The organism is Kosakonia sp. N21, from assembly GCF_050587465.1.
Classification (GTDB): domain Bacteria; phylum Pseudomonadota; class Gammaproteobacteria; order Enterobacterales; family Enterobacteriaceae.
In genome coordinates this window covers 57,672-114,314 of sequence record NZ_JBOBHR010000008.1, presented here as the reverse complement: position 1 = coordinate 114,314, position 56,643 = coordinate 57,672, and the positions used below count along the sequence as shown (strand labels likewise).

Genomic DNA, 56,643 nt, shown 5'->3' with positions numbered 1-56,643 from the left:
TCGCTTATCCTCTCGGCGGGCGGCATGCTGCCCTGGCGCGATGTACAGGAAACAGCGAACTGGCTGGGCGTCTGGCCGGATGAAATCTATGGCAGCACCGAAACCGGGATCCTCGCCTGGCGTTATCGCCAGCAGGATAACATCTCGTGGCTGCCGTTCCCCGGCGTGACCATCAAACAGGAAGCGGAGAGCTTTCGCGCACATTCGCCGCTTATTCCCGAACCCGAAGGCTTGTTGCTCGACGATGAGCTGACTTTCGACGCCAGCGGCACATTCCAGATTGCCGGTCGCCGCGGTCGGGTGGTCAAAATCGAAGAGAAGCGCATTTCACTTAGCGAGATCGAACGCCGCGTACTGGAGCTGGGCGGTATTCGTGAAGCAGCGGCGTTGCCGGTCTCCCGTGGCGGTCGCCAGGGTGTGGGCGTTCTGCTGGTGCTGGACGATGAGATGCGCACGCAATGGCTACGCAGCGACAGTAAAGCCCTGGAGCTGTCGTGGCGGCGGGCGCTTATCCCGTGGCTTGAACCGGTGGCAGTGCCGCGCTACTGGCGCATTCTGGATGAGATCCCGGTCAACAGTATGAACAAGCGGGTTTATGCGCAACTACAGGAGTTATTTCATGAAACCCCATGAAATTGAACGCCGTCAGGCGCAACCACAACACGCGGAAATCGTGATCCAACTGGAGCCGGAACTGTTCTGGTTTCGTGGTCATTTTGCCATTCAGCCTCTGCTTCCCGGCGTGGCACAACTCGACTGGGCGATGCATTACGCCACCACCCTGCTGGCGCCGGAGCACCGTTTTCACAGCATTCAAAGCGTAAAGTTCCAGGCCCCCTTGTTGCCGGACAACGTCGTCACGCTGGTACTCGACTGGCACGAAGAAAAACAGCAACTGGCCTTCAGCTATCATCGCCATGAGGGTGAAGCACGCCACCTCTGTAGCAGCGGGAAGATTCGCCTATGTCGTTAACATTTACCCCTTGTGTGGTGATCCCTTGTTATAACCACGGCGCGATGATGCCGCGCGTTCTGGAACGTTTGCAGCCTGCGGGTTTGCACTGTTTTGTGGTGGATGACGGCAGTGACGACGCCACGCGGCAGACGCTGGCGTCGCTGGCGCAGACCTACCCCAACCTGACCCTGATACGCCTGGCGCAGAACGCCGGGAAAGGCGAAGCGGTGATCCGTGGTTTGCAGGAAGCCGCACAAGCGGGCTTCACGCACGCGGTACAGGTGGATGCTGACGGGCAGCATGCCATAGAAGATATCCCGGCGTTACTGGCGCTGGCGGAACAACACCCGCAGGCGCTGATTTCCGGTCAACCGCTGTATGACGATTCGATTCCCCGTTCGCGCCTGTATGGCCGCTGGATCACCCACATCTGGGTATGGATTGAAACCCTGTCGCTGCAACTGAAAGACAGTATGTGCGGTTTTCGCGTTTACCCGATTGCCCCCACGCTTCAGCTCGCCAGTAGGGTGACGCTCGGCAAACGTATGGATTTCGACACCGAAGTGATGGTGCGACTTTACTGGCAGGGCAATGACAGCTACTTCGTGCCGACGCGCGTGACCTACCCGCAGGATGGGCTGTCGCATTTCGACGCCCTGAAAGATAACGTGCGCATTTCACTGATGCATACCCGCCTGTTCTTCGGCATGCTGCCGCGCATTCCTTCTCTGCTGTTTCGCCGCAATGCCACGCACTGGGCGCAGCAAAAAGAGGTGCAAGGCCTGTGGGGGATGCGCTTTATGCTGCTGGTCTGGCGCGTATTAGGTCGCCGCGCTTTCTCACTGCTGCTCTATCCGGTGGTCGCCGTCTACTGGCTCCTCGCCCGTGATGCACGCCGGGCATCGAAAAACTGGCTGGCGCGGGTGCGCACCACGCTGGCAGCCCACCATCTTCCGCGCCCTGCCGGGTTAAACAGCTACCGCCACTTTTTGCGCTTCGGCGAAGCGATGCTGGATAAAGTCGCAGGCTGGCGTGGCGAGTTGCACTTTGGCCGCGATGTGGAGTTCGCCCCCGGCGCGGAAGAAGCACTCGGTCTGCACGATGGCAAAGGCAAGCTGCTGCTGGCGTCGCATCTGGGTGATGTGGAAGCCAGCCGGGCGCTGGCGCAGATCAACGAGAGCAAAATTATCCATGCGCTGGTGTTTCATGAAAACGCCCTGCGCTTTAAGCAGATCATGCAAGAGATGGCGCCGGACGCTGGCGTTAACCTCATCCCGGTGAAGCACATCGGCCCGGACACCGCCATGTTGCTGAAAGAGAAGCTTGATCGCGGGGAATGGGTAGCGATCGTCGGCGATCGGCTGGCAGTTAACCCGCAACGCGGCGGCGACTGGCGGGTGAACTGGAGCGAATTTATGGGCCACCCTGCCCCCTTCCCGCAGGGGCCGTTTATTCTCGCTGCGGCGTTACGCTGCCCGGTACTGCTGATGTTTGCATTGCGCCAGCAGGGCAAATTGCGCCTGCACTGCGAAGTGTTCGCCGATCCGTTGCCCATGCCGCGCGCCGCAAGGCAGGCCGCTCTGCGTGAGGCAACAGACCGCTATGCTGCGCGCCTTGAGCACTACGCCCTGCAATCGCCGCTCGACTGGTTTAACTTTTTTGATTTCTGGCGGCTGCCCGATCACGCACCGCAATCCACGGACAAGGAGTAACAGGTGTTAAACGATCCGCGTTTTACCGCCGAAGTAGAACTGACCGTTCCCTTCCACGACGTCGATATGATGGGCGTGGTGTGGCACGGTAACTACTTCCGCTACTTTGAGATTGCCCGCGAGGCGCTACTGAATCAGTTTGATTATGGCTACCGCCAGATGAAAGCCTCCGGCTATGTCTGGCCGGTGGTGGACACCCGGGTGAAATACCGCGATGTGCTGACCTTTGAACAGCATTTTCGCGTGCGCGCCCGACTGGAAGAGTTCGAAAACCGCCTGAAAATCGCTTACGACATCTTTGATGCCGCCAGCGGTAAACGCACCACCACCGGTTACACCATTCAGGTCGCGGTGGACGAAAAAAGCCGTGAGATGTGCTTTGTCAGCCCGGCAGTGTTGTTTGAACGTATGGGGGTAACACCATGAAATACTGGCCTTTGCTGGCGCTGTTGCTCAGCCCCTTCGTTGGCGCGATCACGCTGGACACGCTGCAACAACGTTTTACCGAACAACCGGTAGTGCGGGCGCATTTCGCCCAGACCCGCACCATTAAAGATCTGCCGCAGCCTCTGCGCTCGCAGGGCGAGATGTTGATCGCACGCGACCAGGGCTTGCTGTGGGATCAAAAGTCGCCGTTCCCGATGGCGCTGATGCTTGATGACTCGCGGATGGTGCAAATCATCAACGGTCAGCCGCCGCAGGTGATCACCGCCGAAAACAACCCGCAGATGTTCCAGTTTAACCACCTGCTGCGCGCACTGTTCCAGGCCGATCGCGCCGTTCTGGAGCAAAACTTCCGCATCGATTTTAACGATGTGGGCGCAGGACGCTGGACCCTGAAACTGACGCCGATCACCACGCCGCTGGATAAGATTTTCACCTCTATCGAGCTTGCCGGTCAGCAGTATCTGGACAGCATCCGCCTGAACGACAAACAGGGCGATCTCACCGATATCGCTTTTTCCCAACACCGACTGACGCCCACCACGCTGACCGATGACGAACGCCAACGCTTTGCCGCGCACTAACTCCCCGCGTCCGGCGCTACTCTGGGGACTGCTCTGCCTGCTGCTGCTCGGCATGCTGCTGATGCTGCTGCCGAAAGCGCGCATGAACAGCAGCGTGCTGGCGATGCTGCCCGCCCAGGCGATGGGTACGCTTCCCCCGGCGCTGAACGATGGCTTTATGCAGCGCCTCGACAAGCAGTTGGTCTGGCTGGTCAGCCCCGGCAAACAGGCCAATCCTGAGGCAGCGAAATACTGGCTTTCCTTACTCAACCAGTCGCAAGCGGTGAACAACCTGAAAGGGCCGATGGATGCGCAAAGCCAGCAAGCCTGGGGCACATTCTTCTGGCAACATCGTAACGCCCTGCTCGACAGCGCCACCCGTGCGCGCCTGCAAAACGGTGGCGACGCACAGGCCCAATGGGTGCTGACGCAGCTCTACTCGGCGTTTTCCGGCGTGAGCGGTAAAGAGCTGCAAAACGATCCGTTGATGCTGATGCGCGGCGCACAACTCGCGATGGCGCAGAACAGCCAGAAGCTGCGGCTGATGGATGGCTGGCTGGTGACGCAGGACGATCAAGGCAACAACTGGTATCTGCTGCATGGCGAACTGGCGGGTTCCTCATTCGATATGCAGCAAACGCATCAGTTTGTTAACACGCTGGCGTCACTGGAAGCGCAACTGAAAGCCCGGTTCCCGCAAGCACAGTTGCTGTCGCGTGGCACGGTGTTCTACAGCGATTACGCCAGCCAGCAAGCCAAACGCGATGTCTCGACGCTGGGCATCGCCACTATTCTTGGCGTGATTGCGCTGATTATCGCCGTGTTCCGCTCCCTGCGCCCCCTGTTGCTGTGCCTGATTTCAATTGCCATTGGCGCGCTGGCGGGCACCGTCGCTACGCTGCTCCTGTTCGGCGAACTGCATCTGATGACGCTGGTGATGAGCCTGAGCATCATCGGGATTTCAGCAGATTACACGCTTTACTACCTGACTGAACGGATGGTGCACGGCGCAGAGGCATCGCCATGGCAAAGTCTCGCCAAAGTGCGTAATGCGTTGTTGCTGGCGCTGGCCACCACCGTTGTCGCCTACCTGATCATGATGCTGGCCCCCTTCCCCGGCATCCGCCAGATGGCGATTTTCGCCGCGGTCGGCCTCAGCGCCTCCTGCCTGACGGTGATCTTCTGGCATCCGTGGCTGTGCCGCGGTTTACCGGTGCGCCCGGTGCCCGCCATGGTGCTGCTTCTGCGCTGGCTGGCAGCCTGGCGGCGCAATAAAAAACTCGCTGTTGGTCTGCCAGTGGCGCTGGCGCTGTTCTCCCTCGCCGGTCTCGCTACGCTGCGCATTAATGACGATATCAGCCAGTTACAGGCGCTGCCGCAGGGGATCCTGGCGCAGGAGAAAGCCATCACGGCGCTGACCGGGCAAAGCGTCGATCAGAAATGGTTTGTGATTTATGGCGATACGCCGCAGCAAACGCTGGAGCGGTTAGAAGCGTTTACGCCGCAACTGGAGCAAGCGCGCAAACAGGGGATGATTTCGGGTTTCCGCACCCTCCCGATTAACTCACTGGCGCGACAACAGCAGGATCTCGAGCTGCTGAAAAACGCGACGCCTGCCGTGTCGCGCACGCTACAAGCCGCGGGTATGGCAAATGTTGCGCCAGACCTCAGCCCGATGAGCGTTACCGTTGAACAGTGGCTTGTCAGTCCGGCCAGTGAAGGCTGGCGGTTACTGTGGTTAACGCTGCCCGGAGGGCAAAGCGGTGTGCTGGCTCCGGTCGACGGTGTTAAAGACAGCGCCGCACTTAGCGCGCTGGCAAAAACGCAACCGGGCATCGCCTGGGTAGATCGCAAAAGCGCGTTTGATGAACTGTTTGCGCTGTACCGGCTGGTGTTAACCGGGTTGCTGTTCGTGGCGCTGGCGGTGATTGCCGCAGGCGCAGTGCTGCGTCTGGGCTGGAAAAAAGGGCTGATAAGCCTTGTGCCATCAGTGCTGTCGCTCGGTTGCGGGCTGGCGGTGTTATCACTGAGCGGTCACGCGGTGAACCTGTTTTCCCTGCTGGCGCTGGTGCTGGTACTGGGGATCGGCATCAACTACACGCTGTTTTTCAGCAACCCGCGCGGCACGCCGCTTACCTCATTGCTGGCTATCACGCTGGCCATGATAACCACGTTACTCACCCTGGGGATGCTGGTGTTCAGCGCCACTCAGGCTATCAGCAGTTTCGGCATTGTGCTGGTCAGCGGTATTTTTACCGCCTTCCTGCTTTCGCCCCTCGCAATGCCAGCAAAAAAAGAGAGAAAACGATGATTCGCCCCCTCTGGACTGGCGTCGCGCTTGCCGCCGCCCTGCTGCTCACCGGATGCAGCCACTCAACCCATACCCCCGACGGCAGCCGCCCGCAAGCGTGGCTGGAACCGGGAACCCGCGTGACACTGCCTGCGCCGGGGATCGCGCCGGCGGTGAACTCCCAGCAGCTATTAACCGGCAGCTTTAACGGGCAAACCCAGTCATTGCTGGTGATGATGACCGCCGACGACAAAAAAATCACCCTTGCCGGGCTCTCGTCGGTGGGGATCCGTTTATTCCTCGTCACCTATGACGAGCGCGGGATCCATACCGAGCAGTCGATCGTCGTGCCGCAACTGCCTCCCGCCAGCCAGGTGCTGGCAGACGTGATGATCAGCCACTGGCCGATTGCCGCCTGGCAGCCGCAGTTGCCAAAAGGCTGGACGCTGACCGATCACGACGATAAACGCGAACTGCGTAACGCGAGCGGGAAGCTGGTAACGGAAATCACCTACCTGCAACGCAAAGGCAAACGCGAGCCGATCAGCATCGAGCAGCATGTCTTTAAATACCACATCACCATTCAATATTTGGGTGACTGAGATGATCTACATTTCCGCCATCGGCATGGTGAACGCGCTGGGACGCACCCTGGATGAGATAGCCGCCAACCTGACGCGCGGCCATGCGCCGGGGATGCACACCCGTACCGGCTGGTTGCAGGGGCAAACGGAGGTGGTGCTCGGCAGCGTGGACGGCGAACTGCCCACCATTCCGCCGCAGATGGATGCCCACCGCAGCCGCAATAATCAACTGCTGCTGGCGGCGCTGGAACAAATCCAGCCAACGGTGGATGAGGCGATTGCCCGCTATGGCCGCGACCGTGTGGCGGTGGTGCTGGGCACCAGTACTTCCGGTCTGGATGAAGGGGATTTGCACGTCCGGCTTTCGCTCAACGGGGAAGAGAGCCTTGCATGGCGCTACCCGCAGCAGGAACTGGGCGATCCGTCGCGCTTTTTAAGCCGCTGGCTGGCGCTGGAAGGCCCGTCGTTTACCGTTTCCACCGCGTGCTCTTCCAGCGCGCGCGCCATTATCAATGGTTACCGCCTGATTGAAGCCGGTCTGGCGGATGTAGCGATTGTCGGCGGCGCAGACACCCTGAGCCGGATGCCGGTCAACGGATTTAACAGTCTGGAGTCGTTTTCCCCTACACTGTGCCAGCCGTTTGGCCGTGACCGCTGCGGCATTACGATTGGCGAGGCATCGGCGTTGATGGTGCTGACCCGAGAGCCACAGCCGCTGGCGCTACTCGGCACCGGCGAATCCAGCGATGCATGGCATATTTCCGCACCGCATCCGCAGGGCGAAGGGGCAATCCGCGCTATCAATATGGCGCTGGCGCAAGCCAGGCTCACGCCGACCGATGTGGGGTATATCAATCTGCATGGCACCGCCACACCGCTCAACGATCAGATTGAATCGGCGGTCGTACACGCGCTGTTTGGCGACGGTGTGCCGTGCAGCTCCACCAAACACTTAACCGGGCACACGCTGGGCGCGGCGGGCATTACGGAAGCGGCGCTGAGCGCGCTGATCCTGCAACGCGACCTGCCGCTGCCGCCTCAGGATTTTAGCCGCGGGCCTGTCGATCCGACGCTCCCGGCCTGCGGCCTGTTGTTGCGCGCACAGCCACTGGCGAACCCGGTCATTTTATCCAACTCCTTCGCCTTTGGCGGAAACAACGCCAGTATTTTGCTGGGGAGAGTGACATGATTCAGTACCTTACGGCGGGGGAATATCTGCCCCATGACGCGCCGATGATCCTGCTGGAAGACGTTATTTCGGTAACGGATGACGATGCCCACTGCCGGGTGAGAGTGAATAAGGGCGGCCTGCTGTCGCCCTTTATGGATGCGCAAGGCAACCTGCCCGGCTGGTATGCACTGGAGCTGATGGCGCAGTGCATTGGCGTCTGGTCCGGCTGGCACCGCCTGCAACGCGGCGAAGAGAGCATTGCGCTGGGAATGGTGCTCGGCGCGCGGGAGCTGACCTGCGCCGCAGGCTCATTGCCCGCAGGCGCAGTGCTGGATGTGCACGCCAAACTGCTGATGCAGGATGCGCGTTTCGGCAGCTTCGACTGCACTATCCAGATTGGCGCAGACACCGTTTCTGTCGGGCGCATCAACACCTTCCAGCCGACGAAAGACGAGCTTAGCTCGCTGTTTCATCAACCACACACATCGAAAGGGGCAGAGGCATGAATCGTTCCGTACTTGTTACCGGAGCCAGTAAAGGCATCGGCCGCGCCATTGCCCAACACCTTGCCGCCGATGGTTTTACCGTTGGCGTGCACTATCATCGTGACGAAAACGGTGCGCAGGAAACGCTGCATGCTATTGAACAGGCGGGCGGCACGGGTCGTCTGCTGAGTTTTGATGTCGGCAACCGCGAACAGTGTCGCCGTGTTCTGGAACAGGATATTGAGCAGCACGGTGCCTGGTATGGCGTGGTCAGCAATGCAGGTATCACCCGTGACGCGGCGTTCCCGGCGCTGAGCGATGATGACTGGGATGCGGTGATCCACACCAATCTCGACAGCTTCTACAACGTGATTCAACCCTGCATCATGCCAATGATTGGCCTGCGCAAAGGCGGACGCATCATTACCCTCTCCTCGGTTTCCGGGGTGATGGGCAATCGCGGCCAGGTTAACTACAGTGCGGCAAAAGCCGGTATTATCGGCGCCACAAAAGCGCTGGCGATTGAACTGGCGAAACGCAAAATCACCGTGAACTGCATCGCGCCGGGGCTGATTGATACCGGCATGATTGAAATGGAAGAGGCCGCGTTGAAAGAAGCGATGGCGATCATCCCGATGAAACGTATGGGCCAGGCGCAAGAAGTGGCCGGGCTTGCCAGCTATTTAATGTCAGATATCGCGGGTTACGTGACCCGCCAGGTTATTTCCATCAACGGGGGAATGTTATGACACGTCGCGTCGTCATTACCGGCATGGGCGGCGTCACCGCCTTTGGCCAGAGCTGGCAGGAGGTGTCAAAACGTCTGCTGGCCTACGAAAACGCCGTCCGCAAAATGCCGGAGTGGCAAATTTACGACGGTCTGCATACCCTGCTTGGCGCACCGATTGATGACTTCACGTTGCCGGATCACTACACCCGCAAGCGCATCCGTGCGATGGGCCGCGTGTCGCTGCTCTCCACCCGCGCCAGCGAACTGGCGCTGGAACAGGCCGGGTTGATTGACGATCCGGTATTAACCCGCGGCAATACCGGCATCGCTTACGGCTCATCAACCGGCAGTACCGGCCCGGTGAGCGAGTTCGCCACCATGCTGACCGAAAAGCACACTAACAACATCACCGGCACAACCTACGTGCAGATGATGCCGCACACCACGGCGGTGAATACCGGGCTGTTTTTCGGCCTGCGCGGACGTGTTATTCCCACTTCCAGCGCCTGTACGTCCGGTAGCCAGGCCATTGGTTATGCCTGGGAAGCGATTCGTCACGGTTATCAGGACGTGATGGTCGCAGGCGGCGCAGAAGAGCTGTGCCCATCGGAAGCGGCGGTGTTTGATACGTTGTTTGCCACCAGCCAGCGCAACGATGAACCGAAAACCACGCCATCCCCGTTCGATGCCAGCCGCGATGGTCTGGTGATCGGCGAAGGCGCAGGCACGCTGATTCTGGAAGAGTTGGAACACGCGAAGGCACGCGGGGCGACCATTTTCGGCGAAATCGTCGGCTTTGCTACCAACTGCGACGCTGCGCATATCACTCAGCCACAGCGGGAAACCATGCAGATTTGTATGGAGCAGGCGCTGAACATTGCCGGGCTCAGCCCGCTGGATATTGGCTATATTTCCGCTCACGGCACAGCGACCGATCGCGGCGATATTGCAGAAAGCCAGGCAACGGCGGCCATCTTTGGCGATAATGTTCCCATCTCGTCGCTGAAAAGCTACTTCGGTCATACCCTTGGGGCATGCGGCGCGCTGGAAGCCTGGATGAGCCTGCAAATGATGCGTGAAGGCTGGTTTGCGCCGACGCTCAACCTGACCACCCCGGATGAGCAGTGCGGCGCACTGGATTACATCAAGGGTGAAGCGCGCCGGATCGATTGCGAATACCTGCAAAGCAATAACTTCGCTTTTGGCGGCATCAACACCTCCATCATTATTAAACGCTGGGCATAACGTATGTATCGGGTAGTACTGGGTCATATCTCCGCACTGAGCACAGGCGACATTCCGCCCGCGCTCAGACAACAAGCGCCGCAGGGTAAACGCCGGGAGAGCTGGCTTGCCGGGCGGGCGTTGCTGGCGCGCGAGTGTTCTCCGCTACCTGATATAGTCTACGGCGAGCAAGGCAAACCGGCGTTCGTCAATGGGACGCCGCTGTGGTTCAACCTGAGTCACAGTGGCGATCGCATTGCGCTACTGTTGAGCGATGAGGGTGAAGTGGGCTGCGATATTGAAGTGATCCGCCCGCGCGCCAACTGGCGCACGCTGGCTAATGCGGTATTTAGCCAGGCGGAACATGATGAACTGGAGCAATGGCAGCCAGAGCAGCAGTTGGCGGCGTTCTGGAAAATCTGGACGCGCAAAGAAGCCATTATCAAGCAGCGCGGCGGCAGTGCCTGGCAAATTGTCAGCGTTGACAGCCGCAACACGCCTCATCTCAATGTCAGCCACTGTCAGGTTGGCGAGGTGAGCCTGTCAGTCTGCACGCCGACGCCGTTTACGCTTTCGGCTGATCTGCTCGCGACGACCCCGGCAGAAAGATAACCAGCACACCCGCCACAATCACCAGCACGCCCAGCGCACCACGCCACGAAAACGGTTCATGCCAGCCGGGAAGCCAGATGGCGGCGGCCCACACCAGAATATAACTCAGGCTGAGCAGGGCATAGGCTTTGCTCAGCGGCAGGCGATGCAGGGCAAAAAACCAGCATCCCATCGATGCCACATACCCCAGCAAGCCAAGCAGCAGCATGAACGTCCCTTTCTGCGGTTGCAGCACGGCGCTGATAAATGACCAGGAGGGCGCAACCGGCGGCAGCACCTGCATTGCCGAGCGCAGCAGTAACTGTGCAACACTGACCAGTAACACACTCATCAGCGCCCAGACCACGCCCTTCATAGCGAACTCCCCAACAGCACAATGCCGATAATGATCAGTAGCACGCCAACCGCATGGCGGGCGGTCACCCGCTCACGCCAGACGAAGCGCGCTGCCAGCGTGACCCAGACAAAATTGAGGCTCAGCATCGGGTACGCGACCCCGACGGGAAGACGCTGCAATACCAGCAACCACAGCGCCATGCCCGCGCCCAACGCGGCCAGCGCCAGCCCCAGCCACAGGCCAACGTGCCTGCCGCGATGCCCGGGCGTTGCCGGGCGCGTCGCCTGTTTCTGGCACAGTTGCCCGGCGCAGCTTAACAGGCTTGCCAGTGAGAGCAGCAGCCAGCTCATCATTGCGGATAATACTGAATAAAGACCATACGCCCCTGTACATAGACGTTATCCGGCTTCGGGATCGGCAGCCGGGTAAAGTCATCCGGTTTAGATTGATGCAGTACCAGCGACACAACCCCCTGCTGACGGCGTTGCGCCAGCCAGTCGCTGAAGTTGTCTTCCTCCACAAACCGATCTTTCGCATCCGGGTAGGCCAGGCCATAGGTCAGTTCACCGCGCGAGCCGAACATAATGATATCGGAACGCTTCAGTTCCCAAGCCAGTCCCGCTGCCACGCCCACATTGTCAGTCAGCACGTAACGGCTTGGCTTCAGCGCATCGTTAACAAAGTTGATGAGAAATTGCGGCTGTTTGGAGTCCATGACCTTATCCGGGATCACCGTCCCCACCACCAACGCCAGCCCCAGCGGGCAGAGCGCGGCCAGCGCCCAGCGCTGTTCACTGGTTTTCAGCGCCAGCCAGCCAAACAGCGCCCATACGCCAAAGGCAAAGGCCGCCAGCCAGGCTTTATACAGCTCAATGGGCATCCACACCGGGTGTTTCAGGAATCCCCACGGCGAGACGACAATCGCGGCGATAAGACCGACCACACCAAAGACGATATTGATCCACGCATTAATACGCAATGCCCGTCCACCTGTCTGTGCGAGGGCCAGCGCATAGCGCGCCATCAGGATCGCCAGCGGCGCAAAACAGGGCAGGATATAGGTTGGCAGCTTACCCTTCGCGATGCTGAAAAACAGCAGCGGCATCACCACCCAACCGAACAGGTAAAAAGCCTCTTGCAGACCAGACTTACGCGCCATCCAGCCCGTTTTCAGCGCACCGGGCAGCAACGCCAGCCACGGCAAACTTCCGGCAATCAGGAACGGAATGTAATACCAGAACGGCGCTTTATGCTGCGCGTCCTGCTGGGCAAACCGTTGAATATGCTCGACCCAGAAGAAGTAGCGCCAGAAATCCGCTTCACGCGCGGCAATCGCCAGCCCCCAAGGCAGCACCGTCAGCACGCAGCAGAGAATGGCTAACCAGCCCCACAGCAGCACCTCTTTCCAGCGCTTTTGCGTTATCACCCACGGCAGCACGCCCAGCACCGGCACGGCCAGCGCCAGGAAGCCTTTGGTCATCACACCCATACCGCAAGCAATGCCCAACAGCGCATAACCGGCGAATTTGCCACGGCGCGTTTGCGCCTGAGCAGCCAGCCAGAAGCTGTACATCGCCAGCGTCATCCACAGCGTAATCATCGGATCCAGCACGGCATAGGTGCCGATGCCGTACACCAGAAACGCCGTCAGAAAGATAACGCCGGAAAGCACGGCAATCGCTTTGTCGCGCCACATTTTCCACGCCAGCGCCACGACCAGCAGCGCCGAAACGGTAATGGAAAAGACAGAACCAAAACGCACCGCAAAATTGTTATGCCCAAACAGCCACTGACCGATGCTGTTGATCCAATAACCCGCGATGGGTTTTTCAAAATAACGCAGCCCCAGGAAATGAGGCACGACCCAGTCACCGCTGTTAAGCATCTCCCGGCTGATCTCCGCATAGCGGGTTTCATCCGGTTGCCAGAGCAGGCGGTATTCAAGGGGTACAAGGTAATAGAGAACAAATAGCGCAACCAGACCCAACACAGCGTTAGTGGATTTCATTACCTGGTACTCAACAGTTGTTGGCAACCCAGCCAGCCTTCCCGGCCAGCCACTTCTCCGCGCACCACTTTCCCCACCGGCAGCGTGCTGACATCCGTCGGCAATAGCTGACTCAGTGGGCAAAAGGCGATCTCTTCGCGCGCGGCCATACTCAGCAATTCATCAAAACCGTCTGCACCGATAATGCCTTCCACTTCCGCGTGGATGGTATAAACCGGCGTACCGTTATCCCGGTGGATACAGTCAAGAATAAAACGGTTGTAGTTCTCCGCATCGACGCGCGTGCCCACCACCTCATCCCAGGTCGGCAGCGTCACGGGGATCTGCGGGACAGCGCACTCCTCGTCCGTGAGCTGCGGCCGGAAAGGTCGGGTGCCGCGGCAGTCGCTGTTATAGCGAAAATTAAACGCATTTTTGGCTTTCACCACCCGCTGGTCCGCACGCCAGCCCGCCACGGCGGAACAGGTCACGGCCCGACCGATGATCATTTCCAGCGCCAACAGGCCCCGTTCGATTTCAGCTTCCAGCTTCGGTTGATCCCACACGCCGCTCCAGCACTGCCAGCCATGATGATCCCAGGCGTGCAGACCGACTTCATGCGTCTGCGCAGTGGCACGAATCACCTCTGCATTGCCTTCGCCGATGATCTTCCCCGGCCACGCCGTACCGGCCAGCAGGATATCCCACCCGTAGAGGGATGCTGCGCGCGAGCGCAGCATCTTCCACAGAAATTGCGGCTTAAGCAGGCGCCAGATATGGCGCCCCATGTTGTCCGGCCCGACGCTGAAGAAAAAGCTCGCCTGAATATTGTGCTTTTTCAACAACGTCAGCAGACGCGGCACACCGTCGCGGGTGCCGCGAAAGGTGTCGACATCAATGCGTAAGCCGACTGACTTCATGCGTTTTTCTCATCCGAGAGTTCTACGGTACGCAGGAAGAAATCCAGCGTCTCATCAATGGTCTGGCGCATATCGACTTTCGGCTCCCAGTGCAGGCAGCGTTTCGCGTTACGAATGCTCGGCTTACGGTGCTCAACGTCCTGATACCCTTTGCCGTAGTAACTGCTGCTCTCCACTTCGCGGAAACCGGCGAACGGCGGGAAACGATCGCGCAGCGGGTGCTTCTCGAAGCTTGCCAGCAGCATTTCTGCCAGCTCTTTAATACTGGCTTCGTTCTCCGGGTTACCAATGTTGATGATCTGCCCGTCGCAACGCCCTTCTTTGTTCTCAATAATGCGGAACAGCGCTTCGATGCCGTCGCTGATATCGGTAAAGCAGCGTTTTTGCTTGCCGCCCTCGATCAACTTGATCGGCGACCCTTCCACCAGGTTGAGGATCAGTTGGGTGATCGCACGCGAGCTGCCGATACGCGCCGCATTGAGGTTATCCAGGCGCGGCCCCATCCAGTTAAACGGACGGAACAGCGTAAAGCGCAGGCCTTCTTTCTCGCCATAAGCCCAAATCACCCGGTCCAGAAGCTGTTTGGACACCGAATAGATCCAGCGCTGTTTGTTGATCGGACCGACCACCAGGTTGGAGTTGTCTTCGTCGAACACTTTGTCGGTGCACATGCCGTACACTTCTGAAGTAGACGGGAAAATGATGCGTTTATTGTATTTCACGCAATCACGGATGATTTTCAGGTTCTCTTCAAAATCAAGTTCAAATACGCGCAGCGGGTTGCGGGTGTATTCGATTGGCGTCGCGATCGCCACCAGCGGCAGTACGACGTCGCATTTCTTGATGTGGTACTCGATCCACTCGGAGTGAATGCTGATATCGCCTTCCACAAAGTGGAAACGCGGGCAGTCGAGGAAACGGCTGATGGCGTCTGAACCGATATCCAGACCATAAATTTCGTAGTTATCGTCATTCAGCAGGCGTTCGGTCAGATGGTTACCGATAAAGCCGTTCACGCCGAGGATCAATACGCGCGTGCGGCGTTTCACCGCAACCACCGGCTTGCTGGTTAACAGCGCACCGGCCACCAGACCGAGAGACTGCGCCAGTTGCCCGCCCTGCATATAGACGCCGTTGTCCATTTGCCCGGTGAGAATTTCCAGCGCGCCTTCAGCACAAGCCACCACCAGCGGAGAGACCGACAGCACTGTACCGGCTCTGGCCGCAGCAATGTCATTACGCACGCGGGATTTCCAGACGATAAATTTGTGCGTCCCGGCAAAGCTATATGCGCCCGGCCACGGGTCAGATACCGCACGCACCAGGTTGTGCAGGGTTTGCGCCGGCAGTTCCCAGTCGAGACGCCCGTCTTCCGGGGTACGACGACCGTAGTAGCTGGCTTTGCTGTCATCCTGCGCGGTTTCCGTGAAGGTCTGCGCTTTAATGGTAGGCAGCGCGCTACGCAGCAGCGTTTGCGCGGCTTCACTCAGTTTACGGTGCAGCGACATCGCTTCATCGCTGTCGGCAATGGCGACTTTCTGCTGAGCCACAATCGCGCCCGCATCGGCACGCGCCACCATGCGGTGCAGCGTCACGCCCGTTTCCGTTTCACCGTTCACCAGCACCCAGTTCAGCGGCGCACGTCCACGGTAGGCTGGCAGCAGAGAGCCGTGCAGATTAAACGCGCCGAGACGCGCGCTGTTGAGGATCGTGTCGCACAGCAGATTGCGGTAGTAGAACGAGAAGATCACGTCCGCGTTGAGATCGCGAATGCGATCAACCCACAGCGGGTGGTTAACGTCTTCCGGGGCATACACCGGAATACCGCGTTCTGCGGCAATACGCGCGACGGAACCGAAAAAGTGGTTTTCATTGGCGCTGTCCGGGTGGGTAAAAATCGCCGCAACCTCAAACCCGGCGTCCAGCAACGCCTGAGTGCCGACACAACCCATATCGTGATAGGCAAAGACAACAGCTTTCATTGATTATTTTCCTCTTGCGGAGCGTCATGCTCCTGACGAACAACACGTTGAATAAAATAGCGTGGACGGGCGCGAACATCGTTGTAGATACGGCCGATGTACTCTCCAAGGAGCCCCATACCGATAAATTGCGCGCCGATAAACGTAAACAGGATGGCAAAGAGCATAAACACCCCTTCGCCTGCCCACTGCGGGCCAAATGCCAGACGTAAAACCACCAGTAAAACCGCCAGCGAAAAGCCCGCCAGGGCAATCACGCTGCCCACAACGCTGAGCAAGCGCAGCGGGGTGGTGGTCAGGCAGGTCACCAGGTCGTACATCAGGTTAATCAGACGCAGAAAGCTGTATTTCGAATCGCCAAACTCGCGCTCGGCGTGCTGCACCGGGATCTCCACCGCTTTACGGGCGAAGGTATTGGCGAGGATCGGAATGAAGGTGCTGCGCTCATGGCAGTGCAACATAGCGTCGACAATATGGCGGCGATAAGCGCGCAACATGCAGCCATAATCCCCCATCGCTTTACCGGTGGTCCGTTGGATCAACCGGTTAACGGTGCGTGACGCCATTTTGCGGAACACGCTGTCCTGGCGATGCTGGCGCACGGTGCCCACCACGTCGTAACCTTCGTTCGCCTTCGCCACCAGCCGCGGGATCTCTTCCGGCGGGTTTTGCAGGTCGGCATCCAGTGTGATGATCAAATCGCCTGTCACATGGCTGAAACCCGCCATGATTGCGGAGTGCTGACCGTAGTTACGGTTCAGCAGCACGGCCACGATATGGCTACCGGGCTGTTCTGCTGCCGTAGTGAGGATCTGCGCCGAGTTGTCGCTACTGCCGTCATCCACCAGCAGAATTTCATAGTCGATACCGAGAGTGTCGCAACTGCCGGTTGTACGACGGATCAGCTCGGGTAAGCTCTCCTCTTCGTTAAAAACCGGGATCACCACGGAGACTTTTTCAACGGGAGGCAGGGTAAACATATCAGCGTCCTGCGATGTGATGGAGCGCGTCAATGACGCGGGTTGTGTCGTCATGGGTCATGTCCGGGAACAGGGGGATGGAGCAAATGCGCGCACTGTTCCACTCGGTATTCGGTAACGAGACAGGAAAGTGTTCGCGGTAATACTTCTGCGTATGCGCAGCGCGGAAATGCAAGCCGGTGCCGATGCCCTGCGCTTTTAGCGTTTCCATTAATGCATCGCGGGTGATGCCGCAACGCTGCTCATCAACACGCAGAATAAACAGATGCCAGGCATGCTGATGCGGCCATGACGGCAGCGCCAGCGGCTGGAACGGCGTATCGGCGAGTTCGCGCAAGTAGCGCTGCGCAATCTCGTGGCGACGGGCATTTGCCGTTTTCAGCTTGCCGAGCTGCACCAGCGCGATGGCGGCATTAATATCGGCAAGGTTGTATTTGAAACCCGGAGAGATAACTTCCGCCTGCGGCGCGCGACCGTGCGTCTGACGATCGTAGGCATCCACCCCGAGGCCGTGGAATTTGAGACTGCGAATGCGGTTGGCCAGTTGCTCATCATCCGTCACCACCAGCCCGCCTTCAGCGCAGGTCATATTTTTGATGGCATGGAAGGAGAAAATCGCGGTTCCCTGCCCACCAACGTGGTGTTCTTTGTAGTACGTACCGGCAGCATGCGCGGCGTCTTCAATCACCGCAATGCCGTGCTTTTCGCCCACCGCGCGGATAGCGTCGATATCCGCCGGCGCCCCGGCGTAGTGCACCGGAATAATCGCCCGGGTGCGCGGAGTGATTGCCGCGTCAATCGCTTCCGGCGTGACCATCAGCGTATCTTTGTCGACATCAATCATTACCGGCGTTGCGCCCAGCAGCACGATCATATTGAGCGTGGACACCCAGGTCATTGATGGCGTAATGACTTCATCCCCCGGCCCGATGCCCAACGCCATCAGCGTCACGTGCATCCCGGCCGTCGCCGAGCTCACGGCAATGGCATGACGGTTACCGGTTAACGTACAGAAAGCCTCTTCCAGTGCCTGATTTTTCGGGCCGGTCGTGATCCAACCTGATGCCAGCACTTGCTGGATAGCGGCGAGTTCTTCCTCCCCCATTGAGGGGCGTGAGAACGGTAGAAAATCACTCATCTTCTTTTCCCTGCGTCACAGACGCGTTAAAGGACCCCACAAAGACACTTTGCGGCTATTGAGTAAAATGGCGGATGGAAGTTAAACCGAAATATAATGAACGTCCGGTTGTCCCAATAATCATTAATCACAGCTTATTTCTGAATATTATCAATTGAATATTAGGACAAGATTAAGAAAAGAGGGGGGCAAGAAATATAATATTATTTAAATATCAAATAAAAACAGCAAGTTAAATAATATTTACGCAAGAGGCGGGTGTGATCGATGTCAAATAACTGTAACAATCCACACCCTGGCACTGTATACAAGGGCGTGGACGCACTTATTTAAACAACACGGCAACAAACTTAAAAAAAATAATACTGTTATGCAATTAATTATTTCAATCGTAACCGTTGAAATATATTAAATAGCGTTAATAAATTACGAAAGGTTCTGCGGGAAGCCGGCAGGCAACTCGCTGGCGGCGCAGGCAATCACGCTGTCGTTATTGGCACCGCAGTCACGCACATAGGTAATTGTGGCAAATTCATCAATCACTTCCGTCGGGTAAGCCGGGCCTGCTGCGCGGTAAGACTCCATCAGCGGAATGTGATCGTTCTGGAAGCAGACCGTTTTTTCCGGGTTGTTGATCACCCAGCGCGGGAAGAAAATGGTGCCGTGGAACAGGCGGTCGCCGAGGTTCACAATCAGGCTGACATCGGTGCCGGTTGGCTCAGTCCAGGAAATTTTATAGATACTTTCGCCTACGCGAACGATAAATGCTTTTTGATCTTTCACCCAGCGATTCGCCACAATGCCGCTGTGAATGCGGTAGTCGAGCGTGGCGTCGTTTTTCACGTAAATCTCGTAGTTCCAGCCATTATCGTAGGTATAAACCAGATGTTTGCCGACGAAACCGCTCAAATCGTGTTTATCAAAGGTGCTCATTTTTTCTCTCCTCTGTTGGAATACCGCCATCGTACGCCTGCAAAAAATCAATAAAAAACGCTATATTTGCATCACATTCATTCAATTTTTAGATGCGTTATGCACAAGACCACGCTGGAACAATGGGCGCTACTGCAAAAAGTGGTGGAGCTGGGCAGCTTTGCGAAAGCCGCCGAAGAGACGCACCGCAGCCAGTCTTCGGTGAGCTATAACCTGGCGCTGTTGCAGGAAAGGCTGGGCGTTGCATTACTGATGCAAGAGGGGCGGCGCGCGGTGCTGACGCCTGCCGGCGAGCAGTTGCTTAAGCAGGTCAAACCGCTATTGAAAGCTTTTGACTGGGTGGAAACCCGCGCGGCCACGCTGCGTAACGGCATGCGTACGCGGCTGGATCTGGTGGTGGACAGCATTTTTCCCCGCTCGCGGTTATTCGCCATTTTGCGCCAGTTTCAGCAATGCTATCCACAAACACAGGTGCGCCTGACCGAAGTCCTGGAAACCGCCTCTGCCGACCTGCCGGTGCATGCGCAGGCGGATGTGATGATTTTGACCCGCCGCCAGGATCTGACCGGGCGCGGCGAATGGTTGATGAACATCGATTTTGTCGCCGTGGCGCACCGCGATCACCCGTTGTGCGCCGCCGAACAGGTCAGCGAAGCGATGCTCGCCGCCTGGCCGCTGATCCGCATTGCCGAAGGTGACGATCGGCAAAGCCCGGTGGCGCAGGCGTCGTGGACCTTTTCCACCATCGATGCGGCCGTTGAAGCCGTGCAGTATCAGGTAGGCTACGGCTGGCTACCGGAAGAGCGGATCCAGCCCTTGCTGGCTAACGGCACGCTACGCATCCTGCCGCTCAGCCACGGTGTGCGGCGCGCCACGCCGCTGCATCTGATTGTGAAAAAAGATCTCGCCCCGCTGGATGAGCAGGTAGAAAGGCTGTTGCAGCTCTTCAAACAGGCATAAGCGCGCTCAAGAAAACGCGCTCAGCCTGTATACCCCTGAATTTCCTGCGGGGAATGTTTGCAGGCGCACACGTTATATAATCTAATATACATCGCCAACTCCTTTTAGAGCGATACCATGTCAAAAATCACATCATTGATGCTGGGCCTTACGCTGGCCTGCGCCAGCCTGTTTGCCCACGCAGAACGCACCCTCACCGATCAACTGGGACGCCAGGTCACCCTGCCGGACCATGTCACCCGCGCGGTGGTGTTACAACACCAGACCCTCAACCTGCTGGTGCAGCTCAACGCCGCAGACGATGTTGTTGGCGTCCTCAGTAGCTGGAAAAAGCAGCTTGGCCCGGACTTCGCCCGTTTTATGCCGGCGATTGAAACGCTCCCGATGCCGGGCGATCTGACCCAGGTGAACATTGAAAGCCTGCTGGCGCTGCACCCGCAGGTGGTGTTTATCGCCAACTATGCACCCGCCGATATGATCCAGCAGATCGAACAGGCCGGGATCGCGGTGGTCGCCGTGTCGCTGCGTGAAGATGCGGCCGGGGAGAAAAACAAAATGAACCCCACCATGGGCGATGAAGAGAAAGCCTACAACGAGGGGTTAAAACAGGGGATCCGCCTGATCGCCGACGTGGTGGATCGCAAACAACAGGCAGAAGATCTGATCCACTACACCTTTGCCGCGCGCGAGAAAGCGAACGCCCCGGTGGCGAAGATTGCCGAAGCAGACAAAATCCGCGTCTATATGGCCAACCCGGACCTGAATACCTACGGCTCCGGTAAATATACCGGCCTGATGATGGAGCACGCTGGCGCGAAAAACGTGGCGGCAGAGACCATCAAAGGCGCGCGTCAGGTGTCGCTGGAGCAGGTTATTCAGTGGAACCCGCAGGTCATTTTTGTGCAGGATCGTTACCCGGAAGTGGTGACCGCCATCGAGAACGATCCGGGTTGGAAGAACATCGACGCCGTGAAAAACCACCGCGTCTGGCTGATGCCGGAATACGCCAAAGCCTGGGGCTACCCGATGCCGGAAGCGCTGGCCATCGGCGAGCTGTGGATGGCGAAAAAGCTCTACCCGGCACGTTATGCAGGGGTCAATGTCGACGCCGAAGCGCAGAACTATTACCAGCGCTTCTACCGTGTTGACTGGCGCGCGAATGCAGGTCACTAACCGCTACCCGCTGCTGCACGGCGGGTTTATTGTCCTGACGCTGTGCCTGGCGCTGGCCTCGCTTTGCCTGGGCCAGTACCGACTGGGGCTTAGCGACGTGATGCACCAGATTGTTACCTTTCCAGGCGAGGGAACTGCCGGGCAGATTATCTGGTCGGTACGTTTGCCGCGTGTCCTGCTGGCTCTGCTGGCGGGCGGCGCGCTTGCACTGTGCGGTGCGGTGTTGCAGGGCATCTTTCAGAACCCGTTGGTGGATCCGCATATTATTGGCGTGACCTCCGGCTCCGCGTTTGGCGGAACGCTGGCCATTTTGCTTGGCGTCAGCCCGCTCATCATGATGGTCTCCACCTTTGGTTTTGGCCTCGGCGCGCTGATCCTGGTCTGGCTTATTGCCGCGTTACAGCAGCGGGAAAACACCCTGATGCTGATCCTCTCCGGCATTATCATCAGCGGTTTTTTTGCCGCACTGGTCAGCCTGATGCAGTACATGGCTGATACCGAAGAGACGCTACCCAATATCGTGTTCTGGCTACTGGGCAGTTTTGCCACGGCTAACTGGCATAAAGTCGCCATGCTGGCCCTTCCGGTCTCGCTCGTCACCGTGGTGCTGTTTCAGTTGCGCTGGCGCATTAACCTGCTGGCACTGGAAGAGAAAGATGCGCTGGCGCTGGGCGTGCCGCTGAAAATGCTGCGTCGCGGCGTGCTGGTCTGCTGCGCGGTGCTGGTCTCGTCGCAAGTGGCGGTCAGCGGCAGCATCGCCTGGGTCGGTCTGGTTATCCCACATCTGGCGCGTCTGCTGGTTGGGGCCGATCACCGCCGTCTGTTGCCCGTCGCCTTCTGGCTTGGCGGCAGCTTTATGATTGTGGTGGACGATCTGGCGCGCACCCTGACGCAAGCGGAGATCCCTATCGGCATTATCACCGCACTGCTTGGCGCACCGGTGTTCGCGGTACTGCTTTTCCACACCAACCGCAGGAGTACGCAATGACACAACCCACACTAACGGTTGAAGAACTGGTTTACGGTCGCGGTCGGCCGCTCTTTTCACCGCTCAGCTTTTGCTGCAAGCCGGGGGAAATCTGGGCAGTCCTGGGGGCGAATGGACTGGGGAAAAGCACCCTGCTGGATACGCTCACCGGTGTGCTGCCAGCGCTGGCAGGCCATTTTACCGTGCAGGGCGGCATCGGTATTGTGCCGCAATCTTTTCGTCCGGCCTTTGCCTGGAGCGTTCATGATGTGGTGCTGATGGGCCGCGCCCGCCATGTGGGACTGCTCTCGATGCCGTCGGATGAGGACAACGCGCAGGTGGATAACGCCCTGCGTCGGCTCAATATCCACCCTCTGGCCCACAGCTCCTTTCTGACGCTCTCCGGCGGGCAGCAACAACTGGTGATGATTGCCCGCGCGCTGGTCAGCGGAAATCGCACCATCCTGCTGGATGAACCCTGCTCGGCGCTCGATCTGGCGAACCAGCAAATCGTCTTACAGCTGATTGCCGACCTTGCTCATCGTGAAGAACGCAGTGTGGTGTTCACCACCCACGATCCTACCCATGCTTTGCAGGTTGCCGACAACACGCTACTGCTATTGCCAGATCAGCAATGGCTCGCCGGAAAAACGCAAACCCTGCTGAGCGAAGAGAACCTGCAACGCGCCTACGGTATAGCGGTACGCCGCATCCAGCTTGATGACGCACACGGCCCGGCGCTGGTGCCGCTATTCGATCTGCGGCGGCAAGAATCCGGCGGCCTGTAACAACGCCTGTCCCTGCGAAGAGAGAATAAACTGCATCAGCGGCGTCGCCTGCGCCTCCAGCAGCGCCAGTTGATAGTCGCAGCGGATATTGTCCGCCGCCGGGATCGCCACCACCCGCAGGTCCGCCTCCCCTGACAGACACGGTGTATAGTGTTGATAGCCAATAAACATATCCGCCCGTCCCTGACGCAACAGCCACGCGCTGGCAATCTCGCCTGCCGGTATGGCTAAGGTTTCACGTCCGCCCACCAGCGGCAACGCGCGCTGCATCAGTTGCTGCCCAAGACCGGGGCGCAGGGTGTCAATATGCGCAAACAACTGCCAGGTGTAGTCGCCGGAAGGATCGCAGCCCGGTGTTGACGTTGCCAGGCGCAGCCGGGTATCCGCCAGCAGCGTCAGCCAGTCGGCCTGCTGTGTGGACGCGCTATGACGTACTGTCAGACTCAGGCAGTTACCGGCAAACGTGTGAACGTCGAGCGCGCGCCCGCTTGCCAGTAAGGCCTGCGGGTGTACGGTATTGGCGGAGGCAAACAGTGCGCAGGGTTCTCCGGCTTCAATGCGCTCCCGCAGCAGCCCCGCCGGGCCAAAATCCGCCGTCACCGCCATGCCGCTCTGCGCGCGAAAAGCCGCCAGTAACGGGGTAAAGGCGCGTTTCAGGCTCCCTGCCGCCAGGATATTCAGCGTTGTGCTCATCGATTTTTATCCTTCTGATTACGCTGCCGTCATGCTACCTGTGCAGACTGTGCGGTTAAACCCCTTTAACTCACAGGGTTTTTGATCCAAAACATACTATTCGTATGATGAATATCTAAAATCATCATACTTCTTCGCCATACTTTTCGTCAGGGAACCTATCGTGTCTTTCTATCGTCAAGCCGGCGCTCTGCTGCTGCTCTGCGCATCTTTCGCCGTTTCTGCGGCCTTACCGACGCTCACCACCGCCTGGCCAGTGAATGTTGGCCCACTGAATCCACACCTTTACACCCCGAACCAGATGTTCGCCCAAAGCATGGTTTACGAACCGCTGGTGAAATACCAGGCCGACGGCAATGTGAAACCCTGGCTGGCGACAAGCTGGACGCACTCGGAAGACGGCAAAACCTGGGTCTTCACCCTGCGCGAGGGGGTGACGTTTTCCAACGGCGAACCCTTTAATGCCCAGGCGGCGGCAGAAAATTTCCGCGCCGTGCTGGATAACCGCCAACGCCACGCCTGGCTGGAGCTAACCAATCAGATAACCGATGTCAAAGCCTTAAGCCCCAGCCAGTTACAAATTACCCTGAAAAGCGCCTACTACCCTTTCCTGCAAGAACTCTCCCTGCCCCGCCCGTTTCGCTTTATCGCTCCATCGCAATTTAAACAACACGAAACAAAGGACGGTATCACCGCGCCGATTGGCACCGGGCCGTGGGTGTTGCAGGAGTCGCGCCTGAACCAGTACGACGTGCTGGTGCGCAATGAACATTACTGGGGCGAAAAACCGGCATTCGGTAAAGTCATCGTCAACGTGATCCCCGATCCGACCAGCCGCGCCGTGGCATTTGAAACCGGGGATATCGATCTGCTGTACGGCAACGAAGGGCTGCTGCCGCTGGATACGTTTGCCCGCTTCAGCCAGAACCCGGCGTGGCATACACAGCTCTCCGCACCGATGGAGACCGTGATGCTGGCGTTGAACTCGGCGCGTGCGCCAACGAACGAGTTAGCCGTACGTGAAGCGCTGAACTATGCGGTGGACAAAAAGACGCTGATTGATGGCGCGCTGTATGGCACACAGCAGGTTGCCGATACGCTGTTCGCCCCGTCCGTTCCCTACGCCAATATTGGCCTGAAACCGCGCCAGTACGATCCGGCGCAGGCGCGCGCGCTGCTGGATAACGCGGGCTGGACGTTACCCGCCGGGAAAACCATCCGCGAAAAAGCCGGGCAGCCGTTGCATGTCGAACTGGCATTTATCGGCACCGATGCGTTAAGCAAATCAATGGCAGAGATCATTCAGGCCAATCTGCGCGCCATCGGCGTGGACGTTGCGCTGGTCGGTGAGGAAGAGAGCAGCATTTATGCACGCCAGCGCGACGGGCGTTTCGGCATGATTTTCAACCGCACCTGGGGCGCGCCGTACGATCCGCACGCCTTTATGAGCTCAATGCGCGTCCCGTCGCATGCGGATTATCAGGCGCAGCTTGGCCTGCCGGACAAGGCGGTGATCGACAAAGAGATCGGCGAGGTGCTGACCACCCGCGAGGAAACTGCACGTCAGGCGCTGTACCGGGACATTCTCACCCGTCTGCATAACGACGCGGTCTATCTGCCGATTAGCTATATCTCGATGATGGTGGTGGCGAAACCCGAACTGGGGACCATCCCTTTCGCCCCTATTGCGTCGGAGATCCCCTTTGATCAGCTCACACCTGGCACCGCAAAATGAGCCGCTATATCTGCAAGCGACTGCTGTTGCTGATCCCGATGATCTTCGCCGCCTCGGTGGTGATTTTCCTGCTGTTGCGCCTGGGCACTGGCGATCCGGCGATGGATTATCTGCGGCTGTCCAACCTGCCACCCACGCCGGAGATGATTGCCGCCACCCGCATCCAGCTGGGTCTCGACCAGCCGCTGATCGCGCAATATGGCCACTGGCTATGGCGCGCGCTGCACCTTGATTTCGGCCTCTCTTACGCCACGCAACGCCCGGTGCTGGACGATGTGCTGCACTTTCTGCCCGCCACGCTGCAACTGGCGGGCGCGGCGCTGGTACTGATTTTACTCACCTCTGTTCCGCTCGGCATCTGGGCGGCGCGCCACCGCGACGGGTTGCCGGATTTTGCCGTGCGGGCAATCGCGTTCCTCGGGGTGTCGATGCCTAACTTCTGGCTGGCCTTCCTGCTGGTGATGTTTTTCTCGGTGCATTTGCAGTGGCTGCCCGCCCTGGGTTATGGCGGCTGGCAGCACGTGATCCTGCCCGCGCTCTCTATCGCGTTTATGTCGCTGGCGATTAACGCCCGTTTGCTGCGCGCCAGCATGCTGGAAGCCGCCGGGCAGCGCCATGTGACCTGGGCGCGGTTGCGGGGCTTAAGCGAAAGGCAAACCGAGCGGCGGCACATTCTGCGTAATGCATCGCTTCCGGTGATCACTGCGCTGGGGATGCACATTGGCGAGCTGATTGGCGGCACGATGATCATCGAAAGCATCTTCGCCTGGCCCGGTATCGGGCGCTATGCCGTGTCGGCGATTTTTAACCGCGACTACCCGGTGATCCAGTGCTTTACGCTGGTGATGGTCATGGTCTTTGTGCTGTGCAACCTGGCGGTGGATCTGCTGAGCGCTGCGCTGGATCCGCGTATTCGTCACCATGAAGGAGCGCACTGATGCACTTTCTGAACACGGCCCGCTGGCCGGTGCGTATTGCGTTACTGATCTTGTTCCTGCTGCTGGTCATTGCCCTGACCTGCCAGTGGTGGACGCCTTACGATCCGCAGGTCATTGATTTACCCGCCCGGCTCTTGCCGCCAGGCAGCCAGCACTGGCTCGGTACCGACCATCTCGGGCGCGACATTTTCTCGCGCTTAATGGCTGCCACGCGTGTTTCGCTGGGGTCGGTCATGCTGTGCCTGCTGCTTGTACTGGCGCTGGGCCTAACGGCGGGCGGCTGTGCCGGACTGCTGGGAGGCCGCGTTGACCAGGCGATAATGCGCGTGGCGGATATCTTTATGACCTTCCCCACCTCAATCCTCTCATTCTTTATGGTCGGCGTACTGGGCACCGGGCTGACCAATGTCATCATCGCCATCGCCCTTTCTCACTGGGCCTGGTACGCCCGCATGGTGCGCAGCCTGGTGATCTCGCTGCGCGGGCGCGAGTATGTGCTGGCGGCACGGCTAAGCGGCGCCCGTTCTCTCCATGTTTTTCGCGATCACCTGGCGGGCGCAGTGGTGCCGTCGCTGCTGGTGCTGGCGACGCTGGATATCGGTCATATGATGCTGCACGTGGCGGGCATGTCCTTTTTGGGCCTCGGCGTCACCGCGCCCACCGCCGAATGGGGTGTGATGATCAACGACGCACGGCAATACATCTGGACGCAGCCGCTGCAAATGCTGTGGCCGGGACTGGCGCTGTTTATCAGCGTGATGGCATTTAACCTGGTGGGCGACGCCCTGCGCGACCATCTCGATCCTCATCTGGAAACGGAGCACGCCCACTGATGCCTGCACAATTAAGTCTGGAGAGTATTACCCTGCATGCGGAACGCCCGCTGGTGCAGGACGTCTCGTTAACGCTGCAACGCGGGCGCGTGCTGGCACTGGTGGGCGGTAGCGGCAGTGGCAAATCGCTGACCTGCGCAGCGGCGCTCGGCGTCTTACCGCCTGGCGTGCGGCAAACCGCAGGCCGGGTACTGGCGGATGGCGCGATTGTCAGCCCGCAGGCGCTACGCGGCGTAACCGTGGCGACAGTAATGCAAAACCCGCGCAGCGCGTTTAATCCGTTGCGCACCATGGCGGAACATGCACGGGAAACCTGCCTGGCGCTGGGCAAACCCGCGGATGACGCAACACTGCTGGCGGCATTGCAGGATGTGGGGCTGGAAGAAGCGCAACGTGTGCTGTCGCTCTACCCCTTCGAGATGAGCGGCGGCATGCTGCAACGAATGATGATTGCCATGGCGTTGCTCAGCGATGCGGCCTATATCGTTGCCGATGAACCGACCACCGATCTGGATGCCGTGGCGCAGGCGCGCATTCTGGATTTACTGGAGAGCATCGTTCGCAAGCGCCAGCCCGGTATGCTGCTGGTGACCCACGATATGGGCGTCGTAGCGCGCCTGGCGGACGACGTTGCAGTCATGGATCAGGGACGCATTATTGAATATGGCGCGGTGGCGTCACTGTTTCACACGCCGCAGCATCCGGTGACCCGCCAGTTGGTGGCGGCGCATCTGGCGCTGTACGGGATGGAGTTAACCTCATGAATCTGCTGGATGTGAACGGCCTGTCTCATGGCTATCATCAGCAACGGATCCTCGACAATATTTCCCTGCAATTGAAGAGCGGTGAGACGGTTGCCTTACTGGGACGCAGCGGCTGCGGTAAAAGCACACTGGCGCGGCTGCTGGTCGGGCTGGAAACGCCCAACGAGGGCAATGTGGTCTGGCAGGGCACGCCGCTTTCCCGGCTTGACGCCCGCGCCCGCAAAGCCTTTCGCCGCGATATTCAGATGGTCTTTCAGGACCCAATAAGCGCGGTAAACCCGCGTAAAACCGTGCGCGACATTCTGCGCGAACCCTTGCGCCATCTGTTAACGCTGTCGAAAACGGAACAGCAGGCGCGCATTACGCAGTTGCTGGACGATGTCGAACTGGAGAGCACACTGCTGGACAAACGCCCGCCGCAGCTGAGCGGCGGTCAGTTGCAGCGCGTGTGTCTGGCGCGCGCGCTGGCGGTGGAACCCACGTTGCTGATTCTGGACGAAGCCGTCTCCAGCCTGGATTTGGTGCTCCAGGCCGGGGTGATTCGTCTGCTCAAACGCCTGCAAGAACGATCCGGCGTCGCCTGCCTGTTTATCACCCACGATTTACGCCTGGTGGAGCGCTTTTGCCAGCGGGTGATGGTAATGGAGAACGGCGCGATTGTTGAAACGCTGGACGTCGCCACACCGCTGCGTTTTACCTCTCTGGCCGGGCAAACACTGCAACAGGCGGTATTGCCCGCCTTCCCCCGCTCATTACAAAGGATCCTGCCATGCAACGCGTGACCATAACATTGGATGATGACCTGCTCGAAACGCTGGATAACCTCAGCGAGCGCCGTGGCTACAACAACCGCTCAGAAGCGCTGCGGGACATTCTGCGCGGCGCGCTGGCGCAGGAGTCCGCGCAGGACAATGAAAAGCAGGGCTACGCTGTACTCTCGTATGTGTATGAACATGAGAAACGCGATCTGGCGAGCCGCATCGTCGCCACGCAACATCATCATCACGATTTATCTGTCGCCACCTTGCATGTGCACATCAGCCACGACGACTGCCTGGAGATCGCCGTGCTGAAAGGCAAAATGGGCGAAGTGCAGCATTTTGCCGACGACGTTATTGCCCAGCGCGGCGTGCGCCACGGCCATTTGCAATGCCTGGCGGCAGAAGAGTAATGCTAGAGCGCATAGCGGGGAGTAAAAAATTGCTCCGTCAGGCGCAGCGCCCGTTCAATGCGCGCGGGCTCCAGCGAAAACGGTAAATGCTCCGCCGCCGCGCGAGGAAAGTTGATACTGCGCGCCACCGCCTGGATCACCGCCAGGCGGATCTCTTTCAGCGGCGCCAGCGTCAGCGGCATCTCGTACTGGCGCAGTAAGCTCAACAGCGCGGCGTCCGGCGTTTCACCGTCGCCTTCGAGGAACGACTGCACCAGCAAGCTGTAACCTACCCGCTCGCCATGCAGCCAGTCACGCAGCGCCGGTTCGTAGGTTAAACGGTTATGAATCGCGTGTGCGACGCCAGGCGTGGGGATCTCGCCGCGAATGCTGTTGGCCAGCCCGGCAATCGCAATATTGGCATCAATAACATTGATTAACGCCTCGCTGACAACCTGCGCTTTATTATCCTGTACCGCCTGCACACCGTGTTTTTCGTAAATATCCACGGCCAGCCGGGCGGTCTGCACTTTTAGTTGCAACGCCAGGTTATCCGGCGAATGTTGTAAATAGGGACGGAATTCGTACCATTTCGCCAACGCATCCACAATGCCCGCTTTTAAATAACGCACGTCGCTCTGAGCAATAATTTCGCTGTCCACCAGCACCAATCGCGGCAATGTTTTCAACGGCTGGCTGCGGATCTGCCCGCCTTCTTCGGTATAAAACACCGACAGTGGCGACCAGGCCGCGCAGGTAGAGGCGACCGTCGGGAGGGTGACAGACTCGCCGCCTTCAAGGGCATCCGCCACGGCTTTCGCGGTATCCAGTACACGACCACCGCCCACGCCAACAATCCACTGCACCCCCAGTTTGCGCGCGCGCCGGGCGTAATGGGCCACCCGCTCGTCGGTACAGTAGCCGGTCATGATTTCGGTCTGCCATTTCACGCCGCTGGCGCGCAAACTGCTTTCCAGCGCCGGGCTCACCCGCGCCCAGGCCTGCGCACTGGTGATAATTAAAATATGCTGTGACAGTGGCGAAATATATTCCCCTGCGTCATGACGAATACCTGACTGGTGGAACCAGGTTTGCGGCGTTTTTATCGCAAGCATTGAATTGTCCATTTAATTAATTAAATCGCATTATCAGCTCATGCTACAAAAATAAAAACAAAAAACAATCTTTCCTATTTTCTGTATTTTCATATCGATAGAAGAATATTAGATAAGGCGACAAATGCCTTGCCGCCGGTATATTCATGAATGAAGATGCAGAACAGAAAATAAAGTTAACCGGCATCTTTTTTTAATTTACGACAGGCACATAACATGTCATCGCATCCCATCGACTTTCTGATTATCGGCAATAACTTCGCCACACCGGAAATGCGCGCCATCTGGTCGGAAGAAAACCGCCTGCGCCAGCAAGCCGCCGTGGAAGTGGCGCTGGCGCGTGCGCAAGGTGAACTGGGCGTCATTCCGCCGAAGGCCGCACAGGAGATTGCCGACCGCGCGCAACCGCAGGCACTGCAACTGAGCGATATCGCCCAACTCGCCGCGCAAATGAAGCACTCTTTTATGCCCACGCTGACGGCACTGCAACAGCAGTGCGGCCCGGCGGGGGAGTACCTGCACTACGGCGCCACCACGCAGGATATCGTCGATACGGCCACCATTTTGCAACTGCGCGATGCGCTAGGCATTATCCGCCGCGATACCGTTGGCGTCGCCCGCGCCCTGCGCCAGCTTGCCGAACGCCACCAGCACACACTGATGGTCGGTCGTACTCACGGCATGCAGGCGTTGCCCACAACCTTTGGGTTTAAGGTCGCCGTCTGGCTGGATGAGTTTTTACGCCATTTAACGCGCATCAACGAAATCAGCCCGCGCGTGCTGACGGGCAACATCAACGGCGCTATCGGCACCAATGCGGCGCTGGGCGATCAGGGGCCGGAGGTGGAGCGTCGCGCACTGGCGCTGCTCGGGCTGGCCTGCCCGACGATTGGCTGGCAATCCGCCCGCGATCGTTTGAGCGAATTCGCCTCGCTGGCGGTGCTGATCAGCGGTTCGCTCGGCAAAATCGGCAATGAACTCTACAACCTGATGCGGACCGAAATCGGCGAAGTGGAAGAGCCCTTCAGCGCCGGGAAAATCGGTTCCACCACCATGCCGCACAAGCGCAACCCTGCCGCGATTGAAGGACTGGCAAGCCTGACTGCGCCCGTGCGCCACAGCGCCGGTCTGATTTTTGAGTCAATGCATGTTGAACACGAGCGCGATGCCATGAGCTGGCGCGCAGAGTGGCTGGCGCTCCCGGAAATCTGTCTCTATCTCTCTGCGCAACTGCAAAACGCGCAGGGGATCCTTAACGGCCTGACGGTTAATCGCGAAAAAATGCGCGCCAATCTGGATATCCAGGCCGGGCTGCTGCTGTCGGAGCGGGTGATGTTTGAAGCCGGGAAAACCCTCGGGAAACAGACGGCACACCACCTGGTGTACACCTGCGCGATGACGGCGTTTGAAAGCGGGCGCGATTTTAAAAGCGTGCTGGCGGAACAACCGGAAATCGCCGGTGCTATCAGCGGCGCCGATCTCGATAGCTGGCTGGATCCGGCGCGCTATTTAGGCAGCGCGGTAGAAAAAGTCAGTGATGTCTTGCGCGCCGCAGATGACTCGCAGTTGCTGGAGAGGGTATGAGCGAGCACTATCGCCAGCTGACCGCCGCCGACCGCGACATCTATCTGACGCTGATGCTGGAAGCCTACGCGCAGGTGCGTGAGATGGGCATTCATTTTGATGCGGCCACCACCACCACCGCGCAGGTGACGCAACACCTGCAACAGCACGGCGTCTGGGGGCTGTTTGTCGATGATGCGTTAGCCGCCTCCATTACGCTGCGCTACCCGTGGGGGCCGCTGCCGGGGCCGTTTGGCCTGCCGCATATCGGCTGGTTTGGCGCGCATCCGCGCCATCGCGGGGAGCAGCGCGGGCGGCAAATCTACGATTGGGTGGAGACCCATATTCTGCGCGGTGTATTACGCGCGCCTGCGGTGTCGCTTGGCACCGCCATCAGTCACCCGTGGCTGATCCCCTTTTACCAGCAGTATGGCTTTGTGCCTTCGCATGAGGCGGATCTGGGGAAAGGCCATATCACCCTGTTTATGAAAAAAATCCTTGATGACGCTGACCACACCGCGTGGCTGGCGCGTCGTTCACCCTGATGAGTAACGCTATGACCGACATCGCTGAATTACCGGCCTGGCTGACCGACTTTCGCCATGAATTGCATCGTTTCCCTGAACTCTCGAACCAGGAGTTCGCCACCACCGCCCGTCTTCGTGCTGCGTTGGAAACCTACCAGATCCGCATTCTGCCGTTAGATCTGCCGACCGGGCTGGTCGTTGAACTGGGCGGGCAACAACCGGGCCCGTTGATCGTCCTGCGCGCGGATATCGACGCACTGCCGATTGATGAAAAATCCGGCGTACCGTTCAGCTCAGAGCACCCCGGCGTGATGCATGCCTGCGGCCATGATTTCCACAGCGCCTCGGCGCTGGGCGCGGCGATTTTGCTCAAACAGCAGGAGAGCAGCCTGCCCGGGCGGGTGCGCATTCTGTTTCAGCCCGCGGAAGAGACCGGACAAGGCGCACCGGCGGTGATTGCCGCGGGTGCGCTGGAGGGAGCAACGGCGATTTTTGGCATTCATAACGATCCGGCGCTACCGGTGGGCGTCATGGGCAGTAAAGCTGGCGCGCTGACTGCGGGCGTTGACCGCTTCCGCATTGATATCACCGGCACCGGCAGCCATGCTGCGCGCCCGCATGAAGGCAACGATCCGGTGGTGATCGCCGGGCAACTGATCTCTGCCCTGCAAACCCTGATCAGCCGTAACGTCCCGTCCGATGAAAACGCCGTGCTCTCCCTGACTCAGGTGCACAGCGGCAGCACCTGGAACGTGATCCCGGATAGCGCCTGGCTGGAAGGCACCGTGCGTACCTTTAGTCAGACGGTACGTGAACAGATTGAGCAGCGCATGCGTGATGTGCTGACAGGGCTGGCCGCCGCGTTTAACGCGCACATCACGCTTGACTGGCAGCCCGGCCCGCCGTCGGTGGTGAACAGCGAAGAGTGGGTCGCGCTGGCGCTGGAAACTGGTCACGAGGCAGGTTTTGACGCCCGCCGTATCGCTGCGAATCCGATTGGCGAAGACTTCGCGTTTTACCAGCAACGTCTGCCCGGCGCTTTTATTATGATAGGCTCCGGCGGCCCGTATGCCCTGCACCATCCCCAGTTCCGCGTGGATGACGCCGCGCTGTTCCCCACCGCACAGTGGCTGGCGACGCTGGCGGTAGAAGCGCTGAAAAAGGCGGCAGCATGAGCGATATCACCCAGGCCGTCGCCCGGCTGATTGTCGACGCGCAGCCGGATGATGCCGCCCGTGAACAGGCGCGTCGTGGTGTGCTCGACTTTTTCGCTGTCGCCTTGCCGGTGGTGAACGGCGCGTTACCTGACGCCACCTTAGCGTCATTGCGCCAGATCTGGCCGGGGCAGGACGCGCAGTCCCGCGCGCTGCGTCTTGGCTACAGCGGACATGCGCTGGATTTCGATGATTTTCACCCGGACTTTCGCGGGCATGTCGGGACGGTCATCCTCCCGGCGTTGCTGGCGCTGTCGGCAGAGAGCGCCATCATTGAACCGACGCAGTTTCTTGATGCCTTTGCGCTGGGTGTGGAAATGGCAGGCCGCCTGGGTCTGGCGGTCGGCAGCGGTCATTATGTGCAGGGCTTTCACAACACCAGCACCCTCGGCGTGCTGGCAGCAGCAGCGGCCTGCGCCCGTCTGGTGAAGGCGGATCCTGCGCAAACCGCGAATATCCTCGCCATTGCCGCCACTCAGGCTGCCGGGTTACGCGTGCAGTTTGGTTCGGATATCAAACCGCTGCATGCCGGGCTGGCGGCTCGGGCGGCGGTCACCGCCGTACAACTGACGCAGCATGGCGTCAGCGCGCAAACAACCGGCGCGCTGGAGAGTTTTCTCGCCGCTTATAGCCCCACGACCGCCCGCCCGGCGTTGCTTACTGAATGCTGGGGCGCACCGTGGCGCATTGTTACGCCGGGACTGGAGTGTAAACCCTGGCCGACCTGTAGCGGCACGCACGGCGCTGCGCTGGCGGCACTGACGCTACGTGAGAAATGGCTGGCGGCAGGGTTTTCCATTGCGCAGTTACACCGCGATGTGGAGCGGATTGAGGTGGCGTTTCCGCCCGGCGGCGATGTGGCGGCATTTATTCATACCCCGGCCAATGGCGTCGAAGCCCGCTTTAGCCTTGAATATGTGATTGCCGAATGCTTACTGGACAATGATTTGCCGTTGAGCAGTTTCGCCCCCGGCAATGTCAAACCGGCTACCGCCGCGCTGGCGGCACGCGTCGTGCGTACGCCGGATCACAACGCGCCACCGGACGCGCTCAACCCGGCTGAGCGTTTTCATCGTCTTCGCGTAACCACCCGCGCCGGAGTAATACTGGAAACCGAAGCCACACGCCAGATGCTGCTGGCAAAAGGCGTGGATTTAGCGGAGAAACTGCGCCGCTGCCTGCCGCAAGCGGATGACGCCACCCGCAATGGCTGGCTTACGCTGACCCGTCTGGAGAGCGCCCAGGCGCTGCGTACCCTACAGGCGCTCTTGCTGGTTTAGGGGCACAAAAGCCTGCACCTCGCCGACATCGCCGGTAAACAGAGACACCTGAACGACAGTGATCTGCCCGCTGCACCCTTGCCCCAGCGAAGAGGTACCGATGTCGCGCGTCAGGACGTTGGGGTTACCATGACGACACAGTGGGCGCGCTGCCAGCGGGTCCACCGGATCGTACCAGGCGCCGGTCGGCAGTTGCACCACACCGGGCATGATATTCTCCGACAAGGTCACCGCCGCCAGCACAGCGCCACGCAGGTTATGCAACATAATCATCGCCCCTTCGGTAATACCGCGTGCAGCGGCGTCGGTCGGATGCATCATGCACACCTCTTTACCCTGTTGTTTATGCCGTGCACTGTGTCGCCCGTAGTCGAGCTGACTGTGCAGGCGGGTGGCGGGTTGATTGGCAATCAGCCACAGCGGATGCTGCGCGTCGGGTTGTTCGTCCGGCGTCAGCCACACCGGGTGACCGGGGCAATCGGCATAGTTGAAACTGGCGATGGTCGCCGAATAGATCTGGATTTTGCCATCCGGCGTCGGTAAGGGGTGCGCATCGGGATCATCACGAAAACGGCGCATCATGCGCCCGCCATCGTCCACCTGCGGCAACGTCAACATGCCCTGCTGCCAGAAGTTGTCGAAATCGGGCGTATTCACCCCTTCCTGCGCCAGTTTTTCCTGCATCTGCCCGTACAGATGTTGTAACCACTCACGCACCGTACGCCCTTCGGTGAACGCCTCTTCACGCCCCAACCGGGCGGCAATATCCCGGAAAATAGCAAAATCATCCCGCGCTTCGCCCCACGGCGCAGCCACCGGATGCATGGCGAACACATGTCTGTCAGTTGGCGCGCCACCCACGTCTTCGCGCTCCAGCGTCATGGTGGCGGGTAAGATCAGATCCGCATGACGCGCGGTCGCCGTCAGGCTGTGTTCATGAACAATCAGCGTATCCAGCTGACAAAACGCATGGCGCAACCGCGCCAGATCCTGGTGATGATGGAAGGGGTTACCGCCCGCCCACCACGCCAGCTTAATGTGCGGATAGCGGCGGCGCTGGCCGTTAAAATCAAAGGGCGCGCCAGGGTTGAGCAGCATATCGGCGATACGCGCGACCGGAATAAAATCGTCAACGCCATTGTTGCCCTGCGGCAGCGAGGGGAAAGAGACGCGGTTAAACGCTTTCCCGTAGTGGCCCAGCGCCCCCAGCGCATAGGCATAGCCGCCGCCGGGCAGACCAGGTTGCCCCAACGCCGCGGCCAGCACCATGCCCAGCCATACCGGCTGCTCGCCGTGCTGCGCACGCTGTAACGAATGGGCGACCGTGACCACCACGCGCTTACCGTGCAGGCGCTGCGCCAGCGCAACAATGTGTGCGGCAGGCACGCCGCAAATGGCTTCCGCCCAGGCGGCATCCCGCACCGTGCCATCCTGCGTACCATTGAGGGAGGCAACCAGCGTTGGCCAGCCGGTGCAGTAACGCGCCAGAAAATCTTCATCACTCAGCCCGTGTTGCCATAAGGTGTGCAAGAGCGACAGCATTAATGCCGCATCGGTACCCGGGCGCACCGGTATCCACTCCCCGGCGGCTTCGTCCGGCAAGTCATGGCGCAATGGGCTGATGGAGATAAATTGCGCGCCGCGTTCGGCAGCCTGGCGCATATACCCACGCTCGGTGTGTTCGCTCATGCCGCCGCTGGCGACCTGCGAGTTTTTCAGCGCCAGACCGCCGAAGGAGAGGACAATATCACTGTGTTCGGCAATCTCACGCCAGCTGACACCGCGCCGGGAAATCTCATCCTGCGAGGCGACAATATGCGGCAGGATCGCGCTGGCCGCCGCAGAACTGTAAGACCATACCGAGCGGACATAACCGCCGATGGTGGTGTTCAGAAACCGGTGCACCTGGCTCTGCGCATGGTGGAAGCGCCCGGCGCTGGACCAGCCATACGAGCCGCCAAACACCGCCTGCGGGCCGAAGCTATCCGCCACCCGCTGCAACTCCCTCGCCGCCAGATCCAACGCCTGCGCCCAGCTAATGGCAATGTACTCATCGGCCCCGCGCCGCGTGTCCGGGCCTGGCCCCTGCTCCAGCCAGCCTTTGCGCACCATCGGCCTGGTCACGCGTGCCGGGTGACGCAGCACATCGGTAAAATTGTCCAGCAACGGGCTGGGATCGGGATCGCCAGCAAAGGGTGTAATGTGCAGTTCATCCCCCGCCGGGGTGGCAGTAAACGCTCCCCAGTGGGAGCTGTGCGTCACGGGCGGCATATTAAAGCACCGTGGAGAGAAAGTGGCTGACGCGTGCGTTGGCGTTATTTTCCAGCACCTGGCGCGCCGGACCGGAGGCAATCACTTTTCCCGCTTCCATAAATACAATGTTGTCCGCCACTTCGCGGGCAAAGCCGATTTCATGGGTGACGATCACCATGGTGATGCCGGAGTGCGCCAGCGCTTTGATCACCTGCAACACTTCCCCCACCAGCTCCGGGTCAAGCGCCGAGGTCGGCTCATCAAACAGCATGACTTCTGGATCCATCGCCAGCGCGCGGGCAATCGCCACGCGCTGCTGCTGACCGCCGGAGAGCTGCTGCGGCCAGTCATTTTCCCGCCCGGAGAGCCCAACTTGTTGCAGAAGCAGGCGTGCTTTCGCCACCGCCTGCGCCCTGGGCTGCTTTTTCACCCGGATGGGCGCATCGATAATGTTTTGCAGCACCGTGCGGTGCGGGAAGAGATTAAATTGCTGGAACACCATGCCAATACGGCTGCGCTGGCGGGCGATTTTGCTGTCGCTCACTTCAAACAGCGCCTGGCCTTTTTGCTCATACCCCACCAGTTCGCCACCGATGCGGATTGTCCCGGCATCCAGTTTTTCCAGGTGGTTAATGCAGCGCAGCAGCGTCGATTTCCCCGAACCCGATGGGCCAAGGATCACCGTGACCGACCCGGCATCCACATCCACATCGACGCTATCGACCACCGTCTGCCCGGAGAAACGCTTGGTGATATTGCGTAATTCAATTGCCTCAGCCATTACTCACTCTCCTGGCGTTAAACAGATACACCGGCAACCTGCGGGCAAACCAGACTTTGGCTTCAACGCGCTTTACGCCCCGGGAGAAATAGCGTTCGACGTAGAACTGCCCGACAGACAGTACGGACGTCAGCAGCAGGTACCACAGCGTGGCGACCAGCAGCAGGGGGATCACTTCATAGGTGCGTTGATAGATAATTTGCGCCGAGTAGAGCACATCCTGTAATGAGATAACCGACACCACCGCCGTGGTCTTCAGTTGACCAATCACCTCGTTACCAGCGGGCGGCAGGATGGCGCGCATCGCCTGCGGCAAAACGGTATGGCGGAAAATCTGCCCGCGCGAATAGCCGAGCGCCCGCGCGGCTTCCAGTTGCCCATTCCCCACGCTCTGGATGCCCGCACGGATGATCTCCGCCGCATAGGCGGACTGGTGCATCACCAGCGCGATCACCGCTGCGCTAAAGGGGCTTATCAACGCGTTCGCCGGAGAACTGTAAAGCTCCCCCAGCCCCGGCAGGCTAATGGCGATGGTTGGATAAAGCGCCGCCACGTTGTACCAGAGGAAAAGCTGCACCAGCATCGGCACGCCGCGGAAAAACCACGTATACCCCCAACTTACTGCCACCAGCACCGGATTCGATGACAGGCGCATCAGCGCCAGCACGGTGCCGCCAGCAAAGCCGAGCACGACGGAAATGGCGGTCAGTTGCAGGGTCATCACCACGCCGCTGATGATGGAGTCTTCGGTGAAGCTTTGCGCCACCACGCCCCACTCAAAACGCGGGTTGTTGAAAATGGAATGCAGCAGCCCTGCCAGTAGCAGTAAAACGAACAGGGCGCTGAACCAGCGCCCGTAGTAGCGTTTACCGACAATGCGCAACGCGTCCTGCGAGGGTGAAGGTGTGGTGTGCGCCATCAGAAAATCTCTTCGTTACGTTTGGACTCTTTTACCGCGCCGAAACCAATCGACCAGTGGTCGAGGATCTTCTGGTAAGAGCCATCTTTGATCAGGGAGTTGAGGGCAGCCTGTACGGCCTCTTCCAGCCCGGAGCCTTTCGGGAAAGCGATAGACACCGGTGCGTCGTTAACGCTGATTTGCCCGCTCATGGTCAGCGGTTTCACTTTGCTGACCTGCCAGGTCAGGCCTTCATAGGGGCCAAAGAACATCGGTACGCGCCCGCTGACCACCGCCTGTACACCTGCCGGACGGTCCGGGAAGACGGCGACTTTAATCGGCGCTTTACCCTGTGCTTCACAGGCTTTGCTACCTTCGTTCAGACGGTTGATTTGCGTGGTGCCCGCACCTGCGCCAATCTCTTTGCCGCACACCTGCGTCAGTTCGGTAAAGGCGGGAATGTTTGCATCCTGACGAGAGATAATGCCAAGGCGGGACGCATCGTAATAGCTGACGAAATCCACCTGCTCCAGGCGCTTTTGGGTGGCATTAATATTGGCGAGCGCCACATCGTAGCGGCCGGATTTCAGCCCCGGAATAATATTGTCGAAACCGCCGGTATCGTGCCACTGCACTTTTACGCCGAGGCGTTCGGCAACCGCGGTCATAATATCGATTTCACGCCCGGCCAGCGTTTTATTATCTTCCTGATAAAACGTTGTCGGCGGCGTATTTGGGTTGGTGCCCGCAATAATATAACCGCGCTGGATGACCTCCTGCGGTAATTTCGCTTTTAGCGACGCATCTGCCGCAATAGTAAATGTGGTTTGCGCCGGAACGCTCTGTTCTGCGGCATTAACCTGTTGCACGCCACTTATTGCGAGGAGAATGGAGAATACGCCGTATTTATTCATATTGTGGTCTGTCCCCTGAAAAAGAAATAACTGCCAAATATATTGTGTGAATTCCATTCTGTTAGAGCACGGAAAACGAGGGAAGCAATAAAACCAGAAAAGCAATGCTGCAAATTGCATAAGCCAGTGCGCACGCGTAATCAGGCAACAATTGACAATGCGCGCTCTCGCTCAAGTGCTAGCCTTGATCCATTGGTTAAATCCCTCACATCAGGAGCAGACGATGAAGATTGATCTCAGCGGAAAAGTGGCGCTGGTGACGGCGTCGACGGGCGGTATTGGTTTTGCGATTGCCAAAGGGCTGGCGGAAAGCGGCGCCGCGGTGATCCTTAACGGGCGTAGCGAAGGTTCAACCCGTAAAGCGCAGGCCGCGCTGGCAACGCAGGTTCCGGGCGCAACATTGCGCACCGCTATCGCCGATCTGGGCTCTGCGCAGGGCGTGGAGGCGTTGCTCAACGCGGCGGGTGACGTGGACATTCTGGTGAATAACGCCGGGATTTACGGCCCGCAGGATTTTTACGCCACCGATGATGAGACCTGGGAAAACTACTGGCAGACCAATGTGATGTCTGGCGTGCGCCTCTCCCGCGCGTTACTCCCGGCGATGGTGAAAAAACAGTGGGGACGGGTGGTATTTATCTCGTCTGAATCGGCGCTGAATATCCCGGCGGACATGATCCACTACGGCGTGACCAAGACGGCGCAACTGTCGCTGGCACGCGGGCTGGCAAAATTTGTCGCCGGCAGCGGCGTGACCGTCAACAGCGTCTTGCCGGGGCCGACCATGTCCGACGGCTTTGCGGAGATGATGAAAGAGGAAATCGAAAAAACCGGCAAGCCGCTGGAGACGCTGGCGAAAGAGTTTGTGATGACCCATCGCCCGAGTTCAGTTATCCAGCGCGCCGCCACGGTTGAAGAGGTGGCGAATATGGTGGTGTATGTCTGCTCGCAACAGGCCTCCGCCACCTCCGGCGCGGCGCTGCGCGTGGACGGCGGCGTGGTGGACGATATTGTCTGACCCGGAGGAGTGCCCGCCGGAGGCATAAGCCGCCTCCGGCCGGTGTTTACACCAGTGGTTTCGTCAGGACTTCAAAGAACAGGCCGGGCCTTGTCGGTATGCCAAAGCGCGTGTCGTCGGTGGGAAACGGTTCTGTTTCACCCGTGCGGCGATAGCCACGGCGCAAATACCACGCCACCAGCGTATCCCGCGCCTGGAGCACCGTCATCTGCACAGTTTTACCGCCGCGCGCACGGCACCACTGTTCCGCCGCCGCCAGCAAGCGCCGACCGTACCGCCCATTTTGCAATGCAGGCGAAACTGCCAGTGACCCCAGATACCACACACCGTCTTCCACAGGTTCCAGCCAGACACAGCCGTTGATTGCGGCATCGATTTTCCAGACCAGTAAGCTGGCATGGGGTTTATCGGCCAGTTCCTGGCGAAGCGTTTGTTCACTGATACGGTCGCCATCCAGCAGACCGGCTTCGGTGGTCCAGCCCGCCTCCTCGCCGCCGCTGCGGTAGGCATGGTTCAATAACGCGACCACATCCGCCAGTTCATTCCCGGCCACCGGCTGGAGATCAAGACTGGCATAGCGCGCGCCACGATCCGACAGGGAGCGTTCCGCCAGCCGTTTCTCCAGCGCAGCGATTTGCTCGACAAAACTGCCAGACAACCCCGCCGTCAGTTCCTGAACCACGTTGTCCAGCAGTGGCCACGCCACCTGTTCTCCCTGGGCTATGGCGGTTTTTCCTGCATCCGTCAGCGTGATAAATGATTTTCGCCGATCCTCGCCTTCGCCCTGTCGGCTGACCAGCCCTGCGCGCACCAGCCGGCTGATGCTGCCCGTCATCGCAGGTTGACTCACGCGAGTGCAGCGCGCCATTTCGCTTACGGTCAAACCGGGCTTTTTATCGAGCAATACCAGCAGCGGATAGAGCCCTGTCGGGACATGGATCCCGCTATTTTCCACCAGCGTACTGGCTTGCGCCTGCATCTGCTCGGCGAGCCGTTTTAACCGGCTGCCAAGAAAGGTGTAGGGCATATCGGCAAGAATATCCATTAGTCACCTTATGAAATATATAACGTGTTATGTAGATCATAATATATACAGATGACAGGTGAATGAATGCAAGCCCCGGCAGTGAAAAGCAGGATTATCCTCAGGGCCAGTCGGGATAAAAATGCCCCATCAGGATCATAAACAGCGGCGTCGTTACCGTAGAAAGGAGAGTGGATAGCAGCATGCTGGTCGCGGTCGCGCCTTGCAGCACCTGGAATTTTTGCGCCATCAGATAGACGTTCACCCCCACCGCCATCGACCCCAGCAACACCACCACCTGACTTTCCGCCCGCGGCAGATGCAACAGGTATGCCGCCGCCCAGATAAGCCCCGGCATCAACAGCAGTTTGAGCAGACAAATGGCGCTGCTCTCACGCAGGCCTTTGCGAATCTGATAGCGCGAGAGGCTCATGCCAAGGGTGATCAGCGTTAACGGCGCGGCAACCTGCGCCACCATGCTGACCGGGCTGTCCAGAAACTGCGGCAACGGGCGGTGAAGCGCAAAACTCCAGAAAAACCCGGTGAAGATGCCAATAATGATCGGGTTACGCAGCACGCTTACCAGCGTCTTGCCGATGCCACGAGCCGAGAAACTGCCGTTCTGTGCCCACTCGACGGACACGGTCACCAGCGTCCATAAAATCAGGCTGTTAAACACCAGTACCAGCGCCACCGACGCCAGGCTCGCCTGACCCAGCAGAATGATAGCCACCGGAATACCGAGCATCACGTTGTTGGAAAATATGCCGCCCAGGCCAAACACCGAGCCGGAAATCGCATCCAGATGGAACAGGTTTTTCGCCACCACGCGGCCAATAACATAGATGACCAGGCAACTGCCGAAATAGGCGATCAGCAGCCGCATGTCCACTGGCGGACTTTGATAAAACTTACTCATGACTTTGAACAGCATGCAAGGAATCGCCACGTTAAAGCAGAAGCGATTTAACCCCTCGTTGACCGAATCCGGCCAACCGGCAAAGCGGCCTAAGCCATATCCCAGCGCGATCAGTAAAAAGAGCGGCGCAGAGAGGAGCAGTTGCTGCGCGAGTTGCCCGAAAAATTCCGCCGTATCCATCCCTTACCCTGTCTGTTTTAATGAAATAACTGATAACGTCTTGTTTTTCACAGTATATGGGGACGCAACCGCGCCGTCAGTCCCTGATGGCGGAGGATCCGCGCATTTTTGCGTTTTTCTTTTATTGAAAAGTTATTCGTTTCGCTAACTATATAGTTTCATTGGGTAAATATAACATTGCGCAACAATATTAGTAACAAGATATTTCTAATATATAACAAATATGTAATTTTATTCGTATAATTCTGCTATCTATTTTTTCAAGAAGGCCCACCTGCAACCTGAATTCACGCATTTATTACCACAGCAATTATTAGCCAAATAGTAAAAACAAATAATTATAGTTCGAGGTTAACTCCATGATAGCACTGAAAGCATCCGTTGTGGTTGCTGGCTGCGCACTGCTTTTATCAGGCTGCGCTTCCTATGACAACACAGCCTGTAATAATGCCTTCACCGCCGGGCAAAATGCCATTAATAATAAAAACTACGATGCCTATCTGAATAATCGTCAGTTAATGTTGCAACTTTGCTATTCCAGCCGGACGGAATATAAAGTCACCAATGCTGTTATGGATTACGACACCGGATTATTTAAAAAATTATATGACGATAAAGACTATGTGAATTTAATTAAATTCACCGAGCAGCAATTCGCCACCAGTGATACTAAAGATTATTTCTATCATCTTCTTACGCAATATCAATACTATAGCGGGCTGGCAAAACAACAGGCCAGCAATAATAAAACGCAGGCCATCAGCACCCTGACCAATTATGAGTCGCTGGTGACGCGTTATGCCCGTGAATTAGGCACTGCGCATGCGAATTACCTGTATGCATCCTCTTACAAAACCCACAGCGAAATTGGCGATGTCTCCAAAACGTTGCTGGATAAATTCGTCACCGCGCTCAACCTGACGCCGCTGGCAAGCAGTGATATGTATACCGCAGCGATGAACCTGGCGCGGGACCTGAAAAATAACAAACTGGCCAGCCGCCTGGGAACGCAGTGGTCCACGCTGAACGGCGCATGGGGCAGTGTTGATGAGGGCCACCGCGTTGTCGCCGACAGCAATAAACTGAGCGAAGTGGCGGCCATTCTGAAGAAGAAAGGCTTTGGCGATATGTCTGACGCCACCGCCGCACTGGCGGGCACGCGCCATAAAACGGAGGTAAGCAACCAGCAATACGCTGCGCAGCAGGCGCAGGCGGAAGCGGAGCGCGCTCAGGCAGCCCAGCAAGAAGCGCAGCAACCATCGCAGGCCGATATGCTGGTCAACGCGTTTACCAGCGTCGCCAGCAGCGCCATCGTAGCGCATGCCTCCGGCGGCAGTGTTTCGCAGGCTGTCGGTGCGTCGCTGAACCAGGCCGCGCTGGACGCGAATGCCAGCAGCAACAGCAGTTATTCGTCGTCCTCTTCCGGTTCCACCGCGACCGCGTCTTCTGCGGGCAGCAGCAGCGGAGCCAGACCGGCGCTGTCGTCAGAAGCGATGGCTATCGACCTGAGCGGTGATTGTGATACCGCCGAGCGCAAAGGCACTGAAGCGGCAGAGAAGATAGGCGCGCAGGCGCAATCGTCAGACGCGGGTATTTGTAGCTCCGGTAAAGGTGCCAAACTGCTGGGAGAAATTACGGTTCGCGTCGCGCAGGCCTGTAAAGTTCGCCCGACATGGCAACAGCTGGAAGATCAGGGGTATGAGATGATTAGCCAGGCTCAGCAAACCATTGACGGTTCCTGCTCGCCATAACACGCCGTTCCCCGCGCACCCGGCGCGGGGAAGGTTCACGATCGTTTTTTCTTTTGCTTCGGCGCCCAGGCGGAGTGGTCGCACACATAAATTTCATTCAGCGGTAGATCGAGCGGGATTTGCTGAATGACATCGGCGATTTCGTCATACGGCGCGGGCAGGGAAAACGACAGCCCGTAATCCCCATCTACAATCAGCGAACCATTAACAATGCGCAGATCTTTGGCATGCCGGATAAGCGCTTCCATCGTCATACCGGGGTATAACGTGCCGTTGTACTTTCCGCAGTAATCTTCGTTGCCACCCACCGACACGATAATATCGTCTGGTGTAGTCGAGATAATCAACGCGCCGTGATCGAGCGTATAACCATGCCTTTTTTCCTCTGACGGAAACGGCAGAGAATATTGTTTAATATCCACATCATAGCGGCTGAATATGTCATCAAGATAAAAATCGATCGACTGCCCTAAACAGACATTGCCCATTGATTTAAAACTGATGATATCTGCATTTATGTCGACCATGCGATCCCTCTCTACCCTGCAAATACCGCTAACGGAGCCTGTATTGACATTAGGCGATCTTTTTTAGCTGAGCAATTTCATCCGCACTATTGCTTCATTTTGAAGCATCGACAGGGAACAAAACCCGCAGAGTAGTGGCCGTGCAGATGATTAATAAATGTGTCTGTTTTTATTCTAACTATTTATTCTGATCATAATCACACCGATTTTGTATTATTTCGTGCCCATGCCCTGCGCGATTTTTAGGATAATTCATTCGAGTAGCGAAAACTGAACGGGGACTCAGGAATATCGGGGTTCTTTTGGTCGGATTCGCCAGCATCCTGTTCGTATCTCATCCAGGACAGAGCCTGACATCGTGCTCCCGTTCGGGATGCACGAAGCCGTTGCCGCATCGTCTGCGGAAAAATGCCAGGTCGGTATGTGCCCGTTGTTGTCGTACCTGTTTCCGCCAATCACTCTACCGAACATAAGGCAATCGCCTCAGTACCCCCAAACCGATGGATCCACCGCATAAGTATAGGTATCCTGTTCACTCAGTAACATTTTGGGATTCATCTGAGTATAGAAGCTGCTGTAGACGGTAGTTTAGGAGTAAGGAGTTCAGACCCAATAAACTATTCAAAAGCCTATTGAGTCCGGTGCTGGTAAGAGTATTATTTTATATAAACATTTTTCATGTACTTACCCCATCCAACTTGTTGAATGTCATTCTCTGTTGCAAAATAAGAAAGGATCTCATGCCCTAAGAAAATAGAGTTACTAGCCCCAATATCATTTTCATTAAACCACGATGAGTCACACTCATCGCAATTGAAGAACAAGCGCCCATTCAGCTCCGATCGTCTAATAACCAAACGTCCCTGCCCGTAGCATTTTGGACATACACAAAACCAAAACATCCTTCCTCCTTACTTTACTTAACAGGAAAGCCGGTAATAATCTTTTTCGTATTTCTCTTAACAACGATAAAAACTTTATTTAACTCCTTCCCAGTATCTCTGTATTATCCGATAGGATGTTTCATATCAATAATAAATGTATCTGATACTGCATCAGATGAGTCCGGGAATGGATTAGACTTCATTCTTTTTTCCATGCCCTTTCATTACATGCTGAACTCGGATTTCTCCATCTGAAGAAACAACAGCTTTCCAGCTCAAATGCCCACATGGCCTTAACCCCAACGGATCCACAACATGAGTATAGGTATTCAGCCCACCCTGCAGCCCGATGGGGTCCATCTGGGTGTAGCAGCCGCCGGTGGGGTCATAGTAGCGGAAGGTGTTGTAGTGCAGTCCCGTTTCGCGGTCGAGGTACTGACCCTGGAAACGCAGGTTCTGCGGCACGTCCCACTCCGCATGCACGCTTTCGCGCTGGCTGCGTCCCCTGGCGGTGGAAGTACCGTGCCACACGATTTCACCGCGGCTGTCGGTCACCTTTTCAGGCAGGCCGTTGATTTCCGTGTGATACCAGTATATCTCCGCATGCTGCTGACGGCTGTCGATGTGGGCTGCCCAAAATTGATAAACTAGAGCATATTTACCGCGTATGACAGATAAACCGAAATAGTTTTATAAGGCAAACTAGTAATTCTGCTTAATCATAGATGTCGTGGAATAATAACTCGCGAGGATTAAATACACCCCAAATCCCTTTTGTAGTAAATACATCCAAGAAAATATTACAATGTCGCCGAGTATTGCTCAGCAAGTTCAACAACCTCCTCATCAACATTTCTCATACCAATATTAACATGACGAATTAACAGATCATGCGCATTTATCAGAACAAGAAAATCTCCAATATCTTTATATGAATAATAATCAAGATCTTGGGAGTGAAAATCCGCTATAATTGCCTTAATCATTTCTGTGTAATGTATTAACCATCCTCGATAAATGATGAGATCTTTCGCTACTTTTTTTTCTTCTTCATTACCAATGATGAACGAATAGATTAAATTCTTGACAAAATTAGCCGAAGAAGATAAATCCAAAAAACCATCACGAACTACTTTTAGTGTAACTAACCTGGTTTCAGCATCATCAGAGCAGATAAGCAGTTCCCAATCAGGGTGGTATTTAATTATAAGACGCTGCACATTATAATGATATTCATTTATAACCATTTCCTGCTTTTCATATAACGACCAACTAATCCCTTCCTGTTGAACCGTCAGAAGGAAATCTCTAGCTTTTCTGTTAAGAATACCCTCAATAGAAAAAAACTCTTCAAGTAATTTATTCATACTTTACCTCCATATTCCCATGGCAATGCATTAAATAGATCGTTAAATTCATCGACAGTCATATCTCTTGTTGGATATATAGTTGAATGTCCCGGAGACATGTATCCTCCTGGCATATCTCGGCCATCATGTTTAATACCCAATCCATCAGGCATTTTCACATCCTCGGGCAAAGAATGATAGTGACCTTGTAATCCTGACTCGGTGGGTGTTCTTGTTACTGACTTACCTTGAGGGCGAGTTTTTCCTGCTTGTGATGGAAGCATTCCATGTTCGTTTGGAGCTAAATCTCTCTCACGAATACCTTTTGGACCACTTTTGTTACCGAAAGCACACAGGCTCTGCAAACCCAACGGATCCACCCATCCCAGCGGATCCACAACATAAGTATAGGTATTCAGCCCGCCCTGCAGCCCGATGGGGTCCATCTGGGTGTAGCAGCCCCCGGTGGGGTCATAGTAGCGGAAGGTGTTGTAGTGCAGTCCCGTTTCGCGGTCCAGGTACTGACCCTGGAAACGCAGGTTCTGCGGCACGTCCCACTCCGCATGCACGCTTTCGCGCTGGCTGCGTCCCCAGGCGGTGGAGGTGCCGTGCCACACGATTTCACCGTGGCTGTCGGTCACTTTCTCCGGCAGACCGTTGATTTCCGTGTGATACCAGTACATCTCCGCGTGCTGCTGACGGCTGTCGATGCGCGCCAGCGGCTCGTAGCTGTTTTCCGTGTAGACATACTGCACGGCTGCGTCCGGGTCGCTGTCGCTGCGCTCACCCACTATCTGTAAACCCGACCATGCGTACTGCGTGCGTTCCGGTTTACGGGCATGGCGTCGCCACACCTGTTTCTCCGTGCGGCGGCCCAGGGCGTCGTAGCGATACTCTGCCCGGGTGAACACCGGGTCACCCTCAATCACCACCGCGCTGATGCGCTGCTCATCGTCGTAGCTGAAACGCTGTGTGATGCCGCGATGGCTGTCGTGACGCTCCGTCATCCGGCCAAAGCCGTCATACTCCCGGCGCACACCGTCCAGCCGTTTTAACAGGTTGTCCCACACCGGCTGTAAATCCGGCGTCGTGCGGTTATCTGCTGCGTCATACCAGAAACGCTCTTCCCCGCCCGGCTGAAGGCTCTGCGTCATGCGTCCTGCCGCATCGTAACCCCACAGCGACTGACGGTATTTCTCCGCCGGGGTCGCCGGTGCACCGTCGGTGTACATCTGGCGGATAATCTGGTCGGCGCGGTCCCACTGGTAACGCCGCTCAAACACCAGCCGGTCACGCACATTGTCCATGCAGCGGCGCTGCGCGATGCGCCCGGCAACGTCATACTCCGTATCCAGTGCCAGCGACCCCAGTGTGCGCTGCGTCTCCCGGTGCAGTTTATCGCGCTGATAACCCGTCACCGGCAGCGTTTTACCGCCGAACGAAAGCTGCATCTCCAGCAGGTGCCCGGTGCCAGCGGTTTGCAGTGATCCTTAATATTCAGGTGGTTTTAAAGTTATTTTTGCTTTCAATAAATAATACCAAACCAATATTGTTCAGCGAGGTACCATAAACTCAAAAAGAGGATCTTCCTGTGTAGTAATAATATACTCTGGCAAGATATTTTCCGTTACAGGAACAATAATTAAAGGAATTATTAGATCATATTTCTCTATCGGCCCCCTAAGAAAATCCAATAAATCCATTTTTGCAGCCTCTACCACATTCCCTGTAAAAAAAATACGTTTCCCCTTTCGTCTGGGATCATTATTCATCACTAAATAGTGATTATCAGATAACACACTGTCTAGCTGATTAAATTCAAAAAGACCTTTTAATTTATACCCTTTCTTTATTTCAAAATACTTCATGAAAATTTCGCGGGCGTGCTCCCGCTCTATAACATCTGATTTCCTCAAACTCGAAAAATCATAATCCATATATCCAAGCGATTCATTCATACTCTAACCTCTGTTAATGCGGGACATCATAGAATACATGACCATCTGCACCATTGTTGTACCATTTCACATGATACAAATCTAAAATGCTACCCTCATCCTGCATATGCTGCTCATATCCTTTCGTATATTTTTCGTTTCCAGACGAGCGACTATAGGTGTTTTCTTTATATCGATTCATATTTCCTTGGGCTTCTTTTAAAAGTTTTTTTGCATCTGAACTAGATTCAACTCTAACTTGAAACTTGCGCCCATCTCCTGAACCGTTTACAACCTCTTGCATCTCTTTAATAGCCTGCTTCCATGCCTTTGTTCCCGGTTTGATCACTTCCATTTGTGACGCAGAGAATGGATGATCTTTTGCAAATTTACCTTTAAAGAAAGCAGGAGCGCACATCAAACCCAACGGATCCACCCATCCCAGCGGATCCACGACATAAGTATACGTGTTCAGCCCGCCCTGCAGCCCGATGGGGTCCATCTGGGTGTAGCAGCCGCCGGTGGGGTCATAGTAGCGGAAGGTGTTGTAGTGCAGTCCCGTTTCGCGGTCCAGGTACTGACCCTGGAAACGCAGGTTCTGCGGCACGTCCCACTCCGCATGCACGCTTTCGCGCTGGCTGCGTCCCCAGGCGGTGGAGGTGCCGTGCCACACGATTTCACCGCGGCTGTCGGTCACTTTCTCCGGCAGGCCGTTGATTTCCGTGTGATACCAGTACACCTCCGCGTGCTGCTGACGGCTGTCGATGCGCGCCAGCGGCTCGTAGCTGTTTTCCGTGTAGACATACTGCACGGCTGCGTCCGGGTCGCTGTCGCTGCGCTCACCCACCATCTGTAAACCCGACCATGCGTACTGCGTGCGTTCCGGTTTACGGGTATGGCGTCGCCACACCTGTTTCTCCGTGCGGCGACCCAGGGCGTCGTAGCGATACTCCGCCCGGGTGAACGCCGGGTCACCCTCAATCACCACCGCGCTGATGCGCTGCTCATCGTCGTAGCTGAAACGCTGCGTGATGCCCCGGTGGCTGTCGTGGCGCTCCGTCATCCGGCCAAAGCCGTCATACTCCCGGCGCACTCCGTCCAGCCGTTTTAACAGGTTGTCCCACACCGGCTGTAAATCCGGTGTCGTGCGGTTATCCGCCGCGTCATACCAGAAACGCTCTTCCCCGCCCGGCTGAAGGCTCTGCGTCATGCGTCCTGCCGCATCGTAGCCCCACAGCGACTGACGGTATTTCTCCGCCGGGGTCGCCGGTGCACCGTCGGTGTACATCTGGCGGATAATCTGGTCGGCACGGTCCCACTGATAACGCCGCTCAAACACCAGCCGGTTACGCACATTGTCCATGCAGCGCCGCTGCGTGATGCGCCCGGCAACGTCATACTCCGTATCCAGCGCCAGCGACCCCAGCGTGCGCTGCGTCTCCCGGTGCAGTTTGTCGCGCTGATAACCGGTCACCGGCAGCGTTTTACCGCCGAACGAAAGCTGCATCTCCAGCAGGTGCCCGTTGCCGTAACGCAGGTACTGCATCTGCCGCCCGTCCGGGAAAGTTGTCGCACTCAGATTGCTTAATGCATCGTACTGATGCTCATATTTGCCGGACGCGTTCTCTTCACTGACCAGGTCGCCGAGCTTGTTGCGCGTAAGGATGATGGCATCGGTACTCTGCGGCTCGCGCATATCGATAACCGACTGACGCCACTCGCCGTAGGCATAACGGCGGATTTCCGTCGCCAGCGCACTGTAGCGGTACTCGGTGCGGTGCTGTTCGGTTTCCCGCGCCACCATGCGCCCGAGCGCGTCATATTCGTAATTCACCACCTGCGGCGGCAGCGCACTGCCGCGGGCAGGGTGACGGGTCATCGTCGCCACCTGCTGCGCGGCGTTGTACTGGTATTCGGTCTGCCGCCCGGCGTAATCCTGCTGGCGGGTCAGCAGCCCGGTGGCGGTGTAATCAAAACGCCACTGCTGATTGTTGGCATTGGTCAGCGTGACCAGGCGGCCAGCGCGGTTAAAGGCAAAACGGGTGACTTGCCCGGCAGAATCCACCGCTTCGGTGACCTGGCCGCGCGCATTCAGCGTGACGTTGCGCTCCAGCATGCCGTCGATGTTCTGCCCACACAGCAGCCCGGCTTTGTTGTACTTAAACAGCGTCTCGCGGCCGTCGGCACGCACAAAGGTTTGCAGGCGCGATGCCGCGCTCCAGCGGTAACGCTCCGTGTTGCCCAATGGATCGGTCACAGCCGCAAGTCGGCCTGCGGCATCGTACTGGCGGCGGCTCTGGTGACCCGAGCAATCTTCTTCACGGATCAGTTGCCCCAGTTCATCCCACCAGAACCGGTGGCTGTTCTCCAGCGCATCGATGCGGCGGGTTAAATCGCCCTGATCGTTCCACTCAAAGCGGGTTACGCCGCCTTCCGGATCGGTCAGCGCCACCACATCCCCCGCCAGGTTGTACTCATAGCGCCAGGTCGCGCCGTCGGGTAACACTTCAATCGCCGGGAAATCGTACAGCGGGTGCCAGGTGGTCATCCTTGCACGATCCAGCGGATCGCGCTCCAGCGTCAGGTTGCCGCGCTCGTCCCAGGTGTATTCCCAGCGGCCGCCGTCCGGTTGAAGAGCAGAACGCAACTGTTCGGCATTCCCCGCCCAGTTAAATTGCCAGTGACCGCCGTGCACATCGGTATAGTCGGTGATGCGATACAGCGTATCCCAGTGATGTTCGCTGACCACGCCTTCGTCATTGCTGACACGGGCGTAGCGCTTTTGCTCGTCGGCGTCGATACGCCAGTTCTCCAGCACCGCGCCTTGTTCATCGTGAACCTGGTAGCCGCTCACGCGCCAGTGTTCAGAGCCCGTCTCCGGACGCCACTGGTAGTGCACCGTTAAGCCGGTCGAAAAACTGTGCCAGGCCAGCATGTCGCTGGCACGATCCCAGCCAAACTGGCGGGTGACCACACCGTCGGCGTCCGTCACTGTAATCAGTTGCCCTTGATCGTTATAGCGATAAGAGACCAGCAGACGGCGCTCGCCTGCGCAAATCTGGTACACCGCGCTCAGTTGCCCGAAGCGGGATTCATACTCCAGTTCCACGTCCAGCGCTTCGTTATCACTGGAGATGCGCGTCAGTTGGCCCTTTTCGTTCCAGCTGTAGTAGTGGGCGTTCTCATGGCGGTCATAAATGCGCTGGATACGCCACTCACCCGATCGCGTCGGATCCGGTTCATAGATCTGGTGCTCGCCGTCGCCGGTTTGCATGGCGATGATCCCGTTCGGGCTGGCGAAGATCCGCATGCCATCTTCCGGGTAGAAGATCATATCGCCGACCAGCACTTCGCCCAGCCCCAGTTCGCGCCCGCTCATGTCGCGGAAGATCATCTGGTTATCCGCCAGGCGCAGGAAGCGGGTTTCAAACGGCATCATCCAGCCGGTTCCGAGGATGCCGGTGGCGCGATTGCGGCTGTGGTAGATACGCTGCCAGTAGAGTGGCATGCGATCCGGCAGCACAAAGTCGAGATCCTCTTCTTTGGCGAGAATTTTGCTGCCAAGCGGAATATGGACCGGGAAAAAAGTGTGCGCTGCACTGATTAGCGCGGCTGAAAGGGTATCGGAGACGGCAACGCCACCGAGCAGACAGAGAAACTCTTTTGCCAGCCCGCGCAGCAACTGGCGTTCACAGGCGAGCTTCGCCAGGCGCGACAGCGCGCCAAGGCCGACGCTGCCCATCAGGTTGCCCAGCAGGTAAGCCAGCTGATTTTTGCCGCTGTGAATATCGCGCACCGTAATGGTATCGCCACCGATCCGCACGCGCGGGTCGTCACTGACTTTAATTTCAGCTTCGCAGGTGCTTTTCTCACCGTTACGGGCGGCTGGCTGGTTGTTAATTAAGACTTTTTTTGAACCCTGCGCGACGAAGTTGCTGCTGGTGACCATGTGGCCTTTTTTACAGTCAACGTTGTCTTTCGGCATGGGAGTCGCATGAGGGTTCGCGCTTTCCACCACCGGTTGTGTGAGGGTTTCCCAAAAGCTGGTGCCCCACTTTTTCAGGTCGTCGAGAGTGATATCTTTGGCGCGTTCGGCAACCGCCATCATCACACCGCCAGGGGTGAGGATCGTTTTCGCTGCCGTGGCCGCGACGGCAAGCGCAACCATACCGACAGCGGCCCAGTCGATGCCTTCATCGGCAGCCGCGGGGCTGTTCAGGTAATCGCGATCCACCGTTCCGGCAGCGCGGGCGGCTTTTTTGCCCTTGATATGGACATTGTCCGAACCGGAAACAATGATCGCGTCCGGTGGCCCGGGGTCGATGAGCGCATCCACTACTTTGCCCGCGGCATTGCCGATCTCCTCCAGTTTGCCGCTAAAAATCAGTGCAGCAAGCCCGGCAAGCGCCACACCGGCAACCAGGAGGCCAACCCCCGTGCCGACAAAAGCGATAACGCCCCACACGATCGCCCCTTCCACCATCCCGCCAACAAAATCCGCCAGCGCAGAACTGTGAATAAGCGGATCGTCAATACGGGCAGCGATGTAATCCGTCATCCTTACGCCCTCAGCTGTAAACCCGTTCTGATAGACGCCCAGAATGCATCGGCATCGGCATCAAAAGGCGCAGTACGGCTGAGCGTCAGCACCAGCAGATGGTCTTCTACGCGGGTGATCGCGAGTTTTTCATACACCATCGTGCTCTGGTTTAAGAAACGCAGCGCCACCTCGCGAGCAGGCTGACCGGCGATGGTGCTGTCTTCCACTTCGCCCATCGTCACCTTTTTCATGCTGCGCTGCACTTTCGCCAGTTGCTGCTTAATAAAGGTTTCTTCTGCACCAGGCTGAATATCCCATGCTCGGGTGATCGCCAGCGTTGCGTCATACTCTGTGAATTTCAATAAGTTGATACTGCGATCCTGGTACGCACCCGGCAGGTTAAGCTCACCTTCGGACAGTGCAAACTGCGTTGTCGTCATTATTTATCCGTCCCTTGATTAAATGCTTGTTTCACTGCAGCCTGGATTTCTGCCGGCGTGGGCGACGCCTGGGTCGCGGGTTTGGCTTCAGAGAGATTCAGATCCAGCAGACCGCCGGTGTTAATAACGCCGTGCCCACCCGCTTCGATAAGAAAGTCATTGCACTTGAGCTCCACCGTACCGTTGGCGTTCAGCGTGAGCGACGAATAGCCGCTGACTAATGTGATGCTGGTGTCCGAGGCCTGTAGCAACCCGCCCTGAACTTTCTGTGTAAAGCCGCCGCCCACCAGTTCCCCGTGTGCAAACTGCGTCGCCTGGGTGTGCGAGCCCGCCACCGAACCGGTGTAATCCTGCGCAACGCTGACCGTCCGTGAGCCGCCAACGCTGTGGGTCTCATCGTTTTTAACGTGGGTATCCAGGTTGCGTTCGGCCTGGATCCACACCTGCTCTTCACCCGCTTTATCTTCAAAACGCAGGGCGTTGGCGTTATCAACGGAGCCATCTTTCGAACGGCTGAGGAAGCCCATCTGCGTGGCGGCGGCCGGTAATGCCCACGGCGGCATACTGGCTTCGTTATATACGCGCCCGGTGATAATCGGCCTGTCCGGATCGCCGTTGATAAAGTCGATCACTACTTCATCGCCCACACGTGGGATCTGTACTCCACCGAAGCCCTGCCCGGCCCATGCGCTGGAGACGCGCACCCAGCAGGAGCTGGTGTCATCGCCTTTTGCCAGCCTGTCCCAGTGGAACTTCACTTTTACCCGACCATAGCGGTCAGTCCAGATGCTCTCGCCCTGCGGCCCCACCACTTTTGCCGTCTGCGGGCCATAGGTGCGCGGCCATGCGGTTTGCTGCGCCGGGCGGAAAACGACCGAAGAGGGGATCACGCCAAAATCGATGCGGTGGATGGTTTCGCTGTCCGCGCCGCTGGCGTAACGGTTCTCTTCGAAGTTGTACCAGGCGGCGGTGACCAGGTACTCGCCGTTGTCGTTAAAAAACGCGGCATTGGTCAACTGGAATGTACTGCCCGGCGCAATACCGATAGCCGTAGCGGTGCCTTCGATCTGCTGATGCTCAACCTGCCAGCGTTCCTGGCGAATACGGGCGTAAAACTCACCGTGCCCGTGTTCAACAAAACGGCCAGGCCAGTCATAAACATCAATGGCGCCAGGGGACGGCGAATTGGGGTTTTGCCGCGCCTGGAAAAGCCAGGCATTCGGCTTGCGGAAATCGTAATCGTCCAGGCTGTACAGCCCCGGCGTGACGCTGTCTTCCAGCGCCCACTGGCTGATGCCCTCTTCGTCGGTGCTGCCGCCGGACGGCGTCTGATGGTAAGGAATGGATTCGTAACCGCTGAACGGTTGATGCTGGGTCGCGGCATCCGTCAACACCAGCGTATGTTTGTCCGCCTCGTGGCGGAAGTGATAGGTAATCCCTTCCAGCTCCATCAGGCGGCTGATGAAATCAAAGCTGCTCTCCTGGTACTGTACGCAGTATTCCCAACTGCGGTAGCTGCCGCTCAGCTTGTCTTCGATATTGACCTGATACTCGCCAAGCAACGTTTTCACGATCTGCGGTACCGTTTGTTCCTGGAAGATGCGCAGGTTGCGGTCGCGCTTCATCGGCCAGAGATCCGGCTCAACAGTAAGCTGATAAACCGCATAGCGCGTACCGCTTAGTTCAACGGCGCTCACCGCCACGCGGGTAATTTTGCCATTAAGATAGCGGGAGCCAGTCAGCCCCTGCGTGGGAATGGTGACGGTAACCGGTTTGCCGAGCAGTGTGCTGCGGTCCATTCGCGCGTCAGTGCCAAGCAGTTGCAGGTTAAAAGCAAATGACTCGGATAACGCTTCCCGACCAGAAAGTTTCCAAAAAAGCAGTCCTTCGACAGGTAACTGAACAGCAATACGATTACTCATAAATCGAATCCTGACATAAAGACGGATGCCGCTCCGGGCTCCGTTCTTGAGTTTAATGTTGCGATATCCGGGTAAAGCTACCGCACGAAATCCGTAAATCAAAAGATCATTATTGTCTGTTTTCTCCACTAAATAAATGCCAGGAATAATCCTAATCCAGGGTGACGAAACTGAAAAAAATTCACGTTTTTAGTGGGTTAAGCACAATGAATAGTCAAAAACATCAACATAAGAGAAATTTTAACCAGAAAAAAGAGGGTTTTGGATAAGGTCAGTAAGATGCCAAAACCCCGGCTCTGCGTCCTGACGCATTGTTTCGCGAGTATTATCGCAATTTCATCGCAAATATTAGACGGCACGGCGGAAAGGCAGTATAAGTTTTTTATACGTGTTCGCATTTATTATTACCCTGGCTATATGCACGCTCTTTTTATATATCCATCGCATAAGCCCTACTGATAGTTAATAACCATTTAATTACGTTTAAGCGAAATTAAATTGGTCATTTATGGAGGGAGTCATGGAAAGTTATAACCAGTTTGGGCAAAGAATTGGCCCG

52 protein-coding genes and 1 pseudogene (2 of these 53 running past the window's edge) are annotated in these 56,643 nt (G+C 57.5%); 29 read left to right on the top strand and 24 right to left on the bottom strand.

The window, feature by feature from the left end; translation table 11 throughout:
- The 12 genes in view from ACQ3G7_RS18850 to acpT are tightly spaced (at most 3 nt apart) and all read left to right on the top strand, a layout consistent with a single transcriptional unit that may run on beyond the window.
- A protein-coding gene (locus ACQ3G7_RS18850; protein ID WP_430891181.1) for a class I adenylate-forming enzyme family protein crosses the window boundary here: on the top strand, positions 1-633 show its 3' portion. 726 nt of this gene lie to the left of the window's left edge; 633 of the gene's 1,359 nt are visible here — the last part of the coding sequence; its start codon lies beyond the left edge, outside the window; it ends in the stop codon at positions 631-633.
- Positions 620-973: an ApeI family dehydratase gene (locus tag ACQ3G7_RS18845; protein WP_430891179.1), complete on the top strand. Its 354-nt coding sequence runs from the start codon at positions 620-622 to the stop codon at positions 971-973. Before ACQ3G7_RS18850 ends, ACQ3G7_RS18845 begins: the two co-directional genes overlap by 14 nt.
- Entirely contained in the window at positions 964-2,667 is a 1,704-nt protein-coding gene (locus ACQ3G7_RS18840) for a glycosyltransferase family 2 protein (RefSeq protein ID WP_430891177.1), read from the top strand. Before ACQ3G7_RS18845 ends, ACQ3G7_RS18840 begins: the two co-directional genes overlap by 10 nt.
- A gap of 3 nt (positions 2,668-2,670) precedes the next feature.
- Positions 2,671-3,093: an acyl-CoA thioesterase gene (locus ACQ3G7_RS18835; protein ID WP_061492800.1), complete on the top strand. Its 423-nt coding sequence runs from the start codon at positions 2,671-2,673 to the stop codon at positions 3,091-3,093.
- Positions 3,090-3,695 carry an outer membrane lipoprotein carrier protein LolA gene (locus ACQ3G7_RS18830; RefSeq protein WP_430891175.1) on the top strand — a complete coding sequence of 202 codons (606 nt, stop codon included), beginning with the start codon at positions 3,090-3,092 and terminating at the stop codon, positions 3,693-3,695. Before ACQ3G7_RS18835 ends, ACQ3G7_RS18830 begins: the two co-directional genes overlap by 4 nt.
- A complete protein-coding gene (locus ACQ3G7_RS18825) occupies positions 3,664-5,985 on the top strand; it encodes an MMPL family transporter (protein WP_430891173.1) in 2,322 nt (773 codons plus the stop codon). The genes ACQ3G7_RS18830 and ACQ3G7_RS18825 overlap by 32 nt, the downstream gene beginning before the upstream one ends.
- Positions 5,982-6,566: a DUF3261 domain-containing protein gene (locus ACQ3G7_RS18820; RefSeq protein WP_430891171.1), complete on the top strand. Its 585-nt coding sequence runs from the start codon at positions 5,982-5,984 to the stop codon at positions 6,564-6,566. The genes ACQ3G7_RS18825 and ACQ3G7_RS18820 overlap by 4 nt, the downstream gene beginning before the upstream one ends.
- Position 6,567: 1 nt before the next feature.
- Complete coding sequence (locus ACQ3G7_RS18815; protein ID WP_430891169.1) at positions 6,568-7,737, top strand: beta-ketoacyl-[acyl-carrier-protein] synthase family protein; 1,170 nt, start codon at positions 6,568-6,570, stop codon at positions 7,735-7,737.
- Complete coding sequence (locus ACQ3G7_RS18810) at positions 7,734-8,225, top strand: hotdog family protein (RefSeq protein WP_430891167.1); 492 nt, start codon at positions 7,734-7,736, stop codon at positions 8,223-8,225. The genes ACQ3G7_RS18815 and ACQ3G7_RS18810 overlap by 4 nt, the downstream gene beginning before the upstream one ends.
- Positions 8,222-8,953, top strand: a complete 732-nt coding sequence (locus ACQ3G7_RS18805; protein ID WP_430891165.1) for a 3-ketoacyl-ACP reductase FabG2 — start codon at positions 8,222-8,224, stop codon at positions 8,951-8,953. Before ACQ3G7_RS18810 ends, ACQ3G7_RS18805 begins: the two co-directional genes overlap by 4 nt.
- A complete protein-coding gene (locus tag ACQ3G7_RS18800) occupies positions 8,950-10,179 on the top strand; it encodes a beta-ketoacyl-ACP synthase (protein WP_263098955.1) in 1,230 nt (409 codons plus the stop codon). The genes ACQ3G7_RS18805 and ACQ3G7_RS18800 overlap by 4 nt, the downstream gene beginning before the upstream one ends.
- 3 nt (positions 10,180-10,182) lie before the next feature.
- Complete coding sequence (gene acpT / locus ACQ3G7_RS18795; protein ID WP_430891163.1) at positions 10,183-10,770, top strand: 4'-phosphopantetheinyl transferase AcpT; 588 nt, start codon at positions 10,183-10,185, stop codon at positions 10,768-10,770.
- Here the strand turns inward: acpT and arnF are convergent.
- The 8 genes from arnF to ACQ3G7_RS18755 all read right to left on the bottom strand — a co-directional run bounded on the left by arnF (position 10,724) and on the right by ACQ3G7_RS18755 (position 19,047).
- Positions 10,724-11,125, bottom strand: a complete 402-nt coding sequence (gene arnF, locus ACQ3G7_RS18790; RefSeq protein ID WP_430891161.1) for a 4-amino-4-deoxy-L-arabinose-phosphoundecaprenol flippase subunit ArnF — start codon at positions 11,123-11,125, stop codon at positions 10,724-10,726. The two genes, acpT and arnF, sit on opposite strands and share 47 nt — an antisense overlap.
- Positions 11,122-11,460 carry a 4-amino-4-deoxy-L-arabinose-phosphoundecaprenol flippase subunit ArnE gene (gene arnE / locus ACQ3G7_RS18785; protein WP_430891159.1) on the bottom strand — a complete coding sequence of 113 codons (339 nt, stop codon included), beginning with the start codon at positions 11,458-11,460 and terminating at the stop codon, positions 11,122-11,124. The genes arnF and arnE overlap by 4 nt, the downstream gene beginning before the upstream one ends.
- Complete coding sequence (gene arnT / locus ACQ3G7_RS18780; protein ID WP_430891157.1) at positions 11,457-13,115, bottom strand: lipid IV(A) 4-amino-4-deoxy-L-arabinosyltransferase; 1,659 nt, start codon at positions 13,113-13,115, stop codon at positions 11,457-11,459. Before arnT ends, arnE begins: the two co-directional genes overlap by 4 nt.
- Positions 13,115-14,014 (bottom strand): 4-deoxy-4-formamido-L-arabinose-phosphoundecaprenol deformylase, encoded by a 900-nt coding sequence (gene arnD / locus ACQ3G7_RS18775; RefSeq protein WP_430891155.1) that lies wholly within the window; start codon positions 14,012-14,014, stop codon positions 13,115-13,117. Before arnD ends, arnT begins: the two co-directional genes overlap by 1 nt.
- On the bottom strand, positions 14,011-15,996 hold the full coding sequence (gene arnA, locus ACQ3G7_RS18770; protein ID WP_430891153.1) for a bifunctional UDP-4-amino-4-deoxy-L-arabinose formyltransferase/UDP-glucuronic acid oxidase ArnA: 1,986 nt from the start codon (positions 15,994-15,996) through the stop codon (positions 14,011-14,013). The genes arnD and arnA overlap by 4 nt, the downstream gene beginning before the upstream one ends.
- Positions 15,993-16,976 (bottom strand): undecaprenyl-phosphate 4-deoxy-4-formamido-L-arabinose transferase, encoded by a 984-nt coding sequence (arnC, locus tag ACQ3G7_RS18765; protein WP_430891151.1) that lies wholly within the window; start codon positions 16,974-16,976, stop codon positions 15,993-15,995. The genes arnA and arnC overlap by 4 nt, the downstream gene beginning before the upstream one ends.
- Before the next feature lies 1 nt (position 16,977).
- A complete protein-coding gene (gene arnB / locus ACQ3G7_RS18760) occupies positions 16,978-18,114 on the bottom strand; it encodes a UDP-4-amino-4-deoxy-L-arabinose aminotransferase (protein WP_430891149.1) in 1,137 nt (378 codons plus the stop codon).
- A gap of 426 nt (positions 18,115-18,540) precedes the next feature.
- Entirely contained in the window at positions 18,541-19,047 is a 507-nt protein-coding gene (locus ACQ3G7_RS18755) for a phenolic acid decarboxylase (RefSeq protein WP_263098945.1), read from the bottom strand.
- Between the two features lie 99 nt (positions 19,048-19,146).
- Between ACQ3G7_RS18755 and ACQ3G7_RS18750 the strand changes: the two genes are divergently transcribed.
- From ACQ3G7_RS18750 to ACQ3G7_RS18735, 4 genes are all read left to right on the top strand, one after another.
- A complete protein-coding gene (locus ACQ3G7_RS18750) occupies positions 19,147-20,007 on the top strand; it encodes a LysR family transcriptional regulator (protein WP_430891147.1) in 861 nt (286 codons plus the stop codon).
- 117 nt (positions 20,008-20,124) lie between these two features.
- Positions 20,125-21,180 carry an ABC transporter substrate-binding protein gene (locus ACQ3G7_RS18745; protein WP_430891145.1) on the top strand — a complete coding sequence of 352 codons (1,056 nt, stop codon included), beginning with the start codon at positions 20,125-20,127 and terminating at the stop codon, positions 21,178-21,180.
- Positions 21,167-22,168, top strand: coding sequence for a FecCD family ABC transporter permease (locus ACQ3G7_RS18740; RefSeq protein WP_430891380.1), 1,002 nt, complete (start codon positions 21,167-21,169; stop codon positions 22,166-22,168). Before ACQ3G7_RS18745 ends, ACQ3G7_RS18740 begins: the two co-directional genes overlap by 14 nt.
- Positions 22,165-22,935 carry an ABC transporter ATP-binding protein gene (locus tag ACQ3G7_RS18735; RefSeq protein WP_430891143.1) on the top strand — a complete coding sequence of 257 codons (771 nt, stop codon included), beginning with the start codon at positions 22,165-22,167 and terminating at the stop codon, positions 22,933-22,935. Before ACQ3G7_RS18740 ends, ACQ3G7_RS18735 begins: the two co-directional genes overlap by 4 nt.
- Here the strand turns inward: ACQ3G7_RS18735 and ACQ3G7_RS18730 are convergent.
- Positions 22,897-23,628 (bottom strand): substrate-binding domain-containing protein, encoded by a 732-nt coding sequence (locus ACQ3G7_RS18730; protein WP_430891141.1) that lies wholly within the window; start codon positions 23,626-23,628, stop codon positions 22,897-22,899. The two genes, ACQ3G7_RS18735 and ACQ3G7_RS18730, sit on opposite strands and share 39 nt — an antisense overlap.
- A gap of 163 nt (positions 23,629-23,791) precedes the next feature.
- Here ACQ3G7_RS18730 and nikA point away from each other — a divergent pair, with 163 nt between their 5' ends.
- The 6 genes from nikA to nikR are packed head-to-tail and all read left to right on the top strand — an operon-like array spanning position 23,792 to position 29,069.
- The gene (gene nikA, locus ACQ3G7_RS18725) at positions 23,792-25,363 is read left to right on the top strand and encodes a nickel ABC transporter substrate-binding protein (RefSeq protein WP_430891139.1); all 1,572 of its coding nucleotides are present in this window, start codon (positions 23,792-23,794) and stop codon (positions 25,361-25,363) included.
- Positions 25,360-26,301 carry a nickel ABC transporter permease subunit NikB gene (gene nikB, locus ACQ3G7_RS18720; RefSeq protein WP_430891137.1) on the top strand — a complete coding sequence of 314 codons (942 nt, stop codon included), beginning with the start codon at positions 25,360-25,362 and terminating at the stop codon, positions 26,299-26,301. The genes nikA and nikB overlap by 4 nt, the downstream gene beginning before the upstream one ends.
- A complete protein-coding gene (nikC, locus tag ACQ3G7_RS18715; RefSeq protein WP_263098937.1) occupies positions 26,301-27,134 on the top strand; it encodes a nickel ABC transporter permease subunit NikC in 834 nt (277 codons plus the stop codon). The genes nikB and nikC overlap by 1 nt, the downstream gene beginning before the upstream one ends.
- Positions 27,134-27,898, top strand: coding sequence for a nickel import ATP-binding protein NikD (gene nikD, locus ACQ3G7_RS18710; RefSeq protein WP_430891135.1), 765 nt, complete (start codon positions 27,134-27,136; stop codon positions 27,896-27,898). The genes nikC and nikD overlap by 1 nt, the downstream gene beginning before the upstream one ends.
- Positions 27,895-28,680 (top strand): nickel import ATP-binding protein NikE, encoded by a 786-nt coding sequence (gene nikE / locus ACQ3G7_RS18705; protein WP_430891133.1) that lies wholly within the window; start codon positions 27,895-27,897, stop codon positions 28,678-28,680. The genes nikD and nikE overlap by 4 nt, the downstream gene beginning before the upstream one ends.
- Positions 28,668-29,069, top strand: coding sequence for a nickel-responsive transcriptional regulator NikR (gene nikR / locus ACQ3G7_RS18700; RefSeq protein WP_263098933.1), 402 nt, complete (start codon positions 28,668-28,670; stop codon positions 29,067-29,069). Before nikE ends, nikR begins: the two co-directional genes overlap by 13 nt.
- 2 nt (positions 29,070-29,071) lie before the next feature.
- On the opposite strand, the gene ACQ3G7_RS18695 is transcribed toward nikR, so the two are convergent.
- Positions 29,072-30,163 carry an iron-containing alcohol dehydrogenase family protein gene (locus ACQ3G7_RS18695; protein WP_430891130.1) on the bottom strand — a complete coding sequence of 364 codons (1,092 nt, stop codon included), beginning with the start codon at positions 30,161-30,163 and terminating at the stop codon, positions 29,072-29,074.
- Between the two features lie 216 nt (positions 30,164-30,379).
- Between ACQ3G7_RS18695 and purB the strand changes: the two genes are divergently transcribed.
- Genes purB through ACQ3G7_RS18675 form a run of 4 tightly spaced genes read left to right on the top strand, consistent with a single transcriptional unit; the run spans position 30,380 to position 34,747 of the window.
- Positions 30,380-31,747: an adenylosuccinate lyase gene (gene purB / locus ACQ3G7_RS18690; RefSeq protein ID WP_430891128.1), complete on the top strand. Its 1,368-nt coding sequence runs from the start codon at positions 30,380-30,382 to the stop codon at positions 31,745-31,747.
- Positions 31,744-32,271 (top strand): GNAT family N-acetyltransferase, encoded by a 528-nt coding sequence (locus tag ACQ3G7_RS18685; RefSeq protein WP_430891126.1) that lies wholly within the window; start codon positions 31,744-31,746, stop codon positions 32,269-32,271. Before purB ends, ACQ3G7_RS18685 begins: the two co-directional genes overlap by 4 nt.
- An 11-nt stretch (positions 32,272-32,282) precedes the next feature.
- Positions 32,283-33,428, top strand: coding sequence for an amidohydrolase (locus tag ACQ3G7_RS18680; protein WP_430891124.1), 1,146 nt, complete (start codon positions 32,283-32,285; stop codon positions 33,426-33,428).
- Entirely contained in the window at positions 33,425-34,747 is a 1,323-nt protein-coding gene (locus ACQ3G7_RS18675; protein WP_430891122.1) for an MmgE/PrpD family protein, read from the top strand. The genes ACQ3G7_RS18680 and ACQ3G7_RS18675 overlap by 4 nt, the downstream gene beginning before the upstream one ends.
- Here the strand turns inward: ACQ3G7_RS18675 and ACQ3G7_RS18670 are convergent.
- The 4 genes from ACQ3G7_RS18670 to ACQ3G7_RS18655 are packed head-to-tail and all read right to left on the bottom strand — an operon-like array spanning position 34,724 to position 39,593.
- Complete coding sequence (locus ACQ3G7_RS18670; protein ID WP_430891120.1) at positions 34,724-37,018, bottom strand: molybdopterin-dependent oxidoreductase; 2,295 nt, start codon at positions 37,016-37,018, stop codon at positions 34,724-34,726. The two genes, ACQ3G7_RS18675 and ACQ3G7_RS18670, sit on opposite strands and share 24 nt — an antisense overlap.
- Before the next feature lies 1 nt (position 37,019).
- A complete protein-coding gene (locus tag ACQ3G7_RS18665) occupies positions 37,020-37,781 on the bottom strand; it encodes an amino acid ABC transporter ATP-binding protein (protein WP_430891118.1) in 762 nt (253 codons plus the stop codon).
- Positions 37,774-38,700, bottom strand: a complete 927-nt coding sequence (locus ACQ3G7_RS18660; protein WP_263098924.1) for an amino acid ABC transporter permease — start codon at positions 38,698-38,700, stop codon at positions 37,774-37,776. Before ACQ3G7_RS18660 ends, ACQ3G7_RS18665 begins: the two co-directional genes overlap by 8 nt.
- Positions 38,700-39,593 carry an ABC transporter substrate-binding protein gene (locus ACQ3G7_RS18655; protein ID WP_263098923.1) on the bottom strand — a complete coding sequence of 298 codons (894 nt, stop codon included), beginning with the start codon at positions 39,591-39,593 and terminating at the stop codon, positions 38,700-38,702. The genes ACQ3G7_RS18660 and ACQ3G7_RS18655 overlap by 1 nt, the downstream gene beginning before the upstream one ends.
- A gap of 223 nt (positions 39,594-39,816) precedes the next feature.
- Between ACQ3G7_RS18655 and ACQ3G7_RS18650 the strand changes: the two genes are divergently transcribed.
- Entirely contained in the window at positions 39,817-40,611 is a 795-nt protein-coding gene (locus ACQ3G7_RS18650; protein ID WP_430891116.1) for an SDR family NAD(P)-dependent oxidoreductase, read from the top strand.
- Positions 40,612-40,657: 46 nt separating this feature from the next.
- Here the strand turns inward: ACQ3G7_RS18650 and ACQ3G7_RS18645 are convergent, their stop codons facing one another.
- Both ACQ3G7_RS18645 and ACQ3G7_RS18640 read right to left on the bottom strand, forming a co-directional pair.
- A complete protein-coding gene (locus ACQ3G7_RS18645; RefSeq protein WP_430891114.1) occupies positions 40,658-41,656 on the bottom strand; it encodes a GNAT family N-acetyltransferase in 999 nt (332 codons plus the stop codon).
- A gap of 100 nt (positions 41,657-41,756) precedes the next feature.
- Positions 41,757-42,734 (bottom strand): AEC family transporter, encoded by a 978-nt coding sequence (locus ACQ3G7_RS18640; RefSeq protein ID WP_430891112.1) that lies wholly within the window; start codon positions 42,732-42,734, stop codon positions 41,757-41,759.
- A 359-nt stretch (positions 42,735-43,093) separates the two neighbouring features.
- On the opposite strand from ACQ3G7_RS18640, the gene ACQ3G7_RS18635 reads away from it, so the two are divergent.
- Positions 43,094-44,485, top strand: a complete 1,392-nt coding sequence (locus ACQ3G7_RS18635) for a hypothetical protein (protein ID WP_430891110.1) — start codon at positions 43,094-43,096, stop codon at positions 44,483-44,485.
- A gap of 35 nt (positions 44,486-44,520) precedes the next feature.
- On the opposite strand, the gene ACQ3G7_RS18630 is transcribed toward ACQ3G7_RS18635, so the two are convergent.
- The 8 genes and pseudogenes from ACQ3G7_RS18630 to ACQ3G7_RS18595 form a co-directional block, all read right to left on the bottom strand.
- Positions 44,521-45,012, bottom strand: a complete 492-nt coding sequence (locus tag ACQ3G7_RS18630) for a hypothetical protein (RefSeq protein WP_430891108.1) — start codon at positions 45,010-45,012, stop codon at positions 44,521-44,523.
- A gap of 1,076 nt (positions 45,013-46,088) precedes the next feature.
- Positions 46,089-46,493, bottom strand: coding sequence for an RHS repeat-associated core domain-containing protein (locus tag ACQ3G7_RS18625; protein WP_430891378.1), 405 nt, complete (start codon positions 46,491-46,493; stop codon positions 46,089-46,091).
- 203 nt (positions 46,494-46,696) lie between these two features.
- The gene (locus ACQ3G7_RS18620) at positions 46,697-47,263 is read right to left on the bottom strand and encodes a hypothetical protein (protein ID WP_430891106.1); all 567 of its coding nucleotides are present in this window, start codon (positions 47,261-47,263) and stop codon (positions 46,697-46,699) included.
- A gap of 340 nt (positions 47,264-47,603) precedes the next feature.
- A pseudogene (locus ACQ3G7_RS18615) lies at positions 47,604-48,717 on the bottom strand (RHS repeat-associated core domain-containing protein); the annotation flags it as partial.
- An 81-nt stretch (positions 48,718-48,798) separates the two neighbouring features.
- Positions 48,799-49,203: a hypothetical protein gene (locus ACQ3G7_RS18610; RefSeq protein WP_430891104.1), complete on the bottom strand. Its 405-nt coding sequence runs from the start codon at positions 49,201-49,203 to the stop codon at positions 48,799-48,801.
- Between the two features lie 13 nt (positions 49,204-49,216).
- On the bottom strand, positions 49,217-53,740 hold the full coding sequence (locus ACQ3G7_RS18605) for an RHS repeat-associated core domain-containing protein (RefSeq protein WP_430891102.1): 4,524 nt from the start codon (positions 53,738-53,740) through the stop codon (positions 49,217-49,219).
- 2 nt (positions 53,741-53,742) lie between these two features.
- Positions 53,743-54,162, bottom strand: a complete 420-nt coding sequence (locus tag ACQ3G7_RS18600; protein WP_134319082.1) for a DcrB-related protein — start codon at positions 54,160-54,162, stop codon at positions 53,743-53,745.
- Positions 54,162-56,084 (bottom strand): type VI secretion system Vgr family protein, encoded by a 1,923-nt coding sequence (locus ACQ3G7_RS18595; RefSeq protein WP_430891100.1) that lies wholly within the window; start codon positions 56,082-56,084, stop codon positions 54,162-54,164. Before ACQ3G7_RS18595 ends, ACQ3G7_RS18600 begins: the two co-directional genes overlap by 1 nt.
- Positions 56,085-56,604: 520 nt before the next feature.
- Between ACQ3G7_RS18595 and ACQ3G7_RS18590 the strand changes: the two genes are divergently transcribed.
- Positions 56,605-56,643: the beginning of a GNAT family N-acetyltransferase gene (locus tag ACQ3G7_RS18590; protein ID WP_430891098.1), read on the top strand. Its footprint extends 666 nt past the window's final position; the window shows 39 of its 705 coding nt (coding positions 1-39); it begins with the start codon at positions 56,605-56,607; its stop codon lies beyond the right edge, outside the window.

Bases quoted from the DNA above. Each gene is read 5' to 3' on its own strand.
- ACQ3G7_RS18830 (WP_430891175.1), top strand. From the start codon at position 3,090: ATGAAATACTGGCCTTTGCTGGCGCTGTTGCTCAGCCCCTTCGTTGGC.
- ACQ3G7_RS18660 (WP_263098924.1), bottom strand. From the start codon at position 38,700: ATGGCGCACACCACACCTTCACCCTCGCAGGACGCGTTGCGCATTGTC.
- arnC (WP_430891151.1), bottom strand. From the start codon at position 16,976: ATGTTTACCCTGCCTCCCGTTGAAAAAGTCTCCGTGGTGATCCCGGTT.
- nikR (WP_263098933.1), top strand. From the start codon at position 28,668: ATGCAACGCGTGACCATAACATTGGATGATGACCTGCTCGAAACGCTG.
- nikD (WP_430891135.1), top strand. From the start codon at position 27,134: ATGCCTGCACAATTAAGTCTGGAGAGTATTACCCTGCATGCGGAACGC.
- ACQ3G7_RS18650 (WP_430891116.1), top strand. From the start codon at position 39,817: ATGAAGATTGATCTCAGCGGAAAAGTGGCGCTGGTGACGGCGTCGACG.
- ACQ3G7_RS18635 (WP_430891110.1), top strand. From the start codon at position 43,094: ATGATAGCACTGAAAGCATCCGTTGTGGTTGCTGGCTGCGCACTGCTT.
- acpT (WP_430891163.1), top strand. From the start codon at position 10,183: ATGTATCGGGTAGTACTGGGTCATATCTCCGCACTGAGCACAGGCGAC.
- arnT (WP_430891157.1), bottom strand. From the start codon at position 13,115: ATGAAATCCACTAACGCTGTGTTGGGTCTGGTTGCGCTATTTGTTCTC.
- arnD (WP_430891155.1), bottom strand. From the start codon at position 14,014: ATGAAGTCAGTCGGCTTACGCATTGATGTCGACACCTTTCGCGGCACC.
- ACQ3G7_RS18630 (WP_430891108.1), bottom strand. From the start codon at position 45,012: ATGGTCGACATAAATGCAGATATCATCAGTTTTAAATCAATGGGCAAT.
- ACQ3G7_RS18755 (WP_263098945.1), bottom strand. From the start codon at position 19,047: ATGAGCACCTTTGATAAACACGATTTGAGCGGTTTCGTCGGCAAACAT.
- ACQ3G7_RS18670 (WP_430891120.1), bottom strand. From the start codon at position 37,018: ATGCCGCCCGTGACGCACAGCTCCCACTGGGGAGCGTTTACTGCCACC.
- arnB (WP_430891149.1), bottom strand. From the start codon at position 18,114: ATGAGTGATTTTCTACCGTTCTCACGCCCCTCAATGGGGGAGGAAGAA.
- ACQ3G7_RS18815 (WP_430891169.1), top strand. From the start codon at position 6,568: ATGATCTACATTTCCGCCATCGGCATGGTGAACGCGCTGGGACGCACC.
- ACQ3G7_RS18845 (WP_430891179.1), top strand. From the start codon at position 620: ATGAAACCCCATGAAATTGAACGCCGTCAGGCGCAACCACAACACGCG.
- arnA (WP_430891153.1), bottom strand. From the start codon at position 15,996: ATGAAAGCTGTTGTCTTTGCCTATCACGATATGGGTTGTGTCGGCACT.
- ACQ3G7_RS18820 (WP_430891171.1), top strand. From the start codon at position 5,982: ATGATTCGCCCCCTCTGGACTGGCGTCGCGCTTGCCGCCGCCCTGCTG.
- ACQ3G7_RS18620 (WP_430891106.1), bottom strand. From the start codon at position 47,263: ATGAATAAATTACTTGAAGAGTTTTTTTCTATTGAGGGTATTCTTAAC.
- ACQ3G7_RS18610 (WP_430891104.1), bottom strand. From the start codon at position 49,203: ATGAATGAATCGCTTGGATATATGGATTATGATTTTTCGAGTTTGAGG.
- ACQ3G7_RS18605 (WP_430891102.1), bottom strand. From the start codon at position 53,740: ATGACGGATTACATCGCTGCCCGTATTGACGATCCGCTTATTCACAGT.
- arnF (WP_430891161.1), bottom strand. From the start codon at position 11,125: ATGAAGGGCGTGGTCTGGGCGCTGATGAGTGTGTTACTGGTCAGTGTT.
- ACQ3G7_RS18600 (WP_134319082.1), bottom strand. From the start codon at position 54,162: ATGACGACAACGCAGTTTGCACTGTCCGAAGGTGAGCTTAACCTGCCG.
- ACQ3G7_RS18595 (WP_430891100.1), bottom strand. From the start codon at position 56,084: ATGAGTAATCGTATTGCTGTTCAGTTACCTGTCGAAGGACTGCTTTTT.
- ACQ3G7_RS18740 (WP_430891380.1), top strand. From the start codon at position 21,167: ATGCAGGTCACTAACCGCTACCCGCTGCTGCACGGCGGGTTTATTGTC.
- ACQ3G7_RS18810 (WP_430891167.1), top strand. From the start codon at position 7,734: ATGATTCAGTACCTTACGGCGGGGGAATATCTGCCCCATGACGCGCCG.
- ACQ3G7_RS18640 (WP_430891112.1), bottom strand. From the start codon at position 42,734: ATGGATACGGCGGAATTTTTCGGGCAACTCGCGCAGCAACTGCTCCTC.
- ACQ3G7_RS18840 (WP_430891177.1), top strand. From the start codon at position 964: ATGTCGTTAACATTTACCCCTTGTGTGGTGATCCCTTGTTATAACCAC.
- ACQ3G7_RS18745 (WP_430891145.1), top strand. From the start codon at position 20,125: ATGTCAAAAATCACATCATTGATGCTGGGCCTTACGCTGGCCTGCGCC.
- ACQ3G7_RS18665 (WP_430891118.1), bottom strand. From the start codon at position 37,781: ATGGCTGAGGCAATTGAATTACGCAATATCACCAAGCGTTTCTCCGGG.
- arnE (WP_430891159.1), bottom strand. From the start codon at position 11,460: ATGATGAGCTGGCTGCTGCTCTCACTGGCAAGCCTGTTAAGCTGCGCC.
- ACQ3G7_RS18800 (WP_263098955.1), top strand. From the start codon at position 8,950: ATGACACGTCGCGTCGTCATTACCGGCATGGGCGGCGTCACCGCCTTT.
- purB (WP_430891128.1), top strand. From the start codon at position 30,380: ATGTCATCGCATCCCATCGACTTTCTGATTATCGGCAATAACTTCGCC.
- ACQ3G7_RS18645 (WP_430891114.1), bottom strand. From the start codon at position 41,656: ATGGATATTCTTGCCGATATGCCCTACACCTTTCTTGGCAGCCGGTTA.
- ACQ3G7_RS18675 (WP_430891122.1), top strand. From the start codon at position 33,425: ATGAGCGATATCACCCAGGCCGTCGCCCGGCTGATTGTCGACGCGCAG.
- nikB (WP_430891137.1), top strand. From the start codon at position 25,360: ATGAGCCGCTATATCTGCAAGCGACTGCTGTTGCTGATCCCGATGATC.
- ACQ3G7_RS18750 (WP_430891147.1), top strand. From the start codon at position 19,147: ATGCACAAGACCACGCTGGAACAATGGGCGCTACTGCAAAAAGTGGTG.
- ACQ3G7_RS18730 (WP_430891141.1), bottom strand. From the start codon at position 23,628: ATGAGCACAACGCTGAATATCCTGGCGGCAGGGAGCCTGAAACGCGCC.
- ACQ3G7_RS18805 (WP_430891165.1), top strand. From the start codon at position 8,222: ATGAATCGTTCCGTACTTGTTACCGGAGCCAGTAAAGGCATCGGCCGC.
- ACQ3G7_RS18735 (WP_430891143.1), top strand. From the start codon at position 22,165: ATGACACAACCCACACTAACGGTTGAAGAACTGGTTTACGGTCGCGGT.
- ACQ3G7_RS18695 (WP_430891130.1), bottom strand. From the start codon at position 30,163: ATGCTTGCGATAAAAACGCCGCAAACCTGGTTCCACCAGTCAGGTATT.
- nikC (WP_263098937.1), top strand. From the start codon at position 26,301: ATGCACTTTCTGAACACGGCCCGCTGGCCGGTGCGTATTGCGTTACTG.
- nikE (WP_430891133.1), top strand. From the start codon at position 27,895: ATGAATCTGCTGGATGTGAACGGCCTGTCTCATGGCTATCATCAGCAA.
- ACQ3G7_RS18825 (WP_430891173.1), top strand. From the start codon at position 3,664: ATGACGAACGCCAACGCTTTGCCGCGCACTAACTCCCCGCGTCCGGCG.
- ACQ3G7_RS18685 (WP_430891126.1), top strand. From the start codon at position 31,744: ATGAGCGAGCACTATCGCCAGCTGACCGCCGCCGACCGCGACATCTAT.
- ACQ3G7_RS18680 (WP_430891124.1), top strand. From the start codon at position 32,283: ATGACCGACATCGCTGAATTACCGGCCTGGCTGACCGACTTTCGCCAT.
- ACQ3G7_RS18655 (WP_263098923.1), bottom strand. From the start codon at position 39,593: ATGAATAAATACGGCGTATTCTCCATTCTCCTCGCAATAAGTGGCGTG.